The following is a 54,044-nucleotide window of genomic DNA, read 5'->3' on the forward strand; positions in this document are numbered from 1 at the left end:
CTGCGGTCAGCGTGGTCTTACCATGGTCAACGTGGCCAATCGTGCCGATGTTGACGTGCGGTTTTGTACGCTCAAACTTTTCCTTTGCCATTCCTCAGGCGCCCTTTTGCGATTTGGGGGACCCGTGGTCCCGTGGTTACATCTGCGCGCGCGAGATATTTGGTTCGCAGGGGAAAATCAAGCACATCCTGCGGGAAAAGCCGTTTACGACGCTGGATTTTGCGTGAGTTCACCGGAATCCAGCGGCTGGATCAGATCGGGGCGGCTTTTGAACCAACCGTTCTGCTGATGTTCCTCGGCCAGCCATTCTTCGACTCGGTCCGCTACCTTCAGGGACAGACCGCTCATCTGCTCTTCCTTGGTGCGCTCATGGCCTGAGCCTTTGAACGCGCTGCCGCCTGTGGTGTCTTCCAGAACCTGAAATTTTTTACCCTTGGCCAGAAACTCTTTCTTGTTCACGTCGTAGACATTCACAAGCACGATTGCAGTGCTGCGCGGGTTGTAGATCAATGGAATGCCCGGAGGCGCAAGCATGTATCCTTCCAGGCTGATGCCGATGTCGTAATCCTGCGCGCCCTCATAGCGGCCGAGACGGATATCCACCGCATTCTGAATCGCCGCGGTCCACTCATCGGGTGTGGCATCGCGTGAAACCGGGCCCTGCACCGCCTTTTCGGCAAAGGCATAGTTGACGCGCAGTTTAAATTCACCCAGCGACTCGGGCTCTTCATACACTTGTGTCTGCGTACAAGCGCCCATCAGGGCCAGTCCGGTGATCAAGGTCAGAATGCGCAACATGTCTCTCGTCTCGATATGCCTGTTTTCTTTGATCTAGCGCACCGATACGGACTGTGCCAAGCCGTATCGGCGGAATTCCCCGCAAGCGGGCGCGAGATCACGAGAATTTATAGTCCCTCGGGAAGCCGTAGGGCGGTTTTTTCCCCACACTGGCGCGTTTGGCCAGCCATTGAGACATATCCGCCTCGTGCCGGGTCTTGTCACCGCCCATGGACCATTTCAGGCCCTCTTCCCAGTTGAAGGTCGTGATATCAGACAATCCACCATCCAGCTCCAGCGTTCCCTGCCGCCCTCGTGCCATATTGTATTTTTGCAGGCGCACGCCTTTGCCCCGGGTCATCTCGGGCAGGTCTTCGGTGGGGAAGACCAGGAACTTGCCGTTTTGCGAAACGACAGCCACGTGATCCCCATCGACCGGTTTACAGATCATTGCCGTCTCGTCGCCCTTGACGTTGAGGACCTGTTTGCCATTGCGGGTTTGCGCGAGCACATCATCCTCGGGCACCATGAACCCGTTGCCCGCATCCGAGGCCACCAGCAGCTTGCGCCCCGGCTTGTGGATCAGGATGTCGATGATCTGCGCCTCGTTCGGCAGATCGACCATCAGACGCAGCGGCTCGCCCATGCCCCGCCCGCCGGGCAGGTTGGCCGCGCTAACTGTGTAGAACCGACCATTTGAGGCAAATACCAGCAGGCGGTCGGTAGTCTCGGCATGGAAGATGAAACGCGGGCCGTCGCCATCCTTGAACTTCAACTCGCGCTTAAGGTCGATATGTCCGGTCATGGCGCGAACCCAGCCCATCTGCGAACAGACGACCGTGATCGGCTCCTTGTCGATCATCGCCTCAAGCGGCACTTCCTCGACCTGACCAGCCTCAGCAAACTGGGTCCGGCGCGCGCCACCTTCGTAGTCTTTGCCAAAAGTCTTCTTGGTCTCTTTCAGCTGTTCCGCGATCTTGGCCCATTGCAGAGCGGGATCGGCCAGCAGGTCTTCGAGATTGGCGCGTTCCAGCATCAACTCATCGCGTTCGCGCACCAGCTCCATCTCTTCCAGACGGCGCAGGCTGCGCAGGCGCATGTTGAGGATGGCGTCGACCTGAACCTCGGACAGCTCGCCCTCGCCCGGTTTGGGCGAGACATAGTCAGATTCGTCGGTCGCACGGACATGGTCGATACCCCAATCCTCGCGCATCAGCGCGGCTTTCGGGTCGTCATCATAACGGATGATGTCAATCACACGGTCGAGGTTCAGGAAGGCGACGATAAAGCCCTCCAACACCTCCAACCGGTGGTCGATCTTAGCCATGCGGTGACGCGAACGCCGCAACAAAACCTCTTGCCGGTGGTCAAGGAAGGCGCGCAGCACTTCCTTCATCGAGCAGACCTTGGGCGTCACCCCGTCGATCAGCACGTTCATATTCAGGCTGAAACGCACCTCAAGGTCCGAGTTGCGGTAGAGCATCCCCATCAGCACCTCGGGGTCCACGTTTTTAGAACGCGGCTCAAGGATCAGACGAATGTCATCCGCGGATTCATCGCGGACATCGCCGAGGATGGGGATTTTCTTGGTCTGGATCAGTTCCGCGATCTTTTCGATCAGCTTGGATTTCTGAACCTGATACGGGATCTCGGTGACAACGATCTGCCACTGGCCACGCCCCAGATCCTCGACCTCATACTTACAGCGCAGGCGGAACGATCCACGCCCGGTGCGATAAGCCTGCGCGATATTCTCAGGGGGCTCGACAATCACGCCACCAGTCGGAAAGTCCGGGCCGGGGACATAGTTCAGCAGCGTGTCATCCCGCGCGTCCGGCGTCTTGATCAGATGCAGACAGGCGTCACAAAGCTCCGAGATATTATGCGGCGGAATATTCGTCGCCATGCCCACCGCGATCCCGCTGGCGCCATTGGCCAAAAGGTTCGGGAACTGCGCAGGCAGCACGACCGGCTCGGTCAGCGTACCGTCATAGTTGTCGCGGAAATCGACAGCGTCTTCGTTTAGACCTTCCAGCAGCGCTTCGGCCACGATGGTCATCCGCGCCTCGGTGTATCGCGAGGCCGCCGGATTGTCGCCGTCAATGTTGCCGAAATTCCCCTGCCCGTCGACCAGCGGGTAGCGGACGTTAAAGTCCTGCGCCAGACGCGCCATCGCATCGTAGATCGCGGCATCACCGTGTGGGTGATAGTTGCCCATCACATCGCCCGAGATCTTCGCGGACTTACGGAATCCCCCTGTCGCGCTGAGTCGCAGCTCGCGCATCGCATAAAGGATTCGCCGGTGAACCGGCTTCAGACCATCACGGGCATCGGGCAGCGCTCGGTGCATGATGGTGGACAAAGCATAGGTAAGGTAGCGTTCGCCAATCGCGCGGCGCAGCGGTTCGGCTACCTCGCCCCCGCCTTCGGGGGCCTCCATGTTGGGGTCGTCGATCGTGTCGTTCATATATGATGTGATACGACGCAAGCGCGCCGCGGTAAAGCAACCGGCGCTCATTTTGCTGGGGACAAGTGGCGCTTTTTGCAACAGGGGGAGGCAACTGCTGGATTTCCCCCGATCTTTCGACTCGGGGCCTAAGATATGGTACGCTCCGGATCATTAAGCTGCTGCCTATTTCATGTTTCACGATTACCTGGGGGATGCGCCATGACGCGCCTTATCGTTATTAGTTTCGCTGCACTCGGCTGGTGCTTCTATGTCATGAGCGGAGGGCCCGAGTTTGAACCGCGCGGCCTGCGGTCAGAGCAACCCGTGCGCGTTGCTGCCCAGCCCAGTCCGACTCAGATCGCACCAGCACCCGCCGAGGCGCTTGTCACCAACGTGGCCGCGCGCACGCCGACCGTGCGCATCACACCGATCAAACAGCAACCCGAGATTGTCGAATTCGTAGCCGAACCCGCCAGCCTGGAGGGGTTCAATGGCTTGTCGGTGTTTGACACCCAAACCAGCGGCATCCAGCTTGCGTCGCTTGAGGACGGTGTGACGGGTCTGAAACAAGTCCCTGCCGAAACCCAACAGGCTGACCCGATAGCACCGGCAGAGCCGGAAAAGGACATCCGCGAAATCTCGGGCACGCGGGTCAATATGCGCGATGGGCCGGGCACGATCTATCCGATCATCGGCAAGGCCACGATTGGCCAGAAGGTCGAAATTCTCAGCGATTCGGGCACCGGCTGGCTGCGTCTGCGCGTGTTGCCACAGCAACAGGTCGGATGGATTTCTGCCTCGTTGGTCGGAAAATCGACGAACTAGCCAAAGCAGCAATTGTCCCGAGCTCAGCCTCACCCTAGCTATGGGCCAGGCTCAGGTTCGGGGACATGATGCAGAAATCAATTCTAATCACTGGCTGCTCGTCCGGTATCGGGCTGGACGCAGCACATGGAATGCGTGCACGGGGCTGGCGCGTCTTTGCTTCGTGCCGTCATCAACGTGATTGCGACCGGCTGCGCGCCCAAGGGTTTGAAAGCCCCTGCATCGACTATACCGACACCGACAGCATCACCACAGGGCTCGCCGAAGTGCTTGAGGCAACCGGAGGCACTCTCGACGCGCTGTTCAACAATGGCGCGCACGGCCTGCCCGGAGCAGTCGAGGACCTTCCCACCGACGGGTTGCGCGCCATCTTCGAAACCAATTTCTTTGGCTGGCACGAACTAACCCGCCAGGTCATCCCGGTGATGCGCGCGCAGGGGCGTGGCCGAATCGTCCAGAATTCATCCGTACTGGGACTGGTCGCGTACCCTTGGCGCGGCGCATATGTGGCGACGAAATACGCGATCGAAGGCCTGACCGACACGCTGCGACTGGAACTGCGCGACACAGAGATAAAGGTCATCCTGATCGAACCCGGCCCCATCACCTCGCGGCTGAGAGAGAACGCCATCCCGATCTTCGAACGGTTTATCGATTGGGAAAACTCGGCCCTTCGCAGCCGGTACGAAGGATCGCTGCTGAAACGGCTTTACGAATCCTCGGGACCCGACCGGTTTGAACTGCCGGCCTCGGCCGTGACCGACAAGCTGGCCCACGCGGTCGAGGCCAAACGCCCCCGCCCCCGCTACTACGTCACGACGCCCACATATATCGCAGGCTGGCTGCGTCGGATTTTGCCGACGCGGGTCATCGACCGCATCCTGTCGGATGTCTGAGACGAAATTACCGGTTCGCATTTTGGTCTCGCGGGTCTAGATGATAGGCCAATGTAATAAACGCGGACGGTGGACCCATGGACCTTTTGATGGTCGTATTGTTGCTGGCCATGGCGGCGGTTGTCGTCGTGCTGGTGATCGGCATTTCAAACTTCGGCAAGGCCGGGAAAAGTGCCGCGCTGAAAAGCAACAAGATGATGCAGCTGCGCATCCTGTTTCAATTCATTGCCGTGGTGCTGATCGTGCTCTACGTCTGGCTGCGCGGACAGGGAGGTCAGTAAATGGTCGTGCTTAACAAAATCTACACGCGCACAGGCGATGACGGCAAAACAGCCTTGGGCAATGGGGAGCGCGTTGCCAAGTATTCGGGTCGTGTTGCCGCCTATGGCACAGTGGATGAGCTGAACTCATTCGTCGGTGTCGCCCGAACTGAAGCTGATGGTGAGGTCGAGGCCGCACTGTCGCGCATCCAGAATGACCTGTTCGATCTGGGTGCCGACTTCTGCCGCCCCGACATGGATAAGGATGCCGAGGCCGAATATACGCCGCTGCGCATCGTCCCCTCGCAGATCGACCGGTTGGAAGCCGAAATTGACGCCATGAACGAGGCGCTCCAACCGTTGCGCAGCTTCATCCTGCCCGGTGGGTCTCGACTGGCAGCGCATCTTCATGTGTGCCGTACCGTCTCGCGCCGGGCCGAGCGTCTAGCGGTTGAGCTGACCAATATGGAACCGGTGAATGAAATGGCGGTGAAATACCTTAACCGCCTGAGCGACTGGTTCTTCGTGGCCGCACGCTGTGCCAATGAAAATGGCGCGGCCGATGTGCTGTGGATTCCGGGCGCAAACCGCTGAGACGTTGACTCTACGGCACCTTTGTTGCGCGCCGTAGCGTCAAAAAACATGAAACGCGACGTCCCAAGCCCACGAGATGACGATTTTGCCCTGTTGTCGCGTGACTTGAGACGTTATTCAGACGTCCGAGAGCATTGGTGGAGTCGCGTCGCGGCTTACCGTTATTTGTGAGGAGCAAGCGCAAAATGAAGGTACTCGTGCCTGTCAAACGCGTGATTGACTATAACGTGAAAGTTCGCGTCAAAGCGGATGGCAGCGGTGTTGATCTCGCCAATGTCAAAATGTCGATGAACCCGTTCGACGAGATCGCCGTCGAAGAGGCGATCCGCTTGAAAGAAGCAGGTAAGGCTGACGAAGTCGTTGCCGTTTCCATCGGCGTCAAGCAGGCGCAGGAAACTCTGCGTACCGCGCTGGCCATGGGTGCAGACCGCGCCATCCTGGTGGTCGCAGCCGACGACGTGCACACCGATATCGAACCGCTGGCCGTTGCCAAAATCCTGGCCAAAGTGGTCGAGGAAGAGCAGCCGGGCATCGTTCTGGCGGGCAAACAGGCGATCGACAACGACATGAACGCCACCGGTCAGATGCTGTCGGCTCTGCTGGGCTGGAGCCAAGGCACCTTCGCCTCTGAGGTGGATATCGAAGGCGACAGCGCCAAGATCACGCGTGAGGTTGACGGCGGTCTGCAGACCATCAGCGTCAAGATGCCGACCATCGTGACCGTTGACCTGCGCCTGAACGAGCCGCGCTATGCGTCGCTGCCCAACATCATGAAGGCGAAGAAAAAGCCTCTGGATGAGAAAACCGCCGCAGATTACGGCGTCGACGTCACTCCTCGTCTGGAAATCGTCAAAACCGAAGAGCCGCCGGCACGTGCCGCTGGTATCGTCGTGGGCTCGGTTGACGAGCTGGTTGCGAAACTCAAAGAAGCGGGGGCTGTGTAATGGCTGTTCTTCTTCTCGCCGAAGTCAACAATGGTGAGCTGGCGCTGGACGCCACCGCCAAGGCCGTCAACGCTGCGAAAGCGCTGGGTGACATCACCGTTCTGGCTGCAGGCGGTTCTGCTGCTGCTGCTGGTGAGGCCGCTGCCAAAATCGACGGTGTTGCCAAAGTTCTGGTCGCCGAAGACGAATCGCTGGGTCACCGTCTGGCGGAATCGACGGCAGCCCTGATCGTAGGCCTTGCCGATGGCTATGAGCACATCGTCGCACCGGCGACCACCGACGCTAAGAACGTGATGCCCCGCGTTGCGGCCCTGCTGGACGCGATGGTGATCTCGGATGCATCCGGCGTGGTTGACGGTTCGACCTTCGAGCGTCCGATTTACGCAGGCAACGCGATCCAGACCGTGAAATCGAACGACGCCAAGAAAGTCGTCACCTTCCGTACCGCATCCTTTGATGCAGCAGGCGAAGGCGGTTCGGCTGCCGTCGAGACCATCTCGGTCGGCGACAACCCCGGTCTGTCGTCCTGGGTTGAAGACAAGGTTGCCGAAAGCGACCGACCTGAGCTGACCTCGGCTGGCGTTGTTGTTTCGGGTGGCCGTGGCGTCGGCTCGGAAGAGGACTTCAAGCTGATCGAGGGTCTGGCAGACAAACTGGGTGCTGCCGTTGGCGCATCGCGTGCCGCCGTTGACTCAGGCTATGCTCCGAACGACTGGCAGGTGGGTCAGACTGGTAAGGTTGTTGCCCCCGACCTGTACGTTGCCGTAGGCATCTCGGGCGCGATCCAGCACCTGGCTGGTATGAAAGACTCGAAGGTCATCGTTGCAATCAACAAAGACGAAGAAGCACCGATCTTCCAGGTTGCCGATTTCGGTTTGGTTGCCGACCTGTTCCAGGCTGTACCGGAACTGACTGAGAAACTCGGCTGATCTTTAGACCAAGATTTTTCGACGAAAAATCTGATGGGCCCGCCGGATTGGCGGGCCTTTTCTTTAGCGCAAATTCTGGATTGGTCCGACCAACGCATCGGCAATCGACCGATGCCCTGCGGGTCCGATCATAAACTCGGCCATCGGTTGTTGCAGCGTACCGAACAACATATCCTCCAACTCATCCGACTGGCCCGAAACACACACCGTTTCCCGCACAATCCGCGCGCAATAGGGTCTGACGGCGTTCAGCATCTCACGCGTCAACGGCACTTCTGTTTCCTGAACTGGTCGAGAGTCTTCCGATTGCCGTATGACGCGAAGGCACAAAAGGATCACCGGTGATTGCAGGCTTTGCAGCAGGCCGCCGACCTCCCGGACCCAGTTTCGGCGCAACTCTTCCGCCACAGCTTCGAACCTCGCATCCTGATGACCCTGCAGCAGTTTCATCAGATGATGCACGAAATTGACATCAGCGAAATCAATCTCGGGATAGAGCGAGATCAGGTCATCGGTCGCGGCAAGAAACCGGTCGTTCCGCCTTGGGTGCACACGATAGAAGCGATTCGATTGCCCCAAAAGGTCCGGAGCCTGTAAGACGCATAGCTCTGCAGCGTCTAAAATGGACTGCAGGCCTTTTTCCTGACAAAGCGCGTCGACTCCGCAAAACAGACTGCCGAGATTGAGACAACGCCGGTCCAACCGGTCCTCAAGCACTGCTGCAAAGGGACGATCGACAAAACGACCGAAGGTTTCTGTCCCTCCTGCGCAAGCCATATATGGTGTATCCAAGGACCGCTTGGGCCCCCGAAACCAAAGCCGCGCACTAGAATATTGGCAAACGGCATCCTCGGGTATCCCCGAGCCTGTTTGATGATAGCTCATAACACTCACCCATTTTTCACCCGGGTGCCATCTTGCAGCCGTAAGTCTTGAGAATTCTCTAATGTGCGCATTTGAAGCAAATTGGATGCACCCGATGCTCTTGCCGCCCGCCCCAATCTACCGATACTGTCGCCCTGACCCGTGAGACAAAGGCACCAAAAAATGGATGTAAAATCAGTCGGAGTGATAGGCGCAGGACAGATGGGCAACGGTATTGCTCATGTCCTTGCCCTGGCGGATTACGATGTTCTTTTGAATGATGTCAGTCAGGATGCGCTCAATAGTGCTTTGGCAACAATCGAAGGCAATTTGGCCCGCCAGGCGTCGCGCGGCAAGATCTCGGATGAGGCAATGCAGAACGCGCTGAAGCGCATCACAACAACGCTGGAATTGCCCCGGCTTGGGCAAACCGATTTGGTGATCGAGGCTGCGACCGAGCGCGAGGCCGTCAAACAAGCCATTTTCGAAGACCTGCAACCCCATTTGCTACCGCATACGATTCTAACGTCGAACACTTCGTCGATTTCGATCACGCGGCTCGCCAGCCGCACGGACCGGCCAGAACGGTTTATGGGGTTTCATTTCATGAACCCGGTCCCTGTCATGCAACTGGTGGAATTGATCCGCGGGATTGCCACGGATGAGGACACTTTCAGTGCCTGCAAGGCGGTGGTCGACAAGCTAGGCAAAACCGCTGCCAGCGCCGAGGATTTTCCCGCCTTTATCGTAAATCGCATCCTGATGCCGATGATCAACGAGGCCGTCTATACCCTTTATGAAGGAGTCGGGAATGTACAGTCCATCGATCAATCGATGAAACTAGGTGCAAACCACCCGATGGGGCCGCTGGAACTGGCGGATTTCATTGGCCTGGATACCTGTCTGGCGATCATGAATGTACTGCATGACGGGTTGGCCGATACCAAGTATCGTCCGTGCCCCCTGTTGACGAAATATGTCGAGGCCGGGTGGTTGGGTCGCAAGACGCAACGTGGGTTTTATGATTATAGGGGTGATGCCCCAGTACCGACGCGGTAAGGGGGCTAGCCCCCTCGCCCGGAAATTATCCGGGCTCACACCCGGGATATTTCTAGCCAGATGAAGAGGCGGATCAGTGTTTGGGCGCCTGGCGCAGGGACAATGTGTGTTTTCTGAGCCAGGCCATGAAACCGCGCGGGTCGGTTTCGAGCAGCTGCATATCTTCGTCCGAGATCGGTTCGCCGATAACGGGGGACTGCGGTTTGTTGCAGGAGCGAACGATTTCATGCAGTAACAGACCCTGACGCAGGATCGCTGATAGTTTGTTGGCGATCTGGTAGGCGCGCGAATTGCTGCCTGGGAAGAAGATTGGCACGACCTGAGCGCCGGAGCGGCGGATCATTTTGGCAGTGAAGACATTCCATTCCCGCTCAATCGCGGGACCGAACCAGTCATCGGAGGACATCACTACGCCAGAGGGAAACAGTGCGACGACGCCACCGTTTTTGAGATGCTCCATGGCTTTGCCGCGCATTTCCAGCATTTTGGCTTGTGCTTCGGGGTCATGCGGGAAGGGCACCGGGATCATGAACGACGTCGCCGCCTCGTCAAGCCCGGTTAGAACCGAGCGAGTCAAGATGCGGTAGTCGCTGCGCACACGCCCGATCAGTTCGGCGAAGATCATCCCATCGACCATGCCGTGCGGATGGTTGGCAACCACAACGACCGGCCCTTCCTTTGGAATATTTGCGATTTGCTCCGGCGGGGTGGTCAGATCAATTCCCATAACCTCGAGCGCACCGCCCCAGAACCGTTGCCCTCGATAATACTCGTTCTTCTTTTCGAACTTGTTGACCATGCGCAAAATGGTCAGTTTGCCGGTGCACCATTCGATCGCGCGGATGGCTGTCGACGTCCACGCATCGTCAAAGGAATTTGCATAGGTCAGAGTTCTACGGTCGTAGATTTCCCCCTGATCCTCGACCCCGTTTACAACCGGGCCTGTCTTGGTCTCGTGCGTTGTTTCCGCCAATTCCTGGTCTTCCCGTTCTTGGTCCTGCGGCAGGTGCGGTCAGAACCCCTCGCCGAACTTGTCGTTCACCAGAGTTTCCAACGCATCGGCCAACGCCTCAGCATCCGGTCCGGACGTCTCGACGTCAATAGTCGTTCCACGCGACGCTGCCAACATCAAAAGGCCCATAATGCTGTCACCAGAGGCCGAAAGCCCATCTTTCGACACTTCTGCCTGAGCATCAAACCCTTCCACTACCTCAACCAGTTTGGCCGAGGCACGGGCGTGAAGGCCCTTTTCGTTCACGATCTTCAAGCTTCGGGTGGTCATGTATGGTCAATCCGGTCTTCGTCCAATGTCACATTTTGCGCATTGATATATTTTCGTCCAGCCTCCATCGCCAATCGCACGGCGTCGCCAATCGGCAAATGGCGAGATTTGGCCAGTTTGATCAGCATAGGAAGATTTGCGCCATACAGGATGCGCCGATCCTGTGGCGCACAGGCCCGCAGGCTGAGATTCGATGGGCTGCCGCCGAACAGGTCGGTCACGACAACGACGCCGTCGCCAGCATCCACGCTGTCGGCAGCGGCGCAAATTTCGGCCTGCTTTGCGTTCCGGTCATGATCGGCCTCGATCGAGATTGCGACCAGGCCGGGTTGTTGTCCGACGACATGCTGCATGGCCGCCAGGTATTCCTGGGCCAATCCACCATGTGCAACAAGTACGATCCCGATCAATCCGGCCTCACATTCAACAAGCGACGTTCCATTTCGCGGTGCCTAATTGCCACTTGCTGCCCCTCCTCTGCAAGGGCTTTTGCAACCGCCTCAGCGGTGGCGACCGATCTGTGTTGGCCCCCGGTACAACCAAAGGCAACCGACAGATGGGCCTTTCCTTCGGCGCGATAGGCCGGAAGCAGCAGTTTGAGCAAATCGACCACGCGTTCGAAGAACGGTGCATAGTTCGCGTCTGACTGAACATAGTGCGCCACATCCGGGTTTCGACCATCCTCTGCCCGCAATTCCGGCCGCCAATATGGGTTGGCCAAAAACCGGCAGTCAAACACCATATCCAGCCCGCGCGGAAGGCCGCGTTTATAGGAAAAGGACTCTATTGAAACCGCCAGATGCCTCCCGCCTTGAGGGGCAAACCAACGTTCAACCTCTTCACGCAACTGGTGTACGTTCAAGGGGCTGGTGTCGATCAGGGTGTCAGCAATCTCGCGGATGGGGGCAAGCAGTTCCTTTTCCTGCACAACACCGGTTTCAGGGCTGGCGTTTGCAGCGACAGGGTGGCGGCGGCGAGTTTCCGAAAAGCGCCGCAAAAGGATATCATCCGTACAATCCAGATAGAGCGTGGTCAGATCTACCTGCTCCATCCGGCGCAATTTCGCGGCCAGTTCGATAAAGCCAATGGTCGAGAAATCGCGATTGCGTGCATCAATTCCCAGCGCCATCGGCCGGTCGTCTTGCGAGCCATCCAGCAAGCGCAGAAGTAAACCCATCGGCAGGTTGTCGATGGCTTCGAATCCCAGATCTTCAAGCACACGAATCGCGGTCGAACGCCCGGCCCCCGAAGGACCGGTCACCAGAACGATGCGCCGTTGCGGTGTCATGTGTTGGGCCATTCCGGGTTCACCCGTCCCATTTTCAACATCTGAAAGAGTGCTGCGGCCAAATTGGGCACGCCGCCGCCCCGTAGCAAGGGAACAGTTTGCCTCAGGGCTCGAATTTCTAGCGGATCGGGTAGTCGGGCCTGTTCTGTTTGATCCATATCCACGATACAGGCGACGGGAACAGGCCCAACGTTTGTGGCGCACAGCAGGCCTACGCCTCGCGCCTCGATCAATCCGCTGATATTGGGAGCGGCCTCTGCGACAATGTTCTGGCCGTCCATGCCCAACACTACACGGTCGTCGCCCACCAGCCCGGCGCCCAAGGCCATCATTTGCAACGCAAGGCCGGATTTGCCGGACCCCGATGCGCCGATGATCACAACGCCCAGGCTATCTACGGCAACGCAACTGGCGTGGATGATGGCCTTGTCCTGATTTTCAGTATCAGAGAGGGGCGAGCCACTCATGGGTTAAACCGGCAGCCCAACCACAAATCGCGCACCCAGCGGGTCAGAGGTGATGTCGGCCTCGGTCGGGCGAATATTTTCAGCCCAAATCACACCGCCATGCGCCTCGATGATCTGTTTCGAAATCGCCAGACCAAGGCCTGAATTGTTGCCGAAATGCTCGGCCGGGCGTTGCGAATAGAAGCGTTTGAAGACCTTGGTCAGCGCCTGTTCGGGAATGCCAGGGCCGGTATCTTCGACCACGATCAACACGCGGTTTTCGCGCCGCCGCACCCAAACGCGGATTGCATCGTTTTCTTCACAGAACGAAATCGCGTTGGTGATCAGATTGACGAAAACCTGCGCCAGACGCGCCTCAAGCCCGTTGATGACAATGGGTTGGCTGGGCAGATCGGTGATATAGTCGATCCCTTTCGAGCGCGCATCCTCACCCAGATATTGCCCGATATTGCCAAGCAGCTTGAGCAGGTCGAAGGGCTGCTCCTCTTCTTTCACCAGTTCGGCATCCAGACGCGACGCGTTCGAGATATCGCTGACCAATCGGTCGAGTCGGCGCACATCGTGTTCGATCACATCCAGTAGCTTGTCGCGCTGATCCTCGCGCTTGACCATACGCAGGGTGCCAACAGCCGATTGCAGACTGGCCAGCGGGTTTTTGATTTCATGCGAGACATCGGCTGCGAACTGTTCGTTGGCATCAATGCGGTTGTAAAGCGCCGTCACCATCCCCCGCAGCGCGCGGCTGAGGCGTCCGATTTCATCTGGTCGCGCCGACAAGTCGGGGATACGAATACGTCCGGGATTGACCCCTGTTCCGCGGTCTTTTCCGGTTTCTGCCGCCGCAGCAAGATCGGCAAGTGGGTTTGCAATGGTCGACGCCAGAACAAGGCTGAGCCCAATGGAAACCAACAGCGCCACGACGAACATTTGCAGGATCCGCTCCTGCTCGCGCCGGGCCAAAGCGTCAATCTCGCCCGCGGGTCCTGCCATGGCGACGGCACCAACCGGCACGCCTTCCAGCTGGATTGCCGAGGCCGCGACGATCACCGTCTCACCTGCGTCATCTTTGACCGCCTGAACCTGCGTCTGCCCCTCGAGGGCACCGGGAATAATGGCCTGAACCCGTTGCGCCAGCGTAGGAGCGACCCCTTGATCGTCACTGGTGAAAACCCGTGACAAGCCCGTCCAGACCGCATTGAGCGCGTCGCTGATCAACGTACTGCCTGTCTGAATATCCGCATCAACGCTCAGCAGACCCGGCATTTGTGTCTCACCGCCGCGTGTCCAGCCGATCAGAGTGCCTGAGCTATCGTAAACAAAGACTTCACCGCCTTCGGGCAGGCTCAGCTCGGCCAGAGTATCCTTGACATCCAGCTCTCCGGCATATTCAGACAAGCCAAATTCGCTTTGTCGCAACTGCGCTTCGAACACGTTACTGACAAGCTGGGCGTCCCCCATCAGGTTCTGCGCGGTTTGCGCCACCTGCTCTTCCCGCGAGTCATCCAGATACAGCAATCCGGTGACCAATGTAACTAGAGCGATCAAATTGAAGGTGATGATCTTGCGTGCCAGCGGCGAGCCGCGCAGGGCAAACAGGTTGCGACGGCTGCGCGTCGCGTTCAGTTCGGCCGCGTCGGCATCCTGCGGGATGACCCAGTCATCCCCCAATACGACATCCCCGTCGCGAAGCTCATTGGCGTGTTCCGTATCGCGCACCAGACCCGACTACCTTTGCTTATTCAGTCAAAGTTATTCTTCGTTGTACCGATAACCGATGCCGTACAGCGTCTCGATTGCCGAAAACTCAGGGTCGGCGGCGCGCATCTTTTTGCGCAGACGCTTGATATGGCTGTCGATGGTGCGGTCATCCACATAGACCTGATCATCATAGGCCACATCCATCAACTGATCGCGGCTTTTGACGAAACCGGGACGTTGCGCAAGCGCTTGAAGCAGCAAGAACTCGGTCACCGTCAGCGACACATCCGATCCTTTCCAGCTAACAGCATGGCGCAGCGGGTCCATCCGCAGTTCTCCCCGCTCCATGACTTTAGCATCGCCAGTGGTTGCAGCGGTGGCATCTCCCGAGGTCGCCTCCTGCCGGCGCAGCAGCGCGCGGATACGTTCGACCAGAAGACGCTGCGAGAACGGCTTTTTGACATAGTCATCCGCGCCCATCCGCAGGCCCAGAACCTCGTCGATCTCGTCGTCTTTCGAGGTCAGAAAGATCACCGGCATCTGGGTTTTCTGCCGCAGACGCTGCAACAGGTCCATGCCATCCATGCGCGGCATCTTGATATCCAGAACTGCCATATCCGGCAGTTTCTTGTTAAATGCGTCCAACGCGGCCTGTCCGTCATTGAACGTCTCGACCTCAAAGCCTTCGGCCTCAAGCGTCATGGACACGGACGTCAGAATGTTTCTGTCGTCGTCCACCAATGCAATCTTCGACATCGGGTTAGCCCCTATTCCTGCTCACTCATGCAATATATCGTTATTAGTAAGGTATTTCTGGCGTTTTTAAGGCCGCGAATCAATCCGTATCTGCGAATCGTGCGATTGTTGTCACACAGATGCGGCAAAAAAGCCGTTAATGTTGCCGGAAAAGCGCCCTTATTTCGGTCGTGAAAAAAGTGATGGCGCTAAACTTGGACTTGGTTGCGCTAACTGCGTCAAACCCGCCTGTTCATGTCCTGAATGACCATGGTAAGACGCGCCCACCCGCCGGTTTTTCCCGGCTAATTGCCCAAATGGCGCATCCGGCCCAATCGCCCTGCGCCGCCACACGGAGAAGACACACATGACATCTGGACGGGTTAACCCGCAATTCCGCCTCGAAGATCAGGGCATCGAGGGTCTGGGCAATGTCTATTACAACTTCATGGAACCGGCGCTGATCGAAGAAGCGCTGAAGCGCGGCGAGGGTACTCTGGGCAATGGCGGGGCCTTTCTGGTCACCACCGGCAAGTTCACCGGCCGCTCGCCCAAAGACAAACACGTCGTGCGCACCGACAGCGTCGCTGACCACATCTGGTGGGAAAACAACGCCGAGATGAGCCCCGAAGGCTTTGATGCGCTTTACGAAGACATGCTGGCCCATATGAAGGGTCGTGACTATTTCGTGCAGGATCTCGTCGGGGGCGCCGACCCGACCTATTCGATCAACGTGCGCATGGTCACTGAACTGGCTTGGCACAACCTGTTCATCCGCCACCTGCTGCGCCGTCCGGATCGTGAGGACCTGGATGAGTTCACCGCAGATTTCACCGTCATCAACTGCCCAAGCTTTCAAGCCGACCCGGCAAAGCATGGCTGCCGGTCCGAGACCGTGATCGCGATGAACTTTGACCGAAAGCTGATCCTGATCGGCGGCACCGAATATGCGGGTGAGAACAAGAAATCCGTCTTCACCTTGTTGAACTACATGCTGCCGGAAAAGGGCGTGATGCCGATGCATTGCTCGGCCAACCACGCCGTTGGCAACCCGGTTGATACGGCCGTGTTCTTTGGCCTGTCGGGCACGGGCAAAACCACCCTGTCCGCTGACCCGGCCCGCACCCTGATCGGTGATGACGAGCACGGCTGGTCAGATCGCGGCACTTTCAACTTCGAAGGCGGTTGCTATGCCAAGACGATCAACCTGAACGCTGAGGCCGAGCCCGAAATCTATGCAACCACCAGCAAGTTCGGCACCGTGATCGAAAACATGGTGTTTGATCCCGAGACCAAAGAATTGGATTTCGAAGACGACTCGCTGACCGCTAACATGCGCTGCGCTTACCCGCTGGAATACATCTCGAACGCGTCCAGCAGCGCCCTGGGTGGTCACCCCAAGAACATTATCATGCTGACTTGTGATGCGTTCGGCGTGCTGCCTCCGATCGCGCGGCTAACGCCTGCGCAGGCCATGTATCACTTCTTGTCGGGCTTCACGTCCAAAGTGGCTGGGACCGAGCGTGGTATTACCGAACCGCAACCCACCTTCTCGACCTGCTTCGGTGCGCCTTTCATGCCGCGTCGTCCGGAAGAATATGGCAACCTGCTGCGGGACAAGATTGCTCAGCATGGCGCAACCTGCTGGCTGGTCAACACCGGCTGGACCGGTGGGGCCTATGGTGTGGGCAGCCGGATGCCGATCCGCGCAACCCGTGCACTGCTGACGGCCGCTCTGGACGGGTCCCTGCGTGATGCTGAGTTCCGCAAGGATGCCAATTTCGGCTTTGACGTACCCGTGTCGGTGCCCGGCGTCGCCGAGGTTCTGCTGGACCCGCGCCGTACTTGGGATGATCAGGCGGCCTTCGACAAACAGGCCGAGAAATTGGTGCAGATGTTTGCCGCGAACTTTGAACAATATCTTCCATTCATAGACGAAGATATCAAAGCCGTCGCAATCGGGTGAGAAGACAGAGGGGCGCTTTCGCCCCTCTTTTCGTTTGAGGAGTCTCACCGCATCGTGATCACGCATAAGTTGTAATATGCACGTTGTATTTACAATGCCGTTGCCCGAAGTGTCGGATTGAGGTATCTCACCATGTCATTAGCATGACAAAACCCGGCGCTTGACGCGCCGGGCAAAACCAAAAAAACCTAAGGGTTGCCTGATCGCACACTCACATTTGCGAATTTGGCTGCCTAATCAAGTACTAAAGAACCAAAAAAGGGGATGAGTGTCAATATGAGACGTGCTGGAAAATTCTGAGACCGGTATGTTTCTTCCGCTTCATAAACTCGGCGGGCGACACAGGAGACAACATGACTGAGATTTCGAAACTGACAGAACTTCGCAAGCTGATGCAAAGCATGGAGCGCACATTGGGGCTGGAGCAACTCTCTCCGGTTGAGCGCGACATCTACTACGCAGCGGAAGAACTGTCGAAGAATGATCAAGAAGTCCGCACATTCGGTCTGATCGAACACACGCTGGTACAAAGCGTCTCTCGCCCAACGTTTTTCCGGGCGCTGAAATCGCTGGTACAAAAGGGATACCTGTCTCAAAGCGGCAACTCAAATCGGGGCCGATATATCGTTCATGCCCCAAGATGATGCCCCCAATGCGCGCGGCGATGGCTGACCATCGTGCGCAAATGGGCCTCTGAAACCTTCTTCGCCTCGTTGGCTTATGTCGTGGCATCATTCCTCACGTTCGAGGTTTTGATGCCGCTGCAAAACCTGTTCTTCCCAGAATATCCAAGCCGGGCCAGTCTTCTGTTTCTTCCGCATGGCGTGCGGGTTCTTTCTGCATGGTTGTTGGGATGGCGAGCCATCTTCGCGCTGCTGCCAGGTGTTTTCATTGTATTCGCCGTCATCGGCGGAGCCGACGTATTTTTACCCAGCCGACTTGCTGCAATAACAATTGCCGTTACGACGGTTCCAGCAGTGTTCTACTTGCTGAAGTGGGCCGGTTGGGACCTATTCCCACGCAGCGACCGCAAACCCTGCTGGGCTTGTATCATGGGTGTAGGAGTCATCACGTCCTTCCTTGTCTCAGGCCTGACCAATATGGCTTTTGGCAGCGCCCGCGTTGAATACGTCGCCTATTTAATCGGCGATATCTCGGGTTTGTTCTTCCTTATGCTCGGGCTCTACTTTGCGTTTCGGTTTGCAGATAGGCGTGCCTAGCCAAAGACGGCACGCCGCAACAGATTTAGCCCCCCAAACAGCAACACCAGCAATGTAATCTTGCGAAAACGCGCCTGATCAATACGGGCTTGCAACCGCAGCCCAATCCACATTCCGGCAAGCGCAGGGACAACCAAGATCGCTGAAAAAGGCACCGTCTCGGCGCGCAGAATTCCTGAACCCAGATGCGCCACGACCAGCGCCACGGCGCCCAACCCATAAATAACGCCTTGCACCCGCATTTGAATGTCTTTTGGCGTGTTCATCGCCGTCAGGTAAAGCACCGTCGGCGGCCCCCAAATCCCCGAAATCCCTCCGACAAACCCAGCAACGGCACCAATCGTGGCTTCAATCCATCGAGACGGCTCCGAAAGCGTCAACTTCAGCCCAGCAACCTGAATCAGCGCAAAAAATGTCACCGGAATGCCGATCAAAAACAGAAACGTGGTCTCGGGGACAAGACTGACCAGCATCGCGCCAGTCAGGAGAAACAGAAGTCCGGTTAGCAAGAAAACGCGAAACTGGCGCACTGCATCGACAGCAGCCGGAAGCCCGCCGCGAAGAGCCTGAACGACGTTTGTTACCAATGCAGGCAGGATCAATCCGGCCAACGCCAGTTGCGGTGGTAAAAAAATGCTCATCCCCGACATCAGAACCATCGGCATGGCAAAACCGACCATACCCTTGATCCATCCCGCTGCAAAAGCCACGAGCAGCGCGAACAGAAAATCCTGTGGAGATAAAAGCGAAAACAGCGTCATCCACCCGTGATATCACTCCAGTCGGTTTCTGCATCGCAAAATCTCTTGAGTAATTATTGAACTTTTTTTTGCCTTTGCACGTATTTTTGTTGCGCTGCATGTGCAGCATGGTATGACCAATCGACCCAGAAAAGGACGTGATTCATGGCCCATGACGGACAGGATATGACCCAGATGACAGCATCCGCGATTTTGCCCGACCTACTGACACTGACCCGCGCCGCCGTTCCGGCTGTAGAGGCGGTGTTTGACCGCGCGCGCAAATCAGTGCGCGAAATGGTAAGCGCCGAGGGCCGGGTATCCGGAGCGTTGATCGAAGCCAACCAGACCGCCTCCCATGGCCTTGCATGGCTGGCCACCTACAACCAGTCTCTGCAACAGATGCAACGCTGGGCCGAAGCGCTGGAGGCCGACGGCAAGTTCGGCGAGATCGAACAGTTGCTGCACCAGATCGCCTTTGGCGAATACCTACATCAGGTCGCTGGCGGCATCCCCATGAATCAGGGCGAAGTTATCCGCCTGCAAGACATGGGTCTGGGATGGGACGCGCTGTCTGGTTTCCAAATTCCTGAAGTCCAGAGCCTGATGGCGCAGGCAAACTCGCAAGCCGCTCGTAGTCGCCTTGTCGAATTGATGGAGGATCAGGCTGGTGCCACAATGTTTGGCGCCTCAGGCCTGGATGAAGAACTGGAAATGATCCGCGACCAGTTTCGACGCTACGCCGTCGAAAAGGTCGAGCCGCACGCCCATGAATGGCACTTGAAAGACGAACTGATCCCGATGGAAATCATCGAGGAATTGGCCGAGATGGGCGTCTTTGGGCTGACCATCCCCGAGGAATTCGGCGGGTTCGGCCTGTCCAAAGCCTCGATGTGCGTGGTGTCCGAGGAACTGTCTCGTGGATATATCGGCGTGGGTTCTCTAGGCACGCGGTCCGAGATCGCGGCCGAGCTGATCATCGCTGGCGGCACGGATGAGCAGAAAGCCAACTGGCTGCCGAAACTGGCCAGCGCCGAAATCCTACCTACCGCCGTCTTCACCGAGCCCAACACCGGGTCCGACCTTGGCAGCCTGCGCACCCGCGCGGTCAAGAACGCCGATGGCGATTATGAAATCACCGGCAACAAAACCTGGATCACCCATGCGGCCCGGACCCATGTTATGACCCTGCTGGCCCGCACCAACCCCGACAGCACCAACCACCGTGGTCTGTCGATGTTCCTGGCCGAGAAAACGCCCGGAACAGATGAAGACCCTTTCCCAACCCCCGGCATGACCGGCGGCGAGATCGAGGTTCTGGGCTATCGCGGCATGAAGGAATACGAACTGGGCTTTGACGGCTTCAAGGTCAAGGGCGAAAACCTGCTGGGTGGCGAAGAAGGCAAAGGCTTTAAACAGCTGATGGAGACCTTCGAATCCGCCCGTATCCAGACCGCCGCCCGTGCCATTGGCGTGGCTCAGTCAGCGCTGGATATCGCCATGCAATACGCACAAGATCGTAAGCAGTTCGGCAAATCCCTGATCAACTTCCCGCGCGTCTCTGGCAAGCTTGCGATGATGGCGGTTGAGATCATGATCGCGCGCCAGCTGACCTATTTCAGCGCGTGGGAGAAAGACCACGGCCAGCGCTGTGATCTTGAGGCGGGCATGGCCAAGCTGCTGGGCGCGCGAGTCGCTTGGGCTGCTGCGGATAACGGGCTGCAAATCCACGGCGGCAACGGCTTTGCGCTGGAATACAAGATCAGCCGCGTCCTATGTGACGCGCGGATTCTAAACATTTTTGAAGGAGCTGCCGAAATTCAGGCGCAGGTTATTGCAAGACGTCTGCTGAGCTGAAACGGCATTCCTGTTTCCCCAACTTGACCCGGCGCACGCGCCGGGTCTTTTTTCTGCCATCGGTCCTCGACCGCCGACCGAAAATAGCCCCCTGTACCTGCCCCTGGAATGCCGTTAATCAACGACGACACTCAGCAGGGTTTTCATCGTTATGATCCGACATTTTCTGGCCCTTTTCCTGACCTTCGCGGCGGTGGCACTGGCAGCGTGCGCAACGCAGCCTCCGACCGCCAGCCAGAACGAAATAGACGAGCTAGCCAGCGCGATCCGCAGCCTGAGCCCCACCGTGGACCCAACCGAAGCTCAAACAGCTGCAACCATCTCCTATACGTATTCTCAATACCTGGCGCGCGAATGGAATGTCAGTGACTCGGCGATCATCCATAACGCCAAAGTCATAAACGGCCTGCGAGAAAAGGGGTTGTGTAACGATTGGGCAGAAGCCATGACAGCTCGTCTGCGGCAGGAAAACTTCGAAACGTTGGACTTGCACTGGGCGACGTCTCCTCCAACTGCGTTTCGCATCATCCACCATTCTGCCCTGATCAGCGCCAAGGGGGCGTCCATGTACGAGGGGCTGATCCTTGATCCATGGCGCAATAGCGGTGCGCTAACCTGGGCCCCCACGCGCGAGGATACCCGGTACAACTGGCGCCCCCGCAGCGAGGTCAGGGCCGAGTTGATCAGTGGCGAGAACCCCTATTGAACCCAGCTTCCCACGGCGGCAACAGCGAGATAGAAAACTCTCATGGTACGATTGATCCTGACATTTCCTCTGCTGGCTCTGTTTCAATGCGGCACGGATGAAACTGTCGCCAGCTATGGTGCAGCGGATCAAATCTGGACCTTAAAGGAAATCGACAGCCAACCCTTTGCCGCGAGCGCGCAGTTGCAGTTCCATGGGGATGGCAAGATCAGCGGTCACGCGCCCTGCAACAGCTATAACGGCACCTTGAACGCCCCCTACCCGTGGTTCGAAATCCAGGGCCTGAGCGCAACACGTGCGGCTTGCGCGGGACTGGAAGCTGAAGGGATGTATTTTGCCGCTCTGCTGGCGATGACCCAATCTGAGGTCTCCGGCAATGTGCTGATCCTGCGCAACGAAGACGGGCATGAGATGGTGTTCACAGCCGCCGAGTGAAGCGCTCGACAAACCGGGTTCGCGCTTCGGGCACTGGCTTATGCCCTAGCGCCGGGGCCAAATGGTTCTCAAGGAAATAGCCTGTCGTGAGCAGCCCCTGCGCGATCTCCTCATCCGGCGCGGATCCCTCGCCCCGTAAACAAGGTGGAAGCGGCAATAGCCGATCCGCCCATTCGCCTGCACCTTGGGCACTGACCGCGCGCCCGGTTTTGGGCGAGACATAGACCAGCCCCTCGGTCGATCCGGTCACAGCGCAACTAGACAAATCCAGCCCAAATCCAAGCTCTTCTAGCAACGCCAATTCCCAGAGCAGATAAGCCAAAGGCCAGACCTCATCCTGCCCCAGCAAATCCATCAACTGTTCCGAATGTTTGTAAATCGCCGGATGCGGCTCACGTTCAGGCAGGCAAAAGGACAGCAAGGCGACCACCGAATTCAACCCGGCCAGCGCCAGACGCCCTGAAAACGCCGCGGCCGCGCGAGATCGGAGCGGCTCGACCTGAAACGTCCCGATATGTTCTTCAAGCCGCGCCCGCCACAACACATCCAATTGCGCGCCTGGTTGCAGGATTGGCGCGATCTTGCGACTGGTCCCACCTCGCACAACGCCCGCATGCCGACCATGGGCTTGGGTAAATACCTCAATGATCGCCGCCGTCTCACCATGTCGGCGAGTGGTCAAGAGTATGCCGTGATCGCGCCAGTCCACTGTTTTGCTACCAGGCAGCAACGCAGATTGAGAAAAATCGAAAAAGGCTGAGCCCGTCGTACATTTATTATCCAAAACGTTTGTTAAAGATACTCACCATTATTCTAGTTTCGACGCGCCACCAACGATCTTGGATCAAGCTGTTTTCCCACGGTACAGACACGGTTCCGCCGCTTGCTAGAGCAATTGTACTCCACCGCTGCAATCGGCTCGACTCGCAGTCTGTCTGACTGCTTACCGTATCGAGAAGCTAAAATAGCTCGGGCTGAATCTACAGCCTGTACCATTGTCTGCGTTCTGGCGGGAATGACATACACCACCCCCCGCTTCGCCACAAACGCGTATGTCCCCCCGTTCGGCAGCACTTTGGAGTTACCTCCTCTTTGACCTTCAAACAACGCGAATTGACCACCAGAATGAACAGGAACACTATCCAACATAGCGCCAGGAACACCGCTTTTCTTTTTCCGCGATATCCACTCTGCATTTATGTTGAAGCCAAATGGGCCCATGACGTAACCGCCGTTATCCCCCCTGCACTTTTTTGTAGTCCCCTTCTTAACAGGACAAAACACGCCACCGGCAAATGGCATTTGACCCGTTCCGAAGTGCAATATCATCAGATGCACGTCGTTTGCGCTCAACTGCTTCTGAGGCCTACTGTCACTTGCGCCCCCCAAGGGTTGTTGAGCAATCGCTATCGAAGGTAATTGCAATGCGACAATCAAATAAAGGCCTAAACCCCAAAAGCAGGTCTTCAGGAAGTTCAAATCGATCTCCTTTTTTTAGAGAAACTGCGTCAATACCAATAGATTTTTTTATCGCAGCGGCATCGCACACACCTAAGAAAATAGGATGCCGAGCCTGAGTGAAGAAGAAATCACTCATTCGGGGTCAGCACCAATCAACCAAGAAATTGTTGCTTTCCAAACACAAAAACGGCTTGGCTCCGTGGGCCTATAGCAACCCCTCTTCCCCCAGCAGATGACGCCCTTGCCGATCCTCGACCTCGATTACCCAAAGGTCAGGATCAAAACTACGTTGTTTCGCGATGGCAGCATCGACATCCCTTTCGGACCCCGAGGTTAGCTCGACCCATTTCCGCTCACCGCTCAACAGATCGAAGCTGCGGTGAAAAGCTGTGGCCTGCCCGTCCAGCGTGTTCAGCTTGATCAGGACGGCCCCTGCGGTATCATCGCCATGTGCGACGACAAAAGCGGGTATTTCCTGAAACCGCAATCGGGCCAGATAGGCGTGAACCCAAAACTCTGCGGTCAGACGGGCCATGTGCGCCATCCATCGACAAGCGCCGAGAATTTTCGTCGAACATTCTTAGCCCGTGTCATGCGTTGCCGTCTTTGAAATCCAGACCCATTTCCGAATACCGCTCGGATTCCTCCAGCCAGTTAGGCCGGACTTTCACTTGCAGAAACAGATGGATTTTGCGGTCGAGAAACTCTTCCAGTTCAGCGCGGGCAGCCTGACTGACGGCTTTAATCGTCTCGCCCCGCTTGCCCAGCACTATGCCCTTGTGACCGTCGCGCATGACGTAGATGACCTGATCAATCTTGGCCGAGCCGTCTTTGCGCTCTTCCCAATTCTCAGTCTCGACGGTCAGTTGGTATGGCAGTTCCTGATGCAGGCGCAGGGTTAGCTTTTCACGCGTCATCTCGGCTGCGATCATGCGCAGCGGCAGATCAGCAATCTGGTCTTCGGGGTAGAGCCATGGGCCTTCGGGCAGTTCGCGTGCCAGCCATTGGCGCAGGTCGTCGACACCGTGACCTTTTTCTGCGGAAATCATAAAAGTCTCGGAAAAAGAATAGCGTGCGTTCAGGTCGCTCGTCAGCGCCAGCAGTTTTTCCGAAGGCACTTTGTCTATCTTGTTGATCGCAAGCGCGACGGTACGGCTTTGACCAATTTCCTCGAGCCCTTCGAGGATACGTTCAACGCCTTCTGTGATACCGCGATGGGCCTCGATCATCAGAACGACGACATCCGCATCAGCTGCCCCGCCCCAGGCTGCGGCGACCATGGCGCGGTCAAGACGGCGGCGGGGTTTGAACAGGCCAGGCGTATCGACAAAAACCAACTGTGCGTCGCCTTCCATCGCCACGCCCCGGATGCGGGCGCGGGTTGTTTGTACCTTATGCGTCACGATCGAGACCTTGGCCCCGACCATGCGGTTCAGAAGGGTGGATTTGCCCGCGTTGGGCTCTCCGATCAGGGCGATAAATCCGGCACGTGTGGTCATGTGTATTGCGATCCTGTTTGCAAGTGCGCACCCCTATAGCAGAAAGCACCGGCGGGCCAGAGGGTTTTGTCAGGGTGAGCGTGTGTGGATCATCGCGCCTGTGTGCTTCGAATTGGCTGCGCCAATTCGACCGGGAGGGGGCCAGCCCCCTCGCCCGGATTTTATCCGGGTTCACCCCCGGGATATTTTTGGCCAGATGAAGGGGATCCGGGCAGAAACGAGTGGGACTATTTAGGTAGGCTGTCCAGCAAGGCCTTGGCCGCTGCTTGTTCCGCTTGGCGTTTGGAACCTGCGGTTGCCTGCGCTTCGGCGCCGTCTTGCAGACGGGCCGCGATGGTGAAGATCGGGGCGTGATCGGGGCCGCTGCGTTTGATTTCAACGTAAGAGGGCGGCTTTTGGCCGCGTGCTTGCGCCCATTCCTGAAGTGATGTTTTTGCGTCGCGCGCGTCGGCCTCGACCTTGTGGATCCGGTCGCCCCAGAGGCGCAGGATCACGTCGCGGGCGGCCTCGAACCCGGCATCGCGGTATATGGCGGCGATCACCGCCTCCATCGCGTCGCCCAATAGGGCTTGTTTGCGGCGGCCACCAGACAGCATTTCTGACCGACCCAGTTTCAGCACCGCACCCAAATCGATCTGGCGAGCGACATCGGCGCAGGCCTCTTTTCGCACAAGCGCGTTGAAACGGGGGGCTAATTGCCCCTCTGACGCCTTCTTGTCGGCTTCCAGCAGGGCTGTTGCCATAACCAAACCCAACACGCGGTCGCCCAGAAATTCGAGCCTCTGGTTATCGGGGCGCGTCGGCGAGGACACCGAGCCATGGGTCAAAGCGCGCAGCAGCAATTCAGGGTCGGAAAATTGGTACCCCAAACGTTGCTGAAACGCTTTTATCTCGGCCGAAAGTTTCAATTCACCGCCTTGAAGAACCGATCCCCGCGCCAGGTCCAGAAGAAGAGCATCGACCGGCCAGCGGACGAGAACATGATCCGGTCGGCCCGACCGATCAAGTCCTGATAAGGGACAAATCCCACTCCGCCCGCGGATTGCGGCAGGCGGCTGTCGCTGGAGTTGTCACGGTTGTCGCCCATGAAGAAATAGTGGCCTTCAGGCACAGTGTAGATTCCGGTATTGTCCGACCCTTGGTTGCCGATATTCAGCACGTCATACGAGACTCCATTGGGCAGAGTTTCGATCATCCGCGATTTTTCGCAGCGACCGCCAAACCCGACCGGGCCATTTTCACAGCGCGGGCGCAACCCTTGCGAACCCTGAGGCTCGGCCAGTTCGGTGAACACACCATCGGGTTGTTGCGGAACCGGCGTTCCGTTTAGAATGATCTGACCCCCGCGGATCTGAATTCGGTCACCCGGCAAGCCGATCAGACGTTTGATGTAGTCGCGACCATTGACCGGGTGACGGAACACAATCACATCGCCGCGCTCGGGTTCACCGCCCCAGATACGCGTGTCTTCATCGCCCGGTAGCCAGCCGCAGATATCCTCGGCATCAATGTTGAGGCCAAAGCGGGGAATGATCAGGCTGGGACAGGAGGCGTAGGAATAGCCATACGCCATCTTGTTGACGAACAGAAAATCCCCGATCAGCAGGGTCTGTTTCATCGACCCCGATGGGATCCAGAAAGGTTGAAAGAACAGTGTGCGGAATACGCCTGCGATCAGCAAAGCGTAGACGATGGTTTTGATCGTCTCCCATACGGGATTTCCGGTTTTGACGTCCTCGGCCATACTGCTCTCCGGTCCTTGGTTTGTTGGGGTGCTACATGCGGGGCGCAGCGGGGTTAGTCAAGGCTGGCCGCTGCGTTCGTGATGGCGCGCGCTTCAATCACCACAAAAGCCTGCGCCCAAGGGTGGTCGTCGGTCAGAGTGACATGGATGATCGCCTCATGGCCTTCGGGGGTCATCTCGCGCAGGCGCTCGGCGGCCCAGCCGGTGACATGCATGACCGGCTGGCCGGTGTTCAGGTTGGTGACGGCCATGTCCTTCCACGCGATGCCCATACGCAGACCGGTACCCAACGCCTTGGAGCACGCCTCTTTTGCGGCCCAGCGCTTGGCATATGTGCCAGCCGTGTCATGGCGACGTTCGGCCTTGCGCTGTTCGGTGGCGGTGAAAACGCGGTTGCGGAACCGGTCGCCGAACCGGTCGAGCGTGCCCTGAATACGCTCGATATTCGCGAGGTCTGTGCCGATGCCGAGGATCATCCGTTTCGCTCCATGTTCTTTAAAAACATCGAGTAGCCTCTTTTGACACCCAGAATGAATGCATATCGGCACAAAATAATAGAGATAGTACCCACGATAGCCACTTGAACAACAAAACCCGTCAGATCGCCTTCATTCCCCGAGATTTCCGGAAAACCGAGATCTAGAACAGCGACAAGAACAATTCCGGCTATGGTTAACAGCCCGGTAAAGACCATGTTTCCAGCAAGCACCCAACTCTTCCAAGACGGCCCACATCGGTTGCCGCGTATGCCTTTACGCGCCCCATAGAAAAGTGATGCCAGAACAAGTGCCAATCCCATGGAAAAAGGGAACGAAGGTTCGGTCAAATCGAAAGTGCGTTTGATCAGATAGAGTGCGGACAACACCGAAAATACGAGCGCAGAATAGGTAATGTAATCAAGTTTCACCCTACCTTTTGCTACGGTTTTCGCCCGACACTGTTTCAAGCCCGCGCCTCATCCATCAAGCGGCGCATCTCGGCAATGGCGGGGGTGAGGCCGCGGAAGATGGCCTCTCCGATCAGGAAGTGGCCGATATTCAGCTCGCGCACCTCGGGGAAGGCGGCGATGGGTTGCACCGTGTCATAGGTCAGGCCGTGGCCCGCATGGACCTCTAGGCCCAGGGAATGCGCAAAGGTGGACATTTGGCGCAGGCTGTCCAGCTCGCGGGTGGCTATGTCTGTGTGGCCCTCGGAGACGGCGTCGCAATAAGCACCGGTGTGCAGCTCGATCACCTCAGCACCGATACGGTGCGCGGCTTCGATCTGGCGCTGGTCGGCGGCGATGAAAATGGACACACGGCAGCCCACGTCGCGCAGGGGAGCGATGAAATGGGCCAGCTTGTTTTCCTCGCGCGCGACTTCCAAACCGCCCTCGGTCGTCCGTTCCTCGCGCTTTTCGGGAACGATGCACACCGCATGCGGTTTGTGCCGCAGGGCGATCTGCTGCATCTCGGGCGTCGCAGCCATTTCAAAGTTCAGGGGCACCGACAGAACCTCCATCAGCCCGTCGATATCGGCGTCCGAGATATGGCGGCGATCTTCGCGCAGATGGGCCGTAATGCCATCAGCCCCGGCCTCTTCCGCCAGCTTGGCGGCGCGCAGAGGGTCAGGGTACGCCCCACCGCGCGCGTTGCGCACGGTTGCTACGTGGTCGATATTCACGCCCAGACGCAGGATATTGTCAGACATCGTTTGATTCCTTTGCCGAATTCTGGCCCGAGCCTAGTGGTTTTGGAACCGAAACGGCAGGCTTGGATTCAGCCAACCGCCGGATTTCGTCGAACTTGGCTTTGATCTTGGCCCGGCGGCGCTGCTGATAGGTTCGGATCAACGGCAGGCTCAGGTAGTGACACACAGCCCCGGCGACAAGACCGGGCAGAATCCCCCCAACCAGATAGGGAAAAAACACCTCATCATAAAAGATCCTTAGCCCGTACCAGTCGGCCATGCGGTCGGTGAAGATCGCCAGAAAATTGTTCTTCAGATCGCCGAGCGCACCAGCGAATTTGCCCATCAGACCGTGGGTGTCGCCTTCTTCGAATTTGGTACCCAGAATGAAGTGGCCGGTTTGCAGGCTGACAACGCCGATCGGGACATATGTCAACGGATTACCAAAGAATGTCCCACTCAGCGCAGCCAGAATATTGCCGTTGATCAACCGCGCCAGAAGCGCAGCAACCACAAAGTGCAGGCTATAAAAGGGCGTGAAGGCAGCAAACACCCCTGCCCCGATCCCACGTGCGATACGTTCCGGGGAATCGGGCAACCGGCGTACACGGTGTTTGACATAGTGAAAGGCTCGGGTCCATCCGCCGCGGGGGTAGACGAATTCAGATGCGATCTGGACAGGCGAGCGTCGATCTCGGCGCTTGAATACCACTCCTGATCACCCCTTCTCAGCCAGCCGCCACGGCGGTCTTGGACCTGTCCCTGAACCGTTCCACCGCCGCTACGTCGCTTTCGGCTTCAAGCATCAGCATCAGCGAATGCAGCTGTTCGAGATCACGCAGTTCGACACTGATCAACAATCGGTAAAAATCCGGTTTGCGATCAACGAATTCCAAGTTTGAGATATTGGCCTTTTTCTCGCCAATCAATGTGCAAATACGCCCCAGTACGCCCGCATCATTCCCGATGGTCAACTCCAGCGTTGCACCGTAGACCGCCGGATGGGTTCCGGTATGCCAATGCAGGTCAACCCACCGCTCGGGCTCGCCCTCGAACTCGGTCAGACGATTACAGTCGATGGCGTGAACCACCACGCCTTTGCCGCGATAGGTAATGCCGACGATGCGTTCACCAGGTAGAGGCTGACAGCACGGCGCGCGGTCAAATTTCTGCCCCGGCTCAAGCCCGATTACGGCACGGCGCAACGGGATGGCGTCGCCTTCATCCTGCGTCAGTTCCGGGTAAACGGCGCTGACCACATCATGGGCGGTCAGTTCGGCGCTGCCTAGCCGGGCCAACAGTTCGTCTCGATCCTTCAGGCGCAAGTGTTTAGCGGCCGTCTCCAGCGCCTTGTCTGTGGCCTTGCGCCCCACATGTTCGAAGCCCGAGCGCGCCAGTTCTTTGCCCAGTTTGATAAAGCGCTCGCGATCCACCTCTCGCAAAGCGCGCCGGATGGCGGTGCGGGCCTTGCCGGTGACAGCAATCTCAAGCCAAGTGACCTGCGGGGTCTGACCGTCCGCGGTGATGACATCAACCGATTGGCCGTTCTTGATCCGGGTCCATAGCGGAACCCTGATACCATCTACCTTGGCGCCAACGCAGGCATGACCGATCCGTGTGTGGATCGCATAAGCGAAATCTATTGGTGTCGCCCCACGCGGCAGTTTCACCACATCGCCCTTGGGTGTGAAGCAGAACACCTGGTCCGAATACATCTCAAGCTTAACTGCTTCGAGGAAATCCTCGTGGTCATCCTCACTATCGAACTGCTCGGTCAGGTTCGCGATCCACTTGGCTGGATCGACTGCAAACGGGTTTTCCGACCGCACCCCATCCCGATAAGACCAATGCGCCGCCACACCCGTCTCAGCCACGTCGTGCATCTGACGGGTACGGATTTGCACCTCGACGCGCTTACCGTCGCGCCCCGACACTGTGGTGTGAATCGAGCGGTAGCCGTTGGATTTTGGCTGGCTGATATAGTCCTTGAACCGCCCCGGCACCGCACGCCAGCGTTGGTGGATTGCGCCCAACGTCCGGTAACAATCTTCTTCCGTCTGGGTGATGATGCGGAACCCGTATATGTCGGACAGGCGCGAGAACCCCTGATCCTTTTCCTGCATCTTGCGCCAGATCGAATAGGGTTTCTTTGCGCGGCCAAAGACCTCGGCTTCGATCCCGGCTTTTTCCAGCTCGAACCGCATGTCGCCCGTGATCCGGTGGATCACATCGCCGGTTTCACGTTGCAGAGTGATGAACCGCCGGATGATCGACTGGCGGCCTTCGGGATTCAGCACGCGGAAAGCCAGGTCCTCCAGCTCTTCGCGCATCCATTGCATCCCCATCCGGCCGGCAAGCGGCGCGTAGATATCCATTGTCTCGCGCGCCTTGACGATCTGCTTTTCCGGGCGCATCGCCTTGATCGTGCGCATATTGTGCAGACGGTCGGCCAGCTTGACCAGAATGACCCGCAAATCCTTGGACATGGCCATGAACAGTTTACGGAAATTCTCGGCCTGTTTGGTTTCGCGGCTGGACAGCTGCAAGTTGGTCAGCTTGGTGACCCCATCGACCAGCTTGGCCACTTCATCGCCAAACAGCTCGGACACCTTGCTGTAATTGGCTTTGGTGTCCTCGATCGTGTCATGCAGCAGCGCGGTAATGATCGTGGCATCATCCAGACGCTGTTCGGTCAGGATGGCGGCAACGGCAACGGGATGAGTGAAATAGGGCTCGCCCGAGTGGCGAAACTGACCTTCGTGCATCTGTTTCCCAAACTCATAAGCTCGGGTTATGCGGTCAGCATTTGTCTTGGGGTTGTAGTTGCGGACCAGCGCAATCAGGTCTTCAGCAGAAATCATCCGGTCCGCACCTTCGTCTTTGGGGATTACCCCTGGCCTTGAGCCTCCATCAGAGCGCGCAGCAGCTTCTCTTCGGACATGTCGTCATCGGCGGGCTTGTCGGATTCCGCACCCATCAGCAGAGCCATCTGATCCTCTTCAGGCTCGTCAACCTCGATCTGGGTCTGGTTGGCCTCGATCAGGCGCTCGCGCAGCTCATCAGCGCTTTGGGTTTCATCGGCGATTTCGCGCAGCGACACGACCGGGTTCTTGTCGTTGTCGCGGTCCACGGTGATCGCGGCACCGGCTGAAATCTCACGCGCACGATGGGCGGCAAGCATCACCAGCTCAAACCGGTTTTGTACCTTGTCTACGCAATCTTCTACCGTCACGCGGGCCATGGGGCGCTCTCCGTTTCTGAATCCATGTCAGGAAGAGGTTTATCTAAGGGCGAATCCCCGCCTTGACAAGCAAGAAATGCTGCAAATGCACCCTTCACAAAGGGGTGACAGAGGCAATTTCATCGGCAGGTAGCTGCGCCAGCATTTCCCGAACGCTCTGACCCAAGACTGGATGCTCCCAATCCGGGGCGATATCGGCCATCGGAACCAGCACAAATGCGCGATCCTGAAGCCGCGGATGCGGCAGAATCAACTGGTCCGGTGCGCGTTGCATCTGGTCATCTTGCGGCAGTGTCCTCCAGCGTTCGTACTCCGTCCGGTCGGGCAATACGCCGTCACCAAAACACACCAGATCCAAATCCAGCGTCCGCATCCCCCAGCGCTGAATCCGCTCGCGCCCGAATTCCTTCTCCACCTCATGCAGCAGATGCAGCAATTCGGACGGCGTCTTTTCTGTCTCAATCAAAGCTGCGGCATTAACATAGTCTGGCCCCGCGCCGGCTGGGAAACACGGTGTCTCAAAAAAGCGGCTGACCGCGCGAATCACCACCCCCTGACGCTTTAGTGCGTCAAGAGCCTTCTCAAGTGTCACCTTGGGCCCATCACCTCTCAAATTGAGATTTGCACCCAGTGCGATCACCGATTCTGACGTAATCTTGCGCATTCTACTCCCTATATTCGGTGAATTGCATACTTGCGATACACATTAAAAACACTAATTATAGGCGTATCAGCGCGCCGCCTATTTCCTAAGCTCACTCACGTAACACCCGGCGTTCTGGTAGATACCGGAAGGACCTATTTATGTTTTATAAAGACGAACGGCTAGCGCTGTTCATCGACGGCTCGAATCTTTATGCGGCCGCAAAAGCACTGGGGTTTGACATCGACTACAAATTGCTGCGCCAAGAATTCATGCGTCGCGGCAAGATGCTTCGTGCTTTCTACTACACAGCGCTACTGGAAAATGACGAGTATTCCCCGATCCGACCCCTGGTGGACTGGCTGCATTACAACGGCTTCACCATGGTGACGAAACCCGCCAAGGAATACACCGACAGCATGGGGCGTCGGAAAGTCAAAGGGAACATGGATATCGAACTGACCGTCGATGCCATGGAACTGGCACCGCGCGTTGATCATATCGTGCTGTTTTCGGGCGATGGGGATTTCCGCCCGCTGATTGCCAGCCTGCAACGTCAGGGCGTGCGCGTTTCGGTCGTCTCGACCATCCGCAGCCAGCCGCCGATGATCTCGGACGAGCTCCGCCGCCAAGCCGACAACTTCATCGAGCTGGAGGATTTGCGCGACGTAATCGGCCGCCCTCCGCGTGACGTCCCGATGGAGCCGCGCAGCGTCGCGGCAAGTGGGCAGTAACACCGCCCCCGTCAGTTAGGCTTAAAAATCGACGCGGTCGGGGCAAATGCCCTGACCGCGTTGCTTAAACTAGGAACAGGTGCTGAAACATCTGATTGCTAACACTGATTCATGTCAGTTGAATGACACAGTCCTGTCTGGACCATGGCGAGGAAAAGACCTACCTGTGGCCGTAAGGAGTATGTGACATGAACAAGCCCCCGCTGACCTTGTATCTTGCCGCCCCGCGCGGGTTTTGCGCCGGTGTGGACCGGGCGATCAAAATCGTCGAGATGGCCCTGCAAAAATGGGGCGCGCCGGTTTATGTGCGCCACGAGATCGTGCACAACAAGTTCGTGGTCGACGGTTTACGCGAAAAAGGCGCGGTGTTTGTCGAGGAACTGGACGAATGCCCCGATGATCGCCCGGTGATTTTCTCGGCCCATGGCGTGCCAAAATCCGTCCCGGCCACAGCCGCACAGCGCGAAATGATCTATGTCGACGCCACCTGCCCTCTGGTCTCCAAGGTCCATGTCGAGGCGCAGCGCCATGCTGAGGCCGGGTTGCAGATGATCATGATCGGCCACAAGGGCCATCCCGAAACCGTCGGCACGATGGGGCAACTGCCCGAGGGCGAAGTTCTGCTAGTCGAAACGGTCGAGGATGTGGCCACCGTTCAGGTACGCAACCCCGAAAAGTTGGCCTTTGTCACTCAGACCACCCTGTCAGTCGATGACACCAAGGATATCATTACTGCGCTTGAGGCACGGTTTCCCGCCATCGTCGGCCCGCATAAAGAAGATATCTGCTACGCCACCACTAACCGGCAAGAGGCCGTCAAAGCCGTCGCCCCCAGATCCGACGCCCTGTTGGTTGTGGGCGCGCCGAACTCGTCAAACTCGCGTCGTTTGGTCGAGGTCGCCGCACGTGCTGGGTGCGACTATGCCCAACTGGTGCAACGGTCCACCGATATCGACTGGCGGGCGCTGAAAGGGATTTCCTCGGTTGCCATCACCGCCGGGGCTTCGGCCCCAGAAGTTCTGGTCAACGAGGTGATCGACGCATTTCGCGACCATTACGACGTGACGGTCGAGATGGTCGAAACCGCTGTTGAGAACGTCGAGTTCAAAGTCCCGCGCGTGCTGCGCGAACCGGCATGAGCGGCATACCAAGAGCCCCGTTATTTCTGGGGCTGGCCGGGCTGATCCCCTTTGTCTGGGGCGCACTGACCTACCTGAATGACGATCTGCACGCTTGGGGTACTCAGGCGCTTGGGGCTCGTTTTGTGGGACCTTATGTGCAGTTGTTCTACGGCTCTGTCATCCTCAGCTTTATGTCCGGCGTGCTGTGGGGTTTTTCGACCAAGACATCTGGTAGCAAGGCGGCGACCTGCTATCTGCTCTCGGTTCTGCCCGCACTTTGGGCCTTTGCGAAAACGGGCGGCGGGCCGGTCGCTGCAGGCACCAACCTGATGTGGGGTTTTGCCGGGTTGCTTTTGCTGGACGCTGTGTTCTCATACTGGCGATTGACGCCGGTCTGGTGGATGCGTCTGCGCATGATGCTGACGGCCGTTGTTCTGGCCTGCTTAGCCGTTGGAGTGTACCTGTGACCGACAAGAGAACGATTGACGCCTACACTGCCCGCGTGGCCGAATATCTGAGCATCCCCCTGCCCCCCGAACAGATCGAAGCCCGCATGGCCTTTGCCGAAGCGGTTGCGGAAGGCGGTTATGTGCTGGATCTCGGTTCCGGCCCCGGATCGGACAGCGCCTTTCTACAACGCGAAGGGCTGCGTGTCCGTGCCCTTGATGCCACGCCCGCCTTTGTCGAACATGCGCAGCAGAACGGGATTGACGCGCGTCTGGGCACGTTTGACGACGTGACGGAAGAGGCTGAATATGACGGCATTTATGCCAGCTTTTCCCTGCTGCACGCCCCGCGCGCGGATTTTGCGCGGCATCTGTCCGCCATCCACAAAGCGCTGAAACCCGAGGGTGTTTTTTTTCTGGGCCTGAAACTGGGCACGGGTGAACATCGCGACGATCTGGATCGCTACTACACCTATTTTTCACAAACTGAAATCGAGGAGGCTATGACAAAGTCCGGGTTCACCATCGACCGGATCACGACGGGCGTGGGTGCCGGCCTTGCGGGTTCATATGACGGTTTCATTCTGGTGCTGGCCCATGCCTGAGCTGTTCGCCTATACGGACGGCGCATGTTCCGGCAATCCGGGCCCCGGCGGCTGGGGGGTTCTGCTGCGCGCGATGGATGGCGACAATGTCCTGAAAGAACGGGAACTCAGCGGCGGCGAGGCCGAAACCACAAACAACCGGATGGAACTGCTGGCTGCGATCAGCGCGCTAGAAACATTGGAGCGGGCCTCGAAGATCACCGTTGTGACTGACAGCGCCTACGTGAAAAACGGCGTCACGGGGTGGATTTTCGGGTGGAAGCGGAACGGTTGGAAGACCTCGAACAAGAAGCCTGTTAAGAATGTAGATTTGTGGCAGCGGCTGGATGAGGCACAAACCCGCCATGACGTGACCTGGGAATGGGTCAAAGGTCACGCGGGCCATCCTGAAAACGAAAAAGCCGACGAGTTGGCACGGACGGGCATGGCCCCGTTCAAGCCCAAGAAAGCAAGGGCCTAGACGGCGCGCCAAAAGGAATACACCTGCCATGAAACCACAGTTCTGCTTTGCAGTCAGTTTCGCCCTTATGGCCGGGTGTACCCCATCCTACGACGCCCTGCGGTTTGAGGCACAGAGCGACCGGATTGTCGCCTCGGGCACTATCGACCACACGTCCTTGCATGCCTTTCAGGAGGTCACCCGCAGCAATCCGCAGGCTAAAACCCTTGTCCTGCAATATATTGAAGGCTCCGTGGACGATGACGCAAATGTCGTCTTCTCGCGTGTCGTGCGGGAACTGGGGTTTGACACGATTGTTCCGTCGGACGGCATGGTGGCGTCGGGCGGCACGGACCTGTTTCTGGCAGGCAACCGCCGCGTTCTGGAACCTGATGCCTGCGTTGGCGTGCACAGTTGGGGCGGCTGGAACATCGTGGCCACCGAAATCCCCAAAGACGACCCAGAGCATGACCGGTACCTGGACTACTATGCCGATATCGGTGTTGACCCGGCCTTCTACTGGTACACGCTTAACGCAGCCTCAGCCGAGGACATGCACTGGATGAGCGCGACCGAAGTTGAACGGTTCGCCCTCACGACCCGTAATGTGCCGCAACTTGGATCATCCGCAACCTGCGACGCGCGATGACCTCAGCGTGACAGCAACCTGGCTCCGATCTCTTTGACGAATTTCGCAGCCACCATGGCCGTCATCCCATACGGGTCACGATGAGGATTCAATTCGACGATGTCAGCGCCGACCAACTGCCCCTTGAAACGGTGGATCAGGTTGATCACCTCGCGGGTGCTTAACCCACCGGGTTCATGATGCGACACGCCAGGCGCAAAGGCAGGGTCCAACGCATCCAGATCCAGCGAGAGGTAAACAGGGCCATCAAAGCTGATTTCAAGATCGGGGCGCCAGCTTTGCATGTCGATCACTTCGACTCCGAACTTGTCGGCCTGTTCCTGCTGGTGCTTGTTCATGGTACGGATGCCAACCTGCACCAGACGGTTGATTGCGCAGGTTTCCATTACCCGCGCGAAAGGGCAGCCATGGCCCAGCGGACCGACCTGCTGACTGTCATACAAGTCTGGATGCGAGTCGATATGAAGGATGTTCAACCCCTCATACCGTTCCGAATGCGCCTTGATCAGCGGATAGGCAACCGAATGGTCCCCTCCCAGAGATAACAGTCGCGCACCGCTTGAAATCCGCGCAGCAGCACTGGCTTCGATCCGGTCGATAGGTTCCTGCCCGATCATCTCGAACACATCCAGGTCGCCTGTATCCTTGAAGCGGTCGGTCGCGCCGAGATCTGTGCCATCCTCTGCGGTCAGGTTAGCGGCTCCGGAATGCAGAGCCTCGCGAATACGACCAGGGGCAAAGGCGGGCCCTTGCAGAAACGAGGAATGAAGATCCAGAGGCACCCCCATAAGTGCGACGTCACCTGGGTTCAGATCCTGTGGCATGGAACACCTTTCAGATAAAATCTGCGGCGATCTGGCCGAATTGATTCCGAAAGGTCAAGAGGTCAACGGCGCAGGTATGTCTGCCAGATCCAGATCACCAACAACGCACCCAAAACCGCACCGACAAAGCCCGACAGCCAGCCCGCTACGGCGATCAATGCACGTAGAAGGAACCCGCCGACCAGCGCGCCAACGATGCCGATCAACATGGTTGTGGGAATATCGGCCTCGATCCGCATCAGTCGTGTCGCCAGAAACCCGGCGGCGGCTCCGATGATGACAAGGGCGATGACGGGCACGTTATTTCCTCCAATGAGTGGGCACGATGATCAGCGCCCCGATGGATGACAGGACCGCGTCCAGTCCGGGCGGGCCGAAGCTGATGCCAAACATGATGCGCACAAAGTAGAACAGGAACGCGCCGCCCACGCAAATGATGATCGAGGGCAGGTATCCATTGTGGGTAAATCCGGTTTTTTCAGCCAGATACCCCACGATCCCGGCAATCACGACGGTGCCCATCAATATCATGAACATCTGGTTTACTCCGAACTGAGCCGCGTTCCGGTCGAAACAGGCCACCCCCGCAAAAAGGTTTCAACATCCTGCGCCCCTTTCCCTGCCCGTTGCAGCCGCAAAAGGTCAACCGCGCCGTCGCCACAGGCCACGCGGAGTGTGTCATTCAGAACCTCTCCCGGAGCGCCCTGCCCAGCGGCCAGCCGAGAGGACAAAAGCTTGACCCGCTCGCCTTCGATCTCGGTCCAGGCGCCGGGGAACGGGGACAGGCCCCGGATTTGCCGATCAACCTCGGCGGCAGGACGCGCCCAGTCGACGCGCGCCTCGGATTTGTCGATCTTCGCAGCATAGGTCACGCCATCTTCAGGCTGAATCTCAGGGGTCAGGTTCGGCAGCTCCTCCAACGCTTCAACCACCATAGCAGCGCCCATTTCTGACAATCGATCATGAAGCTGCGCTGTGGTTTCCAGCGGCCCAATATCCGTAGCCCGACGCAACAAGACCGGGCCGGTATCCAGCCCGGCCTCCATCTGCATGATGCAGATACCCGTCTGAGCGTCGCCCGCCATGATCGCACGCTGAAGCGGAGCAGCCCCGCGCCAGCGCGGTAACAGGCTGGCGTGAATGTTCAAACAGCCATGTTTAGGCGCGTCCAAAATGGGCTGCGGCAACAGCAGGCCATAGGCGACAACGACTGCGACGTCTGCGTTCAAAGCCGCAAACGCCGCTTGTTCGTCGGGCGATTTCAGCGAGACCGGATGACGAACGTCGAACCCCAATACCTTGGCCCGTGCGTGAACCGGGGTGGGACGGTCCTTTTTGCCACGCCCTGCTGGGCGGGGCGGCTGGCAATAGACGGCGGCGATCTCATGTCCGGCGGCAACCAGAGCATCCAACACCGGTACCGAGAAGTCGGGCGTTCCCATGAAGATGATACGCATGAGGGGCCTCCGGAGGTTGGGGATGCTGGGCTGAAGCCCGATTACACGAGTTTCTTGGCTTTGCGCAGCAGCATGTCACGTTTGACTTTACTGAGCCGGTCGAAATACATCCGACCGTTCAGGTGGTCGATCTGATGTTGTACGCTGGTGGCTTCGATCCCCACAAAGTCACGACGATCAATCATGCCCTGTTCGTTCAAGAACTTCACCGTTACCGCACGCGGACGTTTCACCTTGGCCGAGACGCCGGGCAGGTTCGGGCTGGCCTCATCATGTTCACGTAGCTCAATCGAACTGTGCAGGATTTCGGGGTTCGCCAGACGAACGGCCCTGCCCCGCTCGGTCGAGCCATCCACCACGGCCAGCCGCAACATCACCCCGATCTGAGGCGCGGCGAGGCCGACGCCGGGCATCGCCTCCATCGTGTCGATCATGTCATTCCAGATGGCGCGAATTTCATCGGTGACCTCTGCCACGTCTTCCGCCTTGGTGCGCAGACGTTTGTCAGGCCAAGGCAGACAAGCGCGGACCGTCATGCGCGGGCCATTTCACGTTTCAACTTTTGCATTTTGCGCGTGATCATCTGGCGTTTCAGCGGTTTGAGATAGTCGATGAACAACTTACCGTTCAGATGGTCGAGCTCATGTTGCACACAGGTGGCCCAAAGGCCGTCGAAGGTTTCCAGCTGCGCGTTGCCGTCGCGGTCGATCCAGGCCACATCCACGACTTTGGGACGGGTGACCTCGGCATATTGCTCGGGGATCGACAGGCAACCTTCCTCGTACACATTCGTTTCGTCGGACGACGCGATGATCTCGGGGTTGAACATGATCAAGGGGCGCGGGGCCTCGCCCTCTTCCTTGACGCAATCCAGCACGATCAACCGATCCAGCACTCCGATCTGCGGCGCGGCCAACCCGACGCCGGGCGCGTCATACATCGTCTCCAGCATGTCGTCGGCCAGCTTGCGCAGCTCATCCGTCAGATCGGCCACGGGGGCACAGACCTTTTTCAGGCGGGGGTCGGGATGGATCAGAATAGTGCGTTTCATGAAGTTGATTTAGGCCATCGTGCGATCCGCCGCAACGCCCCCCTTGCACCTGCCGCGATTGTAACTAGCTTTCGTCGCGACAGATGGAGATGACATGACGTTCAACGACCTCACCGACCGCCGGGGCACCAACAGTTCAAAATGGGACAAGATGGAGCGCCTCTATGGCATTTCGCCAGATGACGGGCTGGCCATGTGGACTGCGGATTCTGATTATCGCACAGCGCCTTGCGTGATTGATGCCGTGCAACAGGCCGTCGATCACGGTGTGTTCGGCTATTCCTGGATGCATCCGGACTATCTGGCTTCGGTCCAGTGGTGGATGGTAAATCGCCACGGGTGGGAGATTGACACAGATTGGGTCCTGACGTCGCAGGGGTTGGGCAACGCGATCGCCCTGTGTCTGGATGTCTGGTCTCAGCCGGGCGACGGGATTGTGATCTTCTCCCCTGTTTACCATGAGTTCGCGCACAAAGTGAACAAATCCGGCCGCCGCGTGGTCGAATGCCCATTGGTGCGTGATGGTGAAAGCTATGCCGTTGACCTCGAGGATGCGCAATCGCGACTGGACGGGTCGGAAAAGATGCTGCTGTGGTGCTCACCGCAGAACCCCTCGGGCCGGGTCTGGACACCGGACGAGCTGCGCGCGGTCGCGGCGTTTGCCGAACGGAACGGGCTGATCCTGGTGTCGGATGAGATCCATCATGATCTGGTCTATCCCGGCAGCACCTTTGTGCCGATGGATGTTGCAGCACCTGATGCGCGCCCTTGGACGGTGACCCTGACGGCGGCTTCCAAGACCTTCAACATCGCCGGTCAACGCACCGGGAATATGATCATTCCCGATACTAAGCTGCGCGCGGACATGCGCCACCGCATTCAGGCGCTGGACTATGACCCCAGCGCGCTAGGTGTGGCGATGATCACCGCCGCCTACACGCCCGAGGGCGCCGCATGGGTCGACCAGCAGGTCGCGCATCTGGACGGAAACCGCAAACTGTTCGACGCGACGATTGCTGAAATCCCCGGCCTTTGGTCAATGCCGTTGCAATCCACTTATCTGGCCTGGGTCGATTTTTCGGGCACAGGCATGGACCATGCCGAGTTCACCCGACGTCTGCGAGAAGATGCCAAAATCGCCACCTCACCCGGCCCCGGCTTCGGAGCAGGCGGAGAAACCTTCGAGCGTTTCAACCTTGCTACTCAGCGCAGCCGTGTCGAGGACGCATGCGCCCGGCTGAAGCGTGCTTTTGCAGATTTGCAGTGATCGGAAGGCCCGGCGGTCTGTCCGTCGGGCATCCCGTTAGTCCTTATGGCCTAGCAGCGCGATGGGCGCATCCGGCGCACGGTAGAAATCCAAAGGAGCCTTATCCGAGGCGGCAGTGCTACGCTTGAACTCATACCGCATCTCACCCGCCTCATCTTCGTCAGCGATGATCAGGCATTGGTACAGATGGTTCGCACCGTCATAGATATCGACCAACCCGCGCAATTTCGGCGTCGTTGCGGCCTCAACCGTGAAGCCGTCTTTCCACAATCTCAGAATTTTATATGTATTGTCGCCGATTTCGACACGAAGGCGGCTGGTCTTTTTCAACCCCGCGATTCGCGCCGCATCCAATTCGGCGCTTATTTCCTTAGAAACATAGGTCGTCATAACAATTTTCCCCCGCAGTACATACTATTGTGAGCAACTCTTCGTAAAAATCCAATGAAGCTGAGAACCTGAAACAAACCGATTTCAATCTGTTGCGCGGAAATCCCGGATCGACCTGTGCAATGACGCAGGCAAGATGCGCGCGCCCTCGCATGGAACCGACCCGAGCGACACCCTATGTTTGCCGAAATCGGATTTCGGAGGGACAAAGATGGGCCTGTTGGTCGATGGCAAATGGCACGACACTTGGTATGACACCAAATCCACCGGCGGCGCGTTCAAACGCAGCGCTGCGCAGTTCCGCAACTGGCTGACGGCCGATGGCAGCGCGGGCCCCTCGGGCAAGGGCGGGTTTAAGGCGGAAGCTGGACGCTATCACCTCTATGTCAGCCACGCCTGCCCCTGGGCACATCGCACCCTGATCTTCCGGGAACTCAAGGGGCTAAGCAATCTGATCTCTGTCTCGGTCGTGCATCCGGATATGCTGGACAAGGGCTGGAACTTTCAGCCAGACGACAAAGGCGCAACCGGGGATGATCTGTACGGGCTGGACTATGCCCATCAAATCTATACCAAGGCGGACCCGTCCTATTCCGGCCGTGTCACAGTGCCGATCCTTTGGGACAAGGAACAGGAAACGATCGTCTCGAACGAAAGTTCAGAGATCATCCGTATGTTCAATTCGGCCTTTGATGGCATCACGGGCAATAACGACGATTACTGGCCCGAGACGATGCGCGATGACATCGAAGCGGTCAACGCCCGGATCTATTCCGACGTGAACAATGGCGTCTACAAATCCGGCTTCGCCACCAGCCAGGCCGCCTATGACAGCGCTGTTGGGCCGCTATTCGATACGCTGGATTGGCTCGAAGATCGCCTGTCCCAAAACCGCTATCTGATGGGGGATCGCATCACCGAGGCCGATTGGCGCTTGTTCACGACCCTGATCCGGTTCGATCCGGTTTATCACCTGCATTTCAAATGCAACCGGCGGCGACTGATCGACTATCCGAACCTGTGGGCCTACACGCGCGAGCTGTATCAATGGCCGGGCGTCGCGCCCACTGTGAACATGGAGCACATCGTGCGCCACTACCACTACAGCCATGAAAGCATCAATCCGCACCGCATCATCCCGACCAATCCAGTGCTGGATTACGCAGAACCGCATGGGCGCGGTCAGCGATCCGCCGCGTAGTGTTCGACCATCGCCGCCAGATCCTCTGGCGGCGTTCCGCTTTGCACATAGGCGCACGCATTGGGGCTGTGGGCAAAGATGGACCCGTCCGAGAAAAAGGTGGTGTTCGTGACGAAAATCACCCGCGCCTCAGGGCGGCGATAGCTGGCGAAATCGGCCACGGCCAGCGCGCTGCCTGCCTCCAGCACCAAATCCAGCACGATAATGTCAAACGCGACCCCATAAAGCGCGAGGATCGCGGCCTCTTGCCCGGCGACAAGCGTGACCTCAGCGCCTTGACGTTCAAGGTGCCGCTTCCAGACCCGACCTAGGTCGGGATTACTCTCAACAATCAAAACATTCATAAGTAACAACCTCGGCACATGAAGTGGTGAACGGTGCCGACCCCTGAGTTTGTGATCACGCCAATTCCTTAACAAAGGGTTAACGCTGTTTTCCGGTTGCCGCCGAAGCACGGATTCGCTTGTGTAAATGGCGAAAATCCGCTTGAAACGGGCCGAAATCGGCGATTCCGGCGAGACCCTAATGACAAGCTCTGACAAAAACTTGAACCCGCGCGCGCGCCGCGACCATGGCGGAGGGCTGGATGACGCCATCCAAGCCTATGGCGGATCGCGGCAAGACTGGCTGGACTTGTCGACCGGAATCAACCCGCAGCCCTACCCGGTGTCGGACCTGAGTGCCGAGGATTGGACCGCTCTGCCCGACCATGGCACGTTCGAGCGACTGACCGACGCGGCCCGCCAATTCTGGTCCGTACCCGACGACGCCGCAATTTTGCCTGCACCCGGCGCATCGGCTTTAATCGCCCGTATACCAGCAGTGGCGCCGCAGGGGCGGGTTCAGATCACAACCCCCACCTATAACGAGCACGCCGCCGCCTTTTCCGCGCAAGGCTGGAGCGTTCAGCCAGAAGGTTCAACCGACGCGCGTGTGATCGTTCACCCCAACAATCCCGATGGTCGCTATTGGACCGAGGCCGACGCCAACGCGCCGCTGACCATCATTGACGAGAGTTTCTGCGATGTCGCCCCCGAAGCGTCGCTGATCCATCTGGCCGAGCGGCCCGGCGTGATCGTGCTGAAAAGCTTTGGCAAGTTCTGGGGGTTGGCCGGGCTGCGCCTTGGCTTTGCCATCGGCGACCCAAAGCTGATCGCACGGCTGAACGATCTGACTGGCCCATGGGCGGTCTCGGGTCCTGCTTTGCGAATTGGCGCGCGGGCTTTGCAAGACACCGATTGGGCCGCAGCCACCCGAAAGTATCTTCAGCAAGGTGCGGACCGGCTGGATCCCCTCGTGACGGGTCAGGGTGCCAGTTTGATCGGGGGAACACCGCTCTTTCGCCTTTACTCCGTCGAAGACGCCGCCGAGTGGCAGGACCGTCTGGCCCGCGCCCTTATCTGGAGCCGTATCTTCCCCTATTCGACAACTTACTTGCGTCTGGGCTTACCACCAGCAGACGGTTGGGCCCGGCTTGAGGCGGCATTGTGAGCACCGCCTTCCTTCTGGTCTGCGCCCTCTGTCTGGATGCGGCCCTGGGCGAGCCCGACTGGCTGTGGTCGCGGGTGAAACACCCCGCCGTCGTGATCGGCAACCTTATTGGCTGGCTTGACAAACGCCTCAACCACGGTGCGCAACGGCGTCTGAAAGGTGTCGCGGTTGTCGCCTTGTTGGTGTGCGGCGCATTGATCATTGGGCGCGCGCTGACCCTTCTGGGGCCCGTAGTCGAAATAATCGCCTGCGCCATTCTGCTGGCTCAGAAGTCATTGGTCAGCCATGTGCGCGATGTTGGTGCCGGTTTGGCCGTCTCGCTGGAAGACGGGCGGGGGAAAGTGGCGATGATCGTCTCGCGCGATACACGCGACATGACGCAGGCGCAGGTCGCGCGGTCTGCGATCGAAAGCGCGGCCGAGAACCTCAGCGATGGGGTCATCGCGCCCGCTTTCTGGTTTCTTCTCGGCGGCCTGCCCGGTCTGCTGGTTTACAAGGCCGTAAACACCGCCGACAGCATGATCGGCTACCGCAGCGAAAAATACCGCGACTTCGGTTGGGCCTCGGCACGGTTGGACGATGTACTTAACCTGATCCCCGCCCGCCTGACCTGCGTGATGATCGTGGCGCTGTCGGGCCAATGGGCGCGCTGGCCTCAGATGGTCGCGGATGCCCGCCGCCATATCTCGCCCAACGCTGGCTGGCCTGAGGCCGCCATGGCCCGCGCCTTGAACGTCGCCCTGGCTGGACCGCGCAGCTATGGCGGGCAGCTGCGCGATCTGGCTTGGGTCAACGGCGATGCCCCGCGCGAGATTGGCGCGTCAGAGGTTTTCCGCGCATGCGACATGCTCTGGCGGGTCTGGGGGCTTGCGCTTGGCCTCGTGTCGGTGTCGGTTGGGGTCAGCTTCATTTTCTGACGGACCCGTTTCATGCGTTTGCTCTCTGGCCTTATAGCCGCCGCTCTTTTCGTGTCACCCGCCTTTGCCCAATGCGGAGGCGGGTTCAACGCCTTTGTCAAAGGACTGAAATCCGAGGCCGTCCAGCAAGGGTTCGATACAGAGACCGTCAACGCGTTCTTCAAAGGCGTGCAACAAGACGGCGCGGTGCTTAAAGCCGACCGTGCGCAGGGCGTGTTCCAAAAGCCTTTCATCGAGTTTTCGCGCCGCCTGATCTCGCAAAACCGCATTGATCGCGGGCAGGCTATGTCGCGCAAATATGACGCCGTGTTTGACCGGATCGCGCGCGACTACGGCATCTCACGCGGCGTACTTCTGGCCTTCTGGGCGTTCGAAACCGACTACGGTGCCTTTCAAGGTGATGTCAACACCCGCAATGCGCTCGTGACGCTGGCCCATGACTGCCGTCGGCCCGAGCTGTTCCGTCCGCAAATCTTCGCTGCTATCGAATTGTACGAGCAGGGCAATTTCGACCCCGCCCGCACCACCGGGGCTTGGGCCGGAGAAATCGGCATGGTCCAGATGCTGCCCCGCGATATTCTTGAGAACGGCGTGGACGGGGATGGGGACGGTAAGGTCTCGCTGAAAACCTCGGCTCCGGATGCGCTGATGTCGGGGGCCAAGATGCTGTCGAATCTGGGCTGGCAACCGGGTCAGCCTTGGCTGCAAGAGGTCACTGTGCCCAGCGAAATGGATTGGGCCCTGTCCGGCCCAGGCAAATCGCGCCCGGTGTCCGAGTGGCAAGCGATGGGCGTTCAGGCCCGCAGCGGGTCGCTGTCCAACCTGCCCGCCTCGCTGATCCTGCCGCAGGGGCATAAAGGGCCCGCCTTTCTGGCATATCCGAATTTCGACGTCTATTTCGAATGGAATCAGAGCTTTACCTACGTCCTGACCGCCGCTTATTTCGGCACCCGACTTGAGGGCGCACAGATCTATGACGCGGGCAACCCGGCGCAGGGCTTGTCGGGTGCGCAGATGAAGCAGCTACAGAGCAAACTTCAGGCACGCGGCCATGATGTGGGCAAGATCGATGGCATTCTGGGAGCCGGAACACGGGCGGCGGTGCAGGCTGAGCAACAGCGACTGGGTCTGCCAGCAGATGCGTGGCCGACAGTGGAGCTGCTGGGTCGATTGTGAAGCAGCGTCTGGTTTGAGTCCAAAGCGGACAAAGTCATTGCAAAATGATATGCTCCTAGGAGCAGAGGCGATTGTGCATGCAGGAACCGAACTTTACGGAGGACGGAAGAATGATCATGCGCATTTTTCAGGTCGTGACTCGGCCGGGGAAAGAGGAAGAGTTCAGCAAGTTCTTCCATGAAACAGCGATCCCCTTGATGAAAGGCACCAAGGGCATCGTTCAAATATTTCCTGGGGCCGCGCGCACCGACACACCCCGAGACTTCAGCTTTGTCATGGTGTGGGAAAAATTAGAGTCACTTAAGGCGTTTGTCGGCGAAGACTACCAGAGTCCTCACATCGACCCCGCGGAGGCCGAATTGGTCGAGTAGCGTTCGATCAAACACTATGAGCTGGTCGATTAAAGACGATGGCGTGAATTCAAACGACAACTTGGGGGAAGCAATGATCAAGGGGAAATGCGGCTGCGGAGCCGTAACGTATCAGATGACGACACCACCTATGTTCGACCATTGCTGTCACTGTAGCGAATGCCAGCGACAAACCGGAGCGGCTTATGTCTTGAACGCCATTATTGAGGCTGACCGCGTAGAGCTTGAGGGGCCGACCACTGAACATGAACTTTCCACCCCAAGCGGCAAAGGTCAGATTATCACGCGTTGCAAGAATTGCGGCGTCGCCGTGTTCAGCAGCTACATGATCCGTCTTGGCAAGTTAAAGTACGTGCGTGTTGGAACATTGGACAACCCGGATCAGTGTCCTCCGGATGCGCAGATTTTCACGAACAGCAAACAAGCTTGGGTACCACTTAGCGAAGACATTCCCGCCTTTGAGGAGTTTTACAAATTCGATGAAGTGTGGCCCCCGAGTTCGCTAAAACGTTTGGAGACCGCGCTTTCCTGATGGATCAGTTACTCTGGCCTCACCGGATAACGATCCCCTTTTTCGTCAATCAGCACCAACCGCTCACCACTGCGCACATACAGATCGCACCTGCTGAACCCATTACGATAGGCGATGCAGACGCTGCCGTCCTCGGCGATGGAATAGGTGCCAAAGGCGGCGTCTCCGCTGGCGTAGGTGTAGGAATAGGCCCCTCCGGCCGAGAATTTTGCCTGACCGTCGTCAAAAAATGTCAGCGTGCGTCCGGCCAAAGCGTCCAGTTCTTCGGGCGACAGGGGGACGTCTCCGGGTTTCGTGGGCCATTCGGCGGCAAGGGCGGGGCCAGCGGTCAGCAAGGCGAGGATCAGTAGTCGCGTCATGGGAACAGTCTAGACCGAACTGCTCTGCAACAGGCATAACGTTGCAGTGAAAGGTTAGGCGACCATCTGTTCGGCCTTCTTCAGGTCGACTGAAACCAACTGGCTGACGCCCTGTTCTTGCATGGTCACGCCGAACAGCCGGTCCATCCGCGCCATCGTCACCGCATGGTGGGTGATGATCAGGAACCGCGTGTCGGTCTGGCGGCACATCTCGTCCAGCAGGTCGCAGAACCGCGTCACGTTGGCGTCGTCCAGAGGCGCGTCGACCTCATCCAGCACACAAATCGGCGCGGGGTTGGCAAGGAACACACCAAAGATCAGCGCGGTTGCAGTCAGGGTCTGTTCGCCGCCCGAGAGCAGGCTGAGCGTCGAGAGTTTCTTGCCCGGCGGTTGACACATGATCTCGAGACCCGCGTCCAACGGATCGTCGCTTTCAACCATGACCAGATTGGCCTCTCCTCCACCAAACAGATGCTTGAACAGCATGGCAAAGTTCGAGTTCACCTGTTCAAACGCCGTCAACAGACGTTCCCGCCCTTCGCGGTTGAGGCTGGCGATACCGCTGCGCAGGGCCTTGATCGCCTCTTCCAGATCAGCCTTTTCGCTGTTCAACGTGTCGAATTCTTCCTGAACTTCTTTGCTGTCCTCTTCGGCCCGCAGGTTCACCGCACCCATCGCATCGCGCTGACGTTTGTGGCGGTTGACCTCGGCCTCAAGCGCGTCGGCGGCGGGCATCTGGTCTGGGTTCACGTCCAGCTGGTTCAGCAACTGGTTCGGCGTCAGCTGCTGATCCTCGGCGATGCGTTCCGCAGCGGCGGTTACGCTTTCTTTGGCGGCGTCAGAGCGCGCTTCGGCGGCGGCCCGGCTTTCGCGCGCTTCCGAGGCCAGACGTTCCGCATCACGTTCGGCCATCACCCATTCGCGCTGCTGAGCCTCGGCTTGGGCCAGCTTGTCCGCAGCCTCGGCACGACGCGCGTCGGCGGCTTCAATCAATTCGTTCAGTTCTTCGCGCGCCTCGGCGATTTCACCGGGGGCGGCCATGGCGTCGGCAAGCTCCTCCTCCGAGCTTTCCTTGCGTTCGACCAATTCCGAGATGCGCTTTTCCGCCGTCTCCAACCGGTGCTTCCAGCCACTGAGGTCTTTTGTCACCTCTTGGCTGCGGCGGGTCCGCGCCTCGCCCTCGCGGCGCAATTCGTCATGGGTCGAGCGGTGGGTCAGCATGGTGATCCGCGCAGCTTCGACCGTTTGTTTGATGTCCTCAACCCGCGCGCGGGCGCTGTCCAAATCGCCCAGACCAGCAAGTGCGCCTTCGGCCTCGCGCAGTTGGCCACGGGCGGACATGGCGTCTTCCTTGTGACGATCGACGGCCAATGCCAGGGTTTCCAACTTGCCCTGCGCCAGATTGCGATCCGCCTCAGCCCGGCTGAGTTGCCGTGCGGTTTCCGCCATGCGCTGGTCGGCGGCACGGCGTGCCTCACGCGCGCGGCGGTCAGCCTCAGTCACGTCGGCCAGTTGCTGTGACAGCGCCTCATGCGCCGCCCGCGCGCCATCGGCTTGCGCCTCGGTTCGGGCCAGTTCCTGCTTCAACGCTTCCAGCTTGTTCAGCTGCTCCAACCGCAGTGCCGCTGCACTGGGCGCGTCCTCGGCCCAAGCACGGAACCCGTCCCAGCGCCACAGGTCGCCCGAGCGCGAGACCAAGCGCTGACCGGGTTTCAGCGAGGCCTGCAGACGCGCGCCCTGATCCGAACCGACCAGACCGATCTGCGCAATGCGGCGGCTGAGGCGGTCGGGGCCGGAAACATGCAGCGCCAGCGGTTCGGCCCCCTCGGGCAGCGGCTGATCGGCGTCATAGCCTGCAACCTGCACCCAACCGGATGGCCCGTCGCCTTCAACCAGAGGCGCGCGCAGGTCATCGGCCAAAGCCGCGCCCAACGCCTTTTCGTATCCCGGAGCAACACGCAGCAGATCCAGCACCTGTCCGCCCTCTGCGGTGTCGCGTTCAACAAGCTTGGCCAGCGCGGAGGTCTCGGCCCTTATGGCTCCCAACTCTCCTTCGGCCTCAGACCGTTGCGCGCGGGCTTCAGCCTCGCGTGCTTGCGTTTCGCTGCGCAACTCATCGGCGGCGGCCAGTGCCTCTTCGGCGGCCTCGGCGGCCTCGCGTGCTTCTTCCTCGCCTTCTTGCGCGGCTTCGAATGCTTCGGCGGCGCGAGTCAGCGCCTCGTGCGCCTCATTCACAGCACCGCGCGCTTTTTCCTCTTCGCTCTCGGACCGGGCCAGCGTTTTGCGGCTGTCTTCGACCAAACGTTGCGCCGATTGGTGACGGGCGACCAGACGAGCCATATCCTCGGTCTGTTGTGACAGGTGATCTTCACGATCCTGCAAGACCGACGCCGCCTCGCGCGCGATTTCGGCCGCCTCGGCCACCTTGTCATCATGACCTTCCGCGGCCTTTGTCAGCTCGCGGGCTTCCCATTCCAGCCGTTCGATCATCTGGCCCGCATCGCGGTTCAGGCCGGTTTCACGCTCGATATCATTGCTCAACTGCTGAATACGGTTGGTGAGCGTTTCGATGGTCTGACGGGCGCGGGTTTCCTGATCAGAAAGCTGGTCACGCTGCACCTGCTGGCGCTGCAACACGGCGGCGGCGATGGCCTCTTCCTCACGCAGCGGCGGCAGGGTTTCTTCGATCTCGGCGCGCTTTGCGGCGGCGGCACGGGCCTCTGCCTCAGCACGCGAGGCTTCTGTGATCCGATCGCGCAGCTTCTCCTCGGCCTGTTGGCGGGCCATATCGGCCTCTTTCCAACGACGGTAGAGCAGCATTCCCTCGGCCTGCCGCAATTGTTCACCGATCTCGCGATAGCGCGCGGCCTGACGGGCCTGACGCGCAAGTTGCGCCAGCTGCGTGCCCAACTGTTCCAACACGTCATCAACGCGGGTCAGGTTGGATTCGGTGCCCTTGAGTTTCAGCTCGGCCTCATGCCGCCGCTGATAGAGGCCCGATATTCCAGCCGCTTCTTCCAGAATACGCCGCCGGGCACGCGGTTTGGCGTTGATCAACTCGGCAATACGGTTCTGCCCCACCAGCGCTGGCGAATGCGCCCCGGTTGAGGCATCCGCGAACAGCATCTGCACATCGCGCGCGCGTACGTCCTTGCCGTTGGTCTTGTAGGCGCTGCCGACGTCGCGGGTGATGCGGCGGATGATTTCCAACTGGTCCGTGTCGTTGAACCCCGAAGGCGCTAACCGTTCCGAATTGTCCATAGTCAGGACCACTTCGGCAAAGTTGCGCGCGGGTCGCGTGGCCGCCCCCGCGAAAATCACATCTTCCATCGCCCCGCCGCGCATGGATTTGGGACGGTTTTCGCCCATCACCCAGCGCAACGCTTCAAGCAGGTTGGACTTGCCGCAACCATTTGGCCCCACCACACCGGTCAGCCCATCCGCGATGATCAAATCGGTCGGATCGACAAAGCTTTTGAAGCCGGTGAGTTTGAGTTTGCTAAAGCGCAAAGGCAATGAGTCCCGTGATTCCTATATGCTTGAAGTCTGCGCAAGGGATTGGGGACCTGTCAACGCAGTTGCGCAGGATATGGGAATTCAACCCGAGTTATCCACAACATCTTGCTCAAATACGCAAGATTACGCGCAAGTCAGTAGAGCGTGCATTCAAACACCTGATAGCCGTAATCGCCGCCGATATCGTCGAAGACGCCCGTATCTACGCATTCATAGTTCGGGCGCGAAATTGCAGTCAGCAAAAGGCGCTCGGCCATTTCTCGATCACAGCCCAGTACACCAACGGTGACTGCGGCATCCCCCAGCACATCCAGAATCGGACACCCCGACACCTGTGCCATTGCCAACGCTGCGCGGTCGCGGATTGGACCAAGCCGCGGCGCGTATTGCATGTTGATCCGCACCGCCTCGGCCAGTTCACCACGCACGCGCACGTCAAAGACACTGCCATTCACCGCCACGCGCGTGGCTGGCACATCGCGAAAATGGGGCGTGCCGGCCGAACATGCGGCCAGCACCAGGAGAGACAGATACCGGATCATACGCCCAGTGTTGCGGGCAAACCGTTAATGAAACCTTACCCGATCTGGGTTTTCAGGACCTGCCCCAATCGTGCGATCCCTTCGCGGATCGTCGCCTCATCAGAGTTCGAGAAGCTAAGTCGCACGGTATTCGCCCCACTACCATCGGGGAAAAACGCCCGACCGGGTACAAAGGCCAGCTTGACTGTCTCCAGCGACCGCGCCAACAGCGCGGCGCCGTCGACCCCTTCGGGCAAGGTCAGCCAGATGAACATCCCGCCTTCGGGCCGGGTCCATTCTACCCCGTCGGGCATATGGTCCTCCAACGCCTGCAACATCGCGTTTCGGCGCGCGCCATAGGTTCGGCGCAACATCGGGATGTGGCTATCGAAACAGGTGCGCGCCACCTGCTCGGTCGCCATCTGGTTGAGTGTTGGCGAATGCAGATCAGCCGCCTGCTTGATCAGAACAAGCTGCTGGATCACTGGCTGCGCGGCCACGATCCAACCCACACGCAAGCCCGGCGAAAGGGTTTTCGAGAAGCTGCCGCAATAGATCGTCCGGCACGCCTCGATCGAGCCCTTACGCTTTTGCTCCAGTGCCAGAATGGGCGGGATCGCATCGCCCTCGTAACGCAACGCCTGATAGGCCCCATCCTCGATCACCGCGATATCCAGCGCATCAGCCAGATCCAGCAGGCCCTCTCGTGCGCGCAAATCAACGGTCTCACCTGTCGGGTTGGCGAAGTCCGGTGACAAATAGGCAAATTTCACCCGCCCTTCGCCCGCTGCCGCGGCGTACTCCGCCGCTCCTTGGTTGCCGTTCAGGTGCAGCCTGTCGAAGCGCGGCTCATAGGCGTCAAACGCGTTGATCGCCCCCAGATAGGTTGGCCAACCGACCAAGGCGGTATCCCCGGGCGATAGGTAGAGCTTGCCAAGATAGTCCAACGCCTGTTGTGACCCCGAGGTGATCAGGATGTTATCAGCCCCACAAGCAATGCCGTTGCCCCGCGTATGATCGACTAGCCATTCACGCAGAGGACCATAGCCCTCACTGACCGAATATTGCAGCGCGCGGTCACTGTGATCTGCGGTCATTGCGGTCTGGAACGCCTGCGCAAATTCTTCTTTCGGGAACAAGGCCGGGTCGGGAATACCGCCAGCGAAGGAAATGATTCCGGGCTGATCGAGAAGTTTCAACAACTCGCGGATCTCGGACGCTTTCATTCGCGATGCACGCGCAGCGAACAGCGCTTGTGTCGACATGTGCCCCCTCCCTGTTCGGACATGGGCAGCGTATCGAGGAATTTTTTAAAGTCAATAATTCTGACCTATTCTCACCTCAAGGCCGCGACATTCTTGTACCCGCCTGCATTCCATGGTCATATGAATTGACCAATTTCAGCGACGACATCCCTATGCCCTTCCAAAAAGTTCAGACCGAGAAGCTCTCAATCGCAGTGGTACGGCAGATCGAGCTGCTGATCCTGCGCGGCATTCTACGCCCCGGCGAACGCTTGCCCGCTGAACGTGAACTCGCCGAGCGGTTGGGCGTGTCGCGCCCATCCTTGCGCGAGGCGATTTCGGAGCTTCAGGAGCAAGGTCTTTTGGCCGCCAAGGCCGGATCCGGGATCTATGTGGCCGAGGTGTTGGGCTCTGCCTTTTCACCCGCCCTGATCCGCCTTTTTGGCAGTCATCCAGAAGCAGTTTTCGATTATCTCTCATTCCGTCGGGACATGGAGGGCTTGGCGGCTGAGCGCGCAGCGAGAATGGGATCAGAAAGCGACCTGAAAGTGGTCCAAACGATCTTTGAAAAGATGGAGGCCGCCCATGCCCGCAACGCTCCGAAAGATGAGGCCAATCTGGACGCGCAATTCCACATGGCCATTATCGAGGCGAGCCATAACGTCGTAATGCTGCATATGATGCGGTCGATGTTCGACCTGTTGCGCCAAGGCGTCTTTTACAACCGTCAAATGATGTTCAATCAACGCACAACCCGAGAAGCCATCTTGGATCAGCACCGTGCAATCAATACCGCGCTACAGGCGCGCGACCCGGAAGGCGCCCGCGAGGCTGTTCAGAAACACCTGAACTTCGTTCAACAATGCACACAAGATCACCAAAAGGCTTTACGGAACGAAGAAATCGCGCGGCAACGACTGGATCATGAAACGCGTTGATCTGACATGATGGACCGCCTGAATGTCAGCGAGGTTCAAAGCTTCCGAATAGCTCGTTCACACCGGTGTCTCCAAAGGCTCAAGTGCTTCAACGGTTTAGGATCGTAGTCGATCAGTCCGGGAAAGGTGCTGTCAGCTTCCGACCGGCTCCGCAGTATGGTGGGTGCGGCCACAATGGATTTCGTAACTGCGTCCGCGCTGTCTGCCTTCTGCTTTTCAGCGGCTATCACAGCTAGCATTTCTGCATGATAGGCGTCCATGGCCTCTGAGCGCTGGCCTTTGCGGAACCGAAACGCACCGATCTTGTCGTGAACTGCTATTAGTTCGGCGCAGCGCGAAAACCGCAGCCAAAGCTCACCATCGACAGCCAAGGACAGGCGCTCGTCAAGCTGTCCACCGGCTTTATCCCATAAGCTGCGCCGCCAGAACGTCGATTCCTGCTGCACCCATTGATAGTCGCCCGCAAGAAGCCGCTGGTACGAAATCGGCCTTGGGCGTCGAGAGGCCAGAACATGCCCCGTTTCATCTATCGTCGTGAGCTTGCCCGT

At 58.5% G+C, this 54,044-nt stretch carries 65 protein-coding genes (1 of these 65 running past the window's edge); 27 read left to right on the forward strand and 38 right to left on the reverse strand.

Annotation, left to right across the window (positions count from 1 at the left end; translation table 11 throughout):
• From ACR0C5_RS17465 to parC, 3 genes are all read right to left on the reverse strand, one after another.
• The coding region (locus ACR0C5_RS17465) for a GTP-binding protein (protein WP_215675807.1) at window positions 1-91 on the reverse strand (91 nt) is incomplete at its 3' end.
• A gap of 113 nt (window positions 92-204) precedes the next feature.
• Window positions 205-798 carry a hypothetical protein gene (locus ACR0C5_RS17470; RefSeq protein WP_170775380.1) on the reverse strand — a complete coding sequence of 198 codons (594 nt, stop codon included), beginning with the start codon at window positions 796-798 and terminating at the stop codon, window positions 205-207.
• 97 nt (window positions 799-895) lie between these two features.
• Window positions 896-3,244, reverse strand: a complete 2,349-nt coding sequence (parC, locus tag ACR0C5_RS17475) for a DNA topoisomerase IV subunit A (protein ID WP_480878080.1) — start codon at window positions 3,242-3,244, stop codon at window positions 896-898.
• A 201-nt stretch (window positions 3,245-3,445) separates the two neighbouring features.
• On the opposite strand from parC, the gene ACR0C5_RS17480 reads away from it, so the two are divergent.
• The 6 genes from ACR0C5_RS17480 (at window position 3,446) to ACR0C5_RS17505 (ending at window position 7,674) form a co-directional block, all read left to right on the forward strand.
• Window positions 3,446-4,051, forward strand: a complete 606-nt coding sequence (locus ACR0C5_RS17480; RefSeq protein WP_237217585.1) for an SH3 domain-containing protein — start codon at window positions 3,446-3,448, stop codon at window positions 4,049-4,051.
• 68 nt (window positions 4,052-4,119) lie between these two features.
• Window positions 4,120-4,947, forward strand: a complete 828-nt coding sequence (locus tag ACR0C5_RS17485) for an SDR family NAD(P)-dependent oxidoreductase (protein ID WP_170775404.1) — start codon at window positions 4,120-4,122, stop codon at window positions 4,945-4,947.
• A gap of 77 nt (window positions 4,948-5,024) precedes the next feature.
• Complete coding sequence (locus ACR0C5_RS17490; protein ID WP_170356709.1) at window positions 5,025-5,228, forward strand: twin transmembrane helix small protein; 204 nt, start codon at window positions 5,025-5,027, stop codon at window positions 5,226-5,228.
• On the forward strand, window positions 5,229-5,801 hold the full coding sequence (locus ACR0C5_RS17495; RefSeq protein ID WP_480878083.1) for a cob(I)yrinic acid a,c-diamide adenosyltransferase: 573 nt from the start codon (window positions 5,229-5,231) through the stop codon (window positions 5,799-5,801).
• A 185-nt stretch (window positions 5,802-5,986) separates the two neighbouring features.
• Entirely contained in the window at window positions 5,987-6,745 is a 759-nt protein-coding gene (locus ACR0C5_RS17500) for an electron transfer flavoprotein subunit beta/FixA family protein (protein WP_170775374.1), read from the forward strand.
• Window positions 6,745-7,674, forward strand: a complete 930-nt coding sequence (locus ACR0C5_RS17505; protein ID WP_170775372.1) for an electron transfer flavoprotein subunit alpha/FixB family protein — start codon at window positions 6,745-6,747, stop codon at window positions 7,672-7,674. Before ACR0C5_RS17500 ends, ACR0C5_RS17505 begins: the two co-directional genes overlap by 1 nt.
• Window positions 7,675-7,737: 63 nt before the next feature.
• Here the strand turns inward: ACR0C5_RS17505 and ACR0C5_RS17510 are convergent, their stop codons facing one another.
• Window positions 7,738-8,559: a DUF6473 family protein gene (locus ACR0C5_RS17510; protein WP_237218081.1), complete on the reverse strand. Its 822-nt coding sequence runs from the start codon at window positions 8,557-8,559 to the stop codon at window positions 7,738-7,740.
• A 162-nt stretch (window positions 8,560-8,721) separates the two neighbouring features.
• Between ACR0C5_RS17510 and ACR0C5_RS17515 the strand changes: the two genes are divergently transcribed.
• Window positions 8,722-9,597: a 3-hydroxybutyryl-CoA dehydrogenase gene (locus ACR0C5_RS17515; RefSeq protein ID WP_170775370.1), complete on the forward strand. Its 876-nt coding sequence runs from the start codon at window positions 8,722-8,724 to the stop codon at window positions 9,595-9,597.
• Window positions 9,598-9,670: 73 nt separating this feature from the next.
• On the opposite strand, the gene ACR0C5_RS17520 is transcribed toward ACR0C5_RS17515, so the two are convergent.
• Genes ACR0C5_RS17520 through ACR0C5_RS17550 form a run of 7 tightly spaced genes read right to left on the reverse strand, consistent with a single transcriptional unit; the run spans window position 9,671 to window position 15,088 of the window.
• Window positions 9,671-10,570 (reverse strand): lysophospholipid acyltransferase family protein, encoded by a 900-nt coding sequence (locus ACR0C5_RS17520; RefSeq protein ID WP_170775368.1) that lies wholly within the window; start codon window positions 10,568-10,570, stop codon window positions 9,671-9,673.
• A 39-nt stretch (window positions 10,571-10,609) separates the two neighbouring features.
• The gene (locus tag ACR0C5_RS17525; RefSeq protein WP_170356715.1) at window positions 10,610-10,879 is read right to left on the reverse strand and encodes an HPr family phosphocarrier protein; all 270 of its coding nucleotides are present in this window, start codon (window positions 10,877-10,879) and stop codon (window positions 10,610-10,612) included.
• Complete coding sequence (locus ACR0C5_RS17530; RefSeq protein WP_170775360.1) at window positions 10,876-11,289, reverse strand: PTS sugar transporter subunit IIA; 414 nt, start codon at window positions 11,287-11,289, stop codon at window positions 10,876-10,878. The genes ACR0C5_RS17525 and ACR0C5_RS17530 overlap by 4 nt, the downstream gene beginning before the upstream one ends.
• Entirely contained in the window at window positions 11,286-12,179 is an 894-nt protein-coding gene (gene rapZ, locus ACR0C5_RS17535) for an RNase adapter RapZ (RefSeq protein WP_170775357.1), read from the reverse strand. Before rapZ ends, ACR0C5_RS17530 begins: the two co-directional genes overlap by 4 nt.
• Entirely contained in the window at window positions 12,164-12,634 is a 471-nt protein-coding gene (locus tag ACR0C5_RS17540; RefSeq protein WP_480552618.1) for an HPr kinase/phosphorylase, read from the reverse strand. Before ACR0C5_RS17540 ends, rapZ begins: the two co-directional genes overlap by 16 nt.
• A 3-nt stretch (window positions 12,635-12,637) precedes the next feature.
• Window positions 12,638-14,350, reverse strand: a complete 1,713-nt coding sequence (locus ACR0C5_RS17545; RefSeq protein ID WP_480878087.1) for an ATP-binding protein — start codon at window positions 14,348-14,350, stop codon at window positions 12,638-12,640.
• 33 nt (window positions 14,351-14,383) lie between these two features.
• Complete coding sequence (locus ACR0C5_RS17550) at window positions 14,384-15,088, reverse strand: response regulator (protein ID WP_480878089.1); 705 nt, start codon at window positions 15,086-15,088, stop codon at window positions 14,384-14,386.
• Between the two features lie 346 nt (window positions 15,089-15,434).
• Here ACR0C5_RS17550 and ACR0C5_RS17555 point away from each other — a divergent pair, with 346 nt between their 5' ends.
• From ACR0C5_RS17555 to ACR0C5_RS17565, 3 genes are all read left to right on the forward strand, one after another.
• The gene (locus ACR0C5_RS17555; protein ID WP_170775350.1) at window positions 15,435-17,033 is read left to right on the forward strand and encodes a phosphoenolpyruvate carboxykinase; all 1,599 of its coding nucleotides are present in this window, start codon (window positions 15,435-15,437) and stop codon (window positions 17,031-17,033) included.
• Between the two features lie 353 nt (window positions 17,034-17,386).
• On the forward strand, window positions 17,387-17,677 hold the full coding sequence (locus tag ACR0C5_RS17560; protein ID WP_170775348.1) for a hypothetical protein: 291 nt from the start codon (window positions 17,387-17,389) through the stop codon (window positions 17,675-17,677).
• Between the two features lie 33 nt (window positions 17,678-17,710).
• Window positions 17,711-18,253 carry a hypothetical protein gene (locus tag ACR0C5_RS17565; RefSeq protein ID WP_480878092.1) on the forward strand — a complete coding sequence of 181 codons (543 nt, stop codon included), beginning with the start codon at window positions 17,711-17,713 and terminating at the stop codon, window positions 18,251-18,253.
• Here ACR0C5_RS17565 and ACR0C5_RS17570 read toward each other — a convergent pair.
• Window positions 18,250-19,014 carry a sulfite exporter TauE/SafE family protein gene (locus tag ACR0C5_RS17570; RefSeq protein ID WP_480878094.1) on the reverse strand — a complete coding sequence of 255 codons (765 nt, stop codon included), beginning with the start codon at window positions 19,012-19,014 and terminating at the stop codon, window positions 18,250-18,252. The genes ACR0C5_RS17565 and ACR0C5_RS17570 overlap by 4 nt on opposite strands.
• 144 nt (window positions 19,015-19,158) lie before the next feature.
• Between ACR0C5_RS17570 and ACR0C5_RS17575 the strand changes: the two genes are divergently transcribed.
• The 3 genes from ACR0C5_RS17575 (at window position 19,159) to ACR0C5_RS17585 (ending at window position 21,991) form a co-directional block, all read left to right on the forward strand.
• The gene (locus tag ACR0C5_RS17575; protein ID WP_480878096.1) at window positions 19,159-20,850 is read left to right on the forward strand and encodes an acyl-CoA dehydrogenase family protein; all 1,692 of its coding nucleotides are present in this window, start codon (window positions 19,159-19,161) and stop codon (window positions 20,848-20,850) included.
• Window positions 20,851-21,001: 151 nt separating this feature from the next.
• Window positions 21,002-21,556 carry a hypothetical protein gene (locus ACR0C5_RS17580; protein ID WP_480878098.1) on the forward strand — a complete coding sequence of 185 codons (555 nt, stop codon included), beginning with the start codon at window positions 21,002-21,004 and terminating at the stop codon, window positions 21,554-21,556.
• 42 nt (window positions 21,557-21,598) lie between these two features.
• A complete protein-coding gene (locus ACR0C5_RS17585; protein WP_480878100.1) occupies window positions 21,599-21,991 on the forward strand; it encodes an META domain-containing protein in 393 nt (130 codons plus the stop codon).
• Here the strand turns inward: ACR0C5_RS17585 and recO are convergent.
• The 13 genes from recO to folK all read right to left on the reverse strand — a co-directional run bounded on the left by recO (window position 21,975) and on the right by folK (window position 32,268).
• Window positions 21,975-22,700 (reverse strand): DNA repair protein RecO, encoded by a 726-nt coding sequence (recO, locus tag ACR0C5_RS17590; RefSeq protein ID WP_170791610.1) that lies wholly within the window; start codon window positions 22,698-22,700, stop codon window positions 21,975-21,977. The genes ACR0C5_RS17585 and recO overlap by 17 nt on opposite strands.
• Window positions 22,701-23,363: 663 nt before the next feature.
• Window positions 23,364-23,588 (reverse strand): hypothetical protein, encoded by a 225-nt coding sequence (locus tag ACR0C5_RS17595; RefSeq protein ID WP_480878103.1) that lies wholly within the window; start codon window positions 23,586-23,588, stop codon window positions 23,364-23,366.
• Window positions 23,589-23,657: 69 nt separating this feature from the next.
• The gene (locus tag ACR0C5_RS17600; protein ID WP_170775332.1) at window positions 23,658-23,987 is read right to left on the reverse strand and encodes a DUF1491 family protein; all 330 of its coding nucleotides are present in this window, start codon (window positions 23,985-23,987) and stop codon (window positions 23,658-23,660) included.
• Window positions 23,988-24,042: 55 nt separating this feature from the next.
• A complete protein-coding gene (gene era / locus ACR0C5_RS17605; RefSeq protein ID WP_170775330.1) occupies window positions 24,043-24,951 on the reverse strand; it encodes a GTPase Era in 909 nt (302 codons plus the stop codon).
• Window positions 24,952-25,178: 227 nt separating this feature from the next.
• Window positions 25,179-25,859 (reverse strand): ribonuclease III, encoded by a 681-nt coding sequence (gene rnc, locus ACR0C5_RS17610; protein WP_170775328.1) that lies wholly within the window; start codon window positions 25,857-25,859, stop codon window positions 25,179-25,181.
• Complete coding sequence (gene lepB, locus ACR0C5_RS17615) at window positions 25,856-26,695, reverse strand: signal peptidase I (protein ID WP_170791612.1); 840 nt, start codon at window positions 26,693-26,695, stop codon at window positions 25,856-25,858. The genes rnc and lepB overlap by 4 nt, the downstream gene beginning before the upstream one ends.
• A 53-nt stretch (window positions 26,696-26,748) precedes the next feature.
• Window positions 26,749-27,171, reverse strand: a complete 423-nt coding sequence (gene acpS, locus ACR0C5_RS17620) for a holo-ACP synthase (protein ID WP_480878106.1) — start codon at window positions 27,169-27,171, stop codon at window positions 26,749-26,751.
• Window positions 27,168-27,602: a hypothetical protein gene (locus ACR0C5_RS17625; RefSeq protein ID WP_480878108.1), complete on the reverse strand. Its 435-nt coding sequence runs from the start codon at window positions 27,600-27,602 to the stop codon at window positions 27,168-27,170. The genes acpS and ACR0C5_RS17625 overlap by 4 nt, the downstream gene beginning before the upstream one ends.
• A 35-nt stretch (window positions 27,603-27,637) precedes the next feature.
• Entirely contained in the window at window positions 27,638-28,384 is a 747-nt protein-coding gene (locus ACR0C5_RS17630; RefSeq protein ID WP_480505736.1) for a pyridoxine 5'-phosphate synthase, read from the reverse strand.
• A complete protein-coding gene (locus tag ACR0C5_RS17635; protein WP_170775320.1) occupies window positions 28,377-29,075 on the reverse strand; it encodes a DUF2062 domain-containing protein in 699 nt (232 codons plus the stop codon). Before ACR0C5_RS17635 ends, ACR0C5_RS17630 begins: the two co-directional genes overlap by 8 nt.
• Before the next feature lie 16 nt (window positions 29,076-29,091).
• Entirely contained in the window at window positions 29,092-31,224 is a 2,133-nt protein-coding gene (locus tag ACR0C5_RS17640; protein WP_170775318.1) for a RelA/SpoT family protein, read from the reverse strand.
• A 26-nt stretch (window positions 31,225-31,250) separates the two neighbouring features.
• A complete protein-coding gene (gene rpoZ, locus ACR0C5_RS17645; protein ID WP_170356736.1) occupies window positions 31,251-31,604 on the reverse strand; it encodes a DNA-directed RNA polymerase subunit omega in 354 nt (117 codons plus the stop codon).
• A gap of 94 nt (window positions 31,605-31,698) precedes the next feature.
• Window positions 31,699-32,268: a 2-amino-4-hydroxy-6-hydroxymethyldihydropteridine diphosphokinase gene (gene folK, locus ACR0C5_RS17650; protein ID WP_480878111.1), complete on the reverse strand. Its 570-nt coding sequence runs from the start codon at window positions 32,266-32,268 to the stop codon at window positions 31,699-31,701.
• A gap of 140 nt (window positions 32,269-32,408) precedes the next feature.
• Here folK and ACR0C5_RS17655 point away from each other — a divergent pair, with 140 nt between their 5' ends.
• The 6 genes from ACR0C5_RS17655 to ACR0C5_RS17680 all read left to right on the forward strand — a co-directional run bounded on the left by ACR0C5_RS17655 (window position 32,409) and on the right by ACR0C5_RS17680 (window position 36,241).
• The gene (locus ACR0C5_RS17655) at window positions 32,409-32,981 is read left to right on the forward strand and encodes a LabA-like NYN domain-containing protein (RefSeq protein ID WP_170775314.1); all 573 of its coding nucleotides are present in this window, start codon (window positions 32,409-32,411) and stop codon (window positions 32,979-32,981) included.
• A 188-nt stretch (window positions 32,982-33,169) separates the two neighbouring features.
• The gene (gene ispH / locus ACR0C5_RS17660) at window positions 33,170-34,120 is read left to right on the forward strand and encodes a 4-hydroxy-3-methylbut-2-enyl diphosphate reductase (protein WP_480878113.1); all 951 of its coding nucleotides are present in this window, start codon (window positions 33,170-33,172) and stop codon (window positions 34,118-34,120) included.
• Window positions 34,117-34,569, forward strand: coding sequence for a DUF3429 domain-containing protein (locus tag ACR0C5_RS17665; protein ID WP_170787294.1), 453 nt, complete (start codon window positions 34,117-34,119; stop codon window positions 34,567-34,569). The genes ispH and ACR0C5_RS17665 overlap by 4 nt, the downstream gene beginning before the upstream one ends.
• A complete protein-coding gene (locus ACR0C5_RS17670; protein WP_331252145.1) occupies window positions 34,566-35,153 on the forward strand; it encodes a class I SAM-dependent methyltransferase in 588 nt (195 codons plus the stop codon). The genes ACR0C5_RS17665 and ACR0C5_RS17670 overlap by 4 nt, the downstream gene beginning before the upstream one ends.
• A complete protein-coding gene (gene rnhA / locus ACR0C5_RS17675; protein WP_480860714.1) occupies window positions 35,146-35,613 on the forward strand; it encodes a ribonuclease HI in 468 nt (155 codons plus the stop codon). Before ACR0C5_RS17670 ends, rnhA begins: the two co-directional genes overlap by 8 nt.
• Before the next feature lie 28 nt (window positions 35,614-35,641).
• The gene (locus ACR0C5_RS17680) at window positions 35,642-36,241 is read left to right on the forward strand and encodes a COG3904 family protein (protein WP_480878116.1); all 600 of its coding nucleotides are present in this window, start codon (window positions 35,642-35,644) and stop codon (window positions 36,239-36,241) included.
• 2 nt (window positions 36,242-36,243) lie between these two features.
• Here the strand turns inward: ACR0C5_RS17680 and speB are convergent, their stop codons facing one another.
• From speB to def (ACR0C5_RS17710), 6 genes are all read right to left on the reverse strand, one after another.
• Complete coding sequence (gene speB / locus ACR0C5_RS17685) at window positions 36,244-37,065, reverse strand: agmatinase (protein ID WP_480878118.1); 822 nt, start codon at window positions 37,063-37,065, stop codon at window positions 36,244-36,246.
• A 62-nt stretch (window positions 37,066-37,127) separates the two neighbouring features.
• Window positions 37,128-37,364: a GlsB/YeaQ/YmgE family stress response membrane protein gene (locus ACR0C5_RS17690; RefSeq protein WP_170791620.1), complete on the reverse strand. Its 237-nt coding sequence runs from the start codon at window positions 37,362-37,364 to the stop codon at window positions 37,128-37,130.
• 1 nt (window position 37,365) lies between these two features.
• Window positions 37,366-37,602, reverse strand: a complete 237-nt coding sequence (locus ACR0C5_RS17695) for a hypothetical protein (protein ID WP_170775300.1) — start codon at window positions 37,600-37,602, stop codon at window positions 37,366-37,368.
• A 5-nt stretch (window positions 37,603-37,607) separates the two neighbouring features.
• Window positions 37,608-38,522, reverse strand: coding sequence for a methionyl-tRNA formyltransferase (gene fmt / locus ACR0C5_RS17700; protein WP_480878120.1), 915 nt, complete (start codon window positions 38,520-38,522; stop codon window positions 37,608-37,610).
• A 41-nt stretch (window positions 38,523-38,563) separates the two neighbouring features.
• Complete coding sequence (gene def / locus ACR0C5_RS17705) at window positions 38,564-39,058, reverse strand: peptide deformylase (RefSeq protein ID WP_170791623.1); 495 nt, start codon at window positions 39,056-39,058, stop codon at window positions 38,564-38,566.
• The gene (gene def, locus ACR0C5_RS17710) at window positions 39,055-39,573 is read right to left on the reverse strand and encodes a peptide deformylase (RefSeq protein ID WP_480878122.1); all 519 of its coding nucleotides are present in this window, start codon (window positions 39,571-39,573) and stop codon (window positions 39,055-39,057) included. The genes def (ACR0C5_RS17705) and def (ACR0C5_RS17710) overlap by 4 nt, the downstream gene beginning before the upstream one ends.
• A gap of 94 nt (window positions 39,574-39,667) precedes the next feature.
• On the opposite strand from def (ACR0C5_RS17710), the gene ACR0C5_RS17715 reads away from it, so the two are divergent.
• Window positions 39,668-40,840, forward strand: coding sequence for a MalY/PatB family protein (locus tag ACR0C5_RS17715; protein WP_170775292.1), 1,173 nt, complete (start codon window positions 39,668-39,670; stop codon window positions 40,838-40,840).
• 36 nt (window positions 40,841-40,876) lie between these two features.
• Here the strand turns inward: ACR0C5_RS17715 and ACR0C5_RS17720 are convergent, their stop codons facing one another.
• The gene (locus tag ACR0C5_RS17720) at window positions 40,877-41,230 is read right to left on the reverse strand and encodes a hypothetical protein (RefSeq protein WP_170775290.1); all 354 of its coding nucleotides are present in this window, start codon (window positions 41,228-41,230) and stop codon (window positions 40,877-40,879) included.
• A 211-nt stretch (window positions 41,231-41,441) separates the two neighbouring features.
• On the opposite strand from ACR0C5_RS17720, the gene ACR0C5_RS17725 reads away from it, so the two are divergent.
• On the forward strand, window positions 41,442-42,431 hold the full coding sequence (locus tag ACR0C5_RS17725) for a glutathione S-transferase family protein (RefSeq protein WP_480860726.1): 990 nt from the start codon (window positions 41,442-41,444) through the stop codon (window positions 42,429-42,431).
• Here the strand turns inward: ACR0C5_RS17725 and ACR0C5_RS17730 are convergent.
• Window positions 42,413-42,775: a response regulator transcription factor gene (locus ACR0C5_RS17730; protein WP_480860727.1), complete on the reverse strand. Its 363-nt coding sequence runs from the start codon at window positions 42,773-42,775 to the stop codon at window positions 42,413-42,415. The genes ACR0C5_RS17725 and ACR0C5_RS17730 overlap by 19 nt on opposite strands.
• A gap of 181 nt (window positions 42,776-42,956) precedes the next feature.
• On the opposite strand from ACR0C5_RS17730, the gene cobD reads away from it, so the two are divergent.
• The 5 genes from cobD (at window position 42,957) to ACR0C5_RS17755 (ending at window position 46,918) form a co-directional block, all read left to right on the forward strand.
• Window positions 42,957-43,922 carry a threonine-phosphate decarboxylase CobD gene (gene cobD, locus ACR0C5_RS17735; RefSeq protein WP_480878155.1) on the forward strand — a complete coding sequence of 322 codons (966 nt, stop codon included), beginning with the start codon at window positions 42,957-42,959 and terminating at the stop codon, window positions 43,920-43,922.
• Window positions 43,919-44,839, forward strand: a complete 921-nt coding sequence (gene cbiB, locus ACR0C5_RS17740) for an adenosylcobinamide-phosphate synthase CbiB (RefSeq protein ID WP_480878123.1) — start codon at window positions 43,919-43,921, stop codon at window positions 44,837-44,839. The genes cobD and cbiB overlap by 4 nt, the downstream gene beginning before the upstream one ends.
• 12 nt (window positions 44,840-44,851) lie before the next feature.
• Complete coding sequence (locus ACR0C5_RS17745; RefSeq protein ID WP_480878124.1) at window positions 44,852-46,015, forward strand: lytic murein transglycosylase; 1,164 nt, start codon at window positions 44,852-44,854, stop codon at window positions 46,013-46,015.
• 110 nt (window positions 46,016-46,125) lie between these two features.
• Window positions 46,126-46,386, forward strand: coding sequence for a hypothetical protein (locus ACR0C5_RS17750; RefSeq protein ID WP_480878125.1), 261 nt, complete (start codon window positions 46,126-46,128; stop codon window positions 46,384-46,386).
• Window positions 46,387-46,402: 16 nt separating this feature from the next.
• Window positions 46,403-46,918 carry a GFA family protein gene (locus ACR0C5_RS17755; protein ID WP_480878126.1) on the forward strand — a complete coding sequence of 172 codons (516 nt, stop codon included), beginning with the start codon at window positions 46,403-46,405 and terminating at the stop codon, window positions 46,916-46,918.
• A gap of 8 nt (window positions 46,919-46,926) precedes the next feature.
• Here the strand turns inward: ACR0C5_RS17755 and ACR0C5_RS17760 are convergent, their stop codons facing one another.
• The 4 genes from ACR0C5_RS17760 to ACR0C5_RS17775 form a co-directional block, all read right to left on the reverse strand.
• A complete protein-coding gene (locus ACR0C5_RS17760) occupies window positions 46,927-47,277 on the reverse strand; it encodes a hypothetical protein (protein ID WP_170775278.1) in 351 nt (116 codons plus the stop codon).
• A gap of 54 nt (window positions 47,278-47,331) precedes the next feature.
• Window positions 47,332-50,787: a chromosome segregation SMC family protein gene (locus tag ACR0C5_RS17765; RefSeq protein ID WP_480878127.1), complete on the reverse strand. Its 3,456-nt coding sequence runs from the start codon at window positions 50,785-50,787 to the stop codon at window positions 47,332-47,334.
• A gap of 140 nt (window positions 50,788-50,927) precedes the next feature.
• Window positions 50,928-51,335 (reverse strand): hypothetical protein, encoded by a 408-nt coding sequence (locus ACR0C5_RS17770; protein WP_480878128.1) that lies wholly within the window; start codon window positions 51,333-51,335, stop codon window positions 50,928-50,930.
• Window positions 51,336-51,370: 35 nt separating this feature from the next.
• Window positions 51,371-52,579, reverse strand: a complete 1,209-nt coding sequence (locus tag ACR0C5_RS17775) for an aminotransferase-like domain-containing protein (RefSeq protein WP_170787319.1) — start codon at window positions 52,577-52,579, stop codon at window positions 51,371-51,373.
• Between the two features lie 152 nt (window positions 52,580-52,731).
• Between ACR0C5_RS17775 and ACR0C5_RS17780 the strand changes: the two genes are divergently transcribed.
• On the forward strand, window positions 52,732-53,496 hold the full coding sequence (locus ACR0C5_RS17780; RefSeq protein WP_170787321.1) for an FCD domain-containing protein: 765 nt from the start codon (window positions 52,732-52,734) through the stop codon (window positions 53,494-53,496).
• Between the two features lie 35 nt (window positions 53,497-53,531).
• On the opposite strand, the gene ACR0C5_RS17785 is transcribed toward ACR0C5_RS17780, so the two are convergent.
• Window positions 53,532-54,044 carry the 3' portion of a glycosyltransferase family 2 protein gene (locus ACR0C5_RS17785; RefSeq protein WP_170775267.1) on the reverse strand. Its footprint extends 339 nt past the window's final position, so 513 of the gene's 852 nt are visible here — the last part of the coding sequence; the start codon falls outside the window, past its right edge — the gene reads right to left on this strand; the stop codon is at window positions 53,532-53,534.

The sequence above is a fragment of the Ruegeria sp. N8 genome (assembly GCF_056531325.1).

Bases quoted from the DNA above. Each gene is read 5' to 3' on its own strand.
- ACR0C5_RS17470 (WP_170775380.1), bottom strand. From the start codon at position 798: ATGTTGCGCATTCTGACCTTGATCACCGGACTGGCCCTGATGGGCGCT.
- parC (WP_480878080.1), bottom strand. From the start codon at position 3,244: ATGAACGACACGATCGACGACCCCAACATGGAGGCCCCCGAAGGCGGG.
- ACR0C5_RS17480 (WP_237217585.1), top strand. From the start codon at position 3,446: ATGACGCGCCTTATCGTTATTAGTTTCGCTGCACTCGGCTGGTGCTTC.
- ACR0C5_RS17485 (WP_170775404.1), top strand. From the start codon at position 4,120: ATGCAGAAATCAATTCTAATCACTGGCTGCTCGTCCGGTATCGGGCTG.
- ACR0C5_RS17490 (WP_170356709.1), top strand. From the start codon at position 5,025: ATGGACCTTTTGATGGTCGTATTGTTGCTGGCCATGGCGGCGGTTGTC.
- ACR0C5_RS17495 (WP_480878083.1), top strand. From the start codon at position 5,229: ATGGTCGTGCTTAACAAAATCTACACGCGCACAGGCGATGACGGCAAA.
- ACR0C5_RS17500 (WP_170775374.1), top strand. From the start codon at position 5,987: ATGAAGGTACTCGTGCCTGTCAAACGCGTGATTGACTATAACGTGAAA.
- ACR0C5_RS17505 (WP_170775372.1), top strand. From the start codon at position 6,745: ATGGCTGTTCTTCTTCTCGCCGAAGTCAACAATGGTGAGCTGGCGCTG.
- ACR0C5_RS17510 (WP_237218081.1), bottom strand. From the start codon at position 8,559: ATGAGCTATCATCAAACAGGCTCGGGGATACCCGAGGATGCCGTTTGC.
- ACR0C5_RS17515 (WP_170775370.1), top strand. From the start codon at position 8,722: ATGGATGTAAAATCAGTCGGAGTGATAGGCGCAGGACAGATGGGCAAC.
- ACR0C5_RS17525 (WP_170356715.1), bottom strand. From the start codon at position 10,879: ATGACCACCCGAAGCTTGAAGATCGTGAACGAAAAGGGCCTTCACGCC.
- rapZ (WP_170775357.1), bottom strand. From the start codon at position 12,179: ATGGCCCAACACATGACACCGCAACGGCGCATCGTTCTGGTGACCGGT.
- ACR0C5_RS17540 (WP_480552618.1), bottom strand. From the start codon at position 12,634: ATGAGTGGCTCGCCCCTCTCTGATACTGAAAATCAGGACAAGGCCATC.
- ACR0C5_RS17550 (WP_480878089.1), bottom strand. From the start codon at position 15,088: ATGTCGAAGATTGCATTGGTGGACGACGACAGAAACATTCTGACGTCC.
- ACR0C5_RS17555 (WP_170775350.1), top strand. From the start codon at position 15,435: ATGACATCTGGACGGGTTAACCCGCAATTCCGCCTCGAAGATCAGGGC.
- ACR0C5_RS17560 (WP_170775348.1), top strand. From the start codon at position 17,387: ATGACTGAGATTTCGAAACTGACAGAACTTCGCAAGCTGATGCAAAGC.
- ACR0C5_RS17570 (WP_480878094.1), bottom strand. From the start codon at position 19,014: ATGACGCTGTTTTCGCTTTTATCTCCACAGGATTTTCTGTTCGCGCTG.
- ACR0C5_RS17575 (WP_480878096.1), top strand. From the start codon at position 19,159: ATGGCCCATGACGGACAGGATATGACCCAGATGACAGCATCCGCGATT.
- ACR0C5_RS17580 (WP_480878098.1), top strand. From the start codon at position 21,002: ATGATCCGACATTTTCTGGCCCTTTTCCTGACCTTCGCGGCGGTGGCA.
- ACR0C5_RS17585 (WP_480878100.1), top strand. From the start codon at position 21,599: ATGGTACGATTGATCCTGACATTTCCTCTGCTGGCTCTGTTTCAATGC.
- ACR0C5_RS17595 (WP_480878103.1), bottom strand. From the start codon at position 23,588: ATGAGTGATTTCTTCTTCACTCAGGCTCGGCATCCTATTTTCTTAGGT.
- ACR0C5_RS17600 (WP_170775332.1), bottom strand. From the start codon at position 23,987: ATGGCCCGTCTGACCGCAGAGTTTTGGGTTCACGCCTATCTGGCCCGA.
- era (WP_170775330.1), bottom strand. From the start codon at position 24,951: ATGACCACACGTGCCGGATTTATCGCCCTGATCGGAGAGCCCAACGCG.
- lepB (WP_170791612.1), bottom strand. From the start codon at position 26,695: ATGGCCGAGGACGTCAAAACCGGAAATCCCGTATGGGAGACGATCAAA.
- acpS (WP_480878106.1), bottom strand. From the start codon at position 27,171: ATGATCCTCGGCATCGGCACAGACCTCGCGAATATCGAGCGTATTCAG.
- ACR0C5_RS17630 (WP_480505736.1), bottom strand. From the start codon at position 28,384: ATGTCTGACAATATCCTGCGTCTGGGCGTGAATATCGACCACGTAGCA.
- ACR0C5_RS17640 (WP_170775318.1), bottom strand. From the start codon at position 31,224: ATGATTTCTGCTGAAGACCTGATTGCGCTGGTCCGCAACTACAACCCC.
- rpoZ (WP_170356736.1), bottom strand. From the start codon at position 31,604: ATGGCCCGCGTGACGGTAGAAGATTGCGTAGACAAGGTACAAAACCGG.
- folK (WP_480878111.1), bottom strand. From the start codon at position 32,268: ATGCGCAAGATTACGTCAGAATCGGTGATCGCACTGGGTGCAAATCTC.
- ACR0C5_RS17655 (WP_170775314.1), top strand. From the start codon at position 32,409: ATGTTTTATAAAGACGAACGGCTAGCGCTGTTCATCGACGGCTCGAAT.
- ispH (WP_480878113.1), top strand. From the start codon at position 33,170: ATGAACAAGCCCCCGCTGACCTTGTATCTTGCCGCCCCGCGCGGGTTT.
- ACR0C5_RS17665 (WP_170787294.1), top strand. From the start codon at position 34,117: ATGAGCGGCATACCAAGAGCCCCGTTATTTCTGGGGCTGGCCGGGCTG.
- rnhA (WP_480860714.1), top strand. From the start codon at position 35,146: ATGCCTGAGCTGTTCGCCTATACGGACGGCGCATGTTCCGGCAATCCG.
- ACR0C5_RS17680 (WP_480878116.1), top strand. From the start codon at position 35,642: ATGAAACCACAGTTCTGCTTTGCAGTCAGTTTCGCCCTTATGGCCGGG.
- speB (WP_480878118.1), bottom strand. From the start codon at position 37,065: ATGCCACAGGATCTGAACCCAGGTGACGTCGCACTTATGGGGGTGCCT.
- ACR0C5_RS17695 (WP_170775300.1), bottom strand. From the start codon at position 37,602: ATGTTCATGATATTGATGGGCACCGTCGTGATTGCCGGGATCGTGGGG.
- fmt (WP_480878120.1), bottom strand. From the start codon at position 38,522: ATGCGTATCATCTTCATGGGAACGCCCGACTTCTCGGTACCGGTGTTG.
- def (WP_170791623.1), bottom strand. From the start codon at position 39,058: ATGACGGTCCGCGCTTGTCTGCCTTGGCCTGACAAACGTCTGCGCACC.
- def (WP_480878122.1), bottom strand. From the start codon at position 39,573: ATGAAACGCACTATTCTGATCCATCCCGACCCCCGCCTGAAAAAGGTC.
- ACR0C5_RS17715 (WP_170775292.1), top strand. From the start codon at position 39,668: ATGACGTTCAACGACCTCACCGACCGCCGGGGCACCAACAGTTCAAAA.
- ACR0C5_RS17720 (WP_170775290.1), bottom strand. From the start codon at position 41,230: ATGACGACCTATGTTTCTAAGGAAATAAGCGCCGAATTGGATGCGGCG.
- ACR0C5_RS17725 (WP_480860726.1), top strand. From the start codon at position 41,442: ATGGGCCTGTTGGTCGATGGCAAATGGCACGACACTTGGTATGACACC.
- ACR0C5_RS17730 (WP_480860727.1), bottom strand. From the start codon at position 42,775: ATGAATGTTTTGATTGTTGAGAGTAATCCCGACCTAGGTCGGGTCTGG.
- cobD (WP_480878155.1), top strand. From the start codon at position 42,957: ATGACAAGCTCTGACAAAAACTTGAACCCGCGCGCGCGCCGCGACCAT.
- ACR0C5_RS17745 (WP_480878124.1), top strand. From the start codon at position 44,852: ATGCGTTTGCTCTCTGGCCTTATAGCCGCCGCTCTTTTCGTGTCACCC.
- ACR0C5_RS17750 (WP_480878125.1), top strand. From the start codon at position 46,126: ATGATCATGCGCATTTTTCAGGTCGTGACTCGGCCGGGGAAAGAGGAA.
- ACR0C5_RS17755 (WP_480878126.1), top strand. From the start codon at position 46,403: ATGAGCTGGTCGATTAAAGACGATGGCGTGAATTCAAACGACAACTTG.
- ACR0C5_RS17760 (WP_170775278.1), bottom strand. From the start codon at position 47,277: ATGACGCGACTACTGATCCTCGCCTTGCTGACCGCTGGCCCCGCCCTT.
- ACR0C5_RS17770 (WP_480878128.1), bottom strand. From the start codon at position 51,335: ATGATCCGGTATCTGTCTCTCCTGGTGCTGGCCGCATGTTCGGCCGGC.
- ACR0C5_RS17775 (WP_170787319.1), bottom strand. From the start codon at position 52,579: ATGTCGACACAAGCGCTGTTCGCTGCGCGTGCATCGCGAATGAAAGCG.
- ACR0C5_RS17780 (WP_170787321.1), top strand. From the start codon at position 52,732: ATGCCCTTCCAAAAAGTTCAGACCGAGAAGCTCTCAATCGCAGTGGTA.